Raw genomic sequence first — 57671 nt, 5'->3', positions numbered from 1 at the left:
ATCCAGGTCCGTTCAAATACCGCCCGTTGCAGTGAGCTAATCGCCACACTCAACTGTTGCAGCACCGGGTTGTGCACCGATTGCAACACCGCTTCGTGATAGCGGATATCGGCCTCGTTAAAGGCGTCCCGGTCCTGGTTATTGGCGATCATGTCGTTGAGCGCCGACTCAATATTTGCCAGGTCGCTGGAAGTGGCGCGTTCCGCCGCCCAGCGGGCGATGGCCGGTTCCACCAGGTTTCGCACTTCACTCATCGCGCTGATTAAGCGCGGGTCGTAGTCATGCTCCAGCACCCATTGCAGCACCTCAGTATCGAGGTAGTTCCACTGGTTACGCGGGGCGACAAACGCGCCGCGATAACGCTTCATTTCAATCAGCCGCTTTGCCATCAGCGCGCGGTAGACCTCGCGGATGATGTTGCGCGAGGTTTCAAACTCTTCGCACAGCTCAGCTTCGGCGGGTAACGCCGAACCGGGGACATATTTGCCGCTGATAATCTGGCGGCCCAGCGAGACGATAATGCGGTCGGTTTTATTCATGGTCATAACGCGTCCTTAGCAACGGTTTCTCTGCCACTACTTTATCGCCTCTGCCGCAATTTCCCTCAACATTGAAGTACAAATATGCTGACTTCCCCGCAAGAGATGTCGCAATCGTAGTACAATCACTTTGTGTTGTACTACAATTTGGATCACAAAAACGACAATTGGTAAGCAAATTGTTATCAGAACGGCGCGCGGGGCAAAAAAAACCCGCGCAGAGCGCGGGTCGGGGAGAGTGGGACAGGTTTAGTTGAGGGCGAACTTCTCGATCGCGTAAGCAACGCCATCTTCGAGGTTGGTTTTGGTGACAAAATCTGCCGCCTCTTTCACCGACGGAATAGCGTTTTCCATCGCCACGCCAACGCCTGCGAACTCAATCATGGCGATATCATTTTCCTGATCGCCAATCGCCATAATCTCTTCCGGCTTGATGTTTAACACATCGGCAAGGGCTTTAACGCCGGTGCCTTTAGTGACGCTTTTATGCAGGATTTCCAGGAAGTAGGGCGCGCTTTTCAGCACCGTATACTTCTCTTTCACCTCTTGCGGAATGCGGGCGATCGCCTGGTCGAGGATCGTCGGCTCATCAATCATCATCACTTTCAGGAACTGGGTCTGCGGATCCATCTTCTCCGCTTCACAGAAGACCAGCGGAATAGTGGCGACAAAAGATTCATGCACGGTATAGGGGCTGATATCGCGGTTTGCGGTGTAGAGCGTGTTGCGATCCAGCGCGTGGAAGTGCGAGCCGACCTCGCGGGAGAGTTGCTCCAGATAGAGGTAATCGTCATAGCTCAGCGTAGTTTGCGCCACGGTACTGCCGTCGCTGGCATTCTGCACCAGCGCGCCGTTATAGGTAATGCAGTAGTCACCTTCCCGCTCCATATGCAGCTCTTTCATATAGCTGTGTACGCCAGCGTAAGGGCGTCCGGTGGTCAGCACGACATTGATGCCGCGTTCGCGCGCGGCGGCAATCGCATTTTTTACCGCAGGAGAGATAGTGTGGTCGGGCAGCAGCAGCGTGCCGTCCATATCGATTGCAATAAGTTTGATAGCCATGAGATCCCCAGATGAGAAGTGTTTGACCTCATGCTAACGCGATTCCGCTCAAAAAACAGCAGCGCGCCGGGGAGAAAAGGGGGAGAGAAAGGGGGATACGGGATCCCCCTTTTAATGCAGGATTACCTTAGATATCGATATTCGCCGCTTTCAGGGCGTTCTCTTCGATAAAGGCGCGGCGCGGTTCAACGGCATCGCCCATTAAGGTAGTGAAGAGCTGATCGGCTGCAATCGCATCTTTCACGGTAACGCGCAGCATGCGGCGGCTTTCCGGATCCATGGTGGTTTCCCACAGCTGATCCGGGTTCATCTCGCCGAGGCCTTTATAACGCTGAATGGAGAGACCGCGACGGGACTCTTTCACCAGCCACTCCAGCGCCTGCTCAAAGCTGGTCACCGGCTGGCGGCGTTCGCCACGCTCGATATAGGCATCTTCTTCAATCAGGCCGCGCAGCTTCTCGCCGAGCGTGCAGAGACGACGGTATTCACCGCCGGTCACAAACTCGTGATCGAGCGGATAATCGGTATCCACACCGTGGGTGCGCACGCGAATAATCGGCTCGAACTGGCTCAGCTCGCTGTTCACCCGGACATCATATTTCCAGGTGCTGCCGTGGGCTTCATTCTCATTCAGCACGGTAATCAGCTGAGAGACCCACTGCGTAACCGCGCGCTCATCGGCGAGATCCGCTTCTGCCAGCGTCGGCTGATAGACCAGCTCTTTCAGCAGCGCGCGCGGGAAGCGACGCTCCATGCGGCCAATCATCTTCTGCGCAGCGTTGTATTCGGACACCATTTTCTCCAGCGCTTCACCCTGCAGCGCAGGCGCGCCTTCGGTGGTGTGCAGCGTTGCGCCGTCGAGCGCGATAGAGATCTGATACTGATCCATCGCCTCGTCATCCTTGATGTACTGCTCCTGCTTGCCTTTCTTCACTTTGTAGAGCGGCGGCTGCGCGATGTAGACGTGGCCACGCTCAACGATTTCCGGCATCTGACGGTAGAAGAAGGTCAACAGCAGCGTACGGATGTGCGAACCATCGACGTCCGCATCGGTCATGATGATGATGCTGTGGTAGCGCAGTTTATCCGGGTTGTACTCGTCGCGACCGATGCCACAGCCGAGCGCGGTGATAAGCGTCGCCACTTCCTGAGAGGAGAGCATCTTGTCGAAACGCGCTTTCTCGACGTTGAGGATTTTACCTTTCAACGGCAGGATCGCCTGGTTCTTACGGTTACGGCCCTGTTTGGCAGAACCGCCCGCCGAGTCCCCTTCCACTAAGTAGAGTTCGGACAGCGCCGGGTCACGCTCCTGGCAATCCGCCAGTTTGCCTGGCAGACCAGCCAGATCCAGCGCGCCTTTACGGCGGGTCATTTCACGTGCTTTACGCGCCGCTTCACGGGCACGTGCAGCATCAATGATTTTGCCGACGACGATTTTGGCATCAGCCGGGTTTTCCAGCAGGTATTCGGCCAGCAGTTCGTTCATCTGCTGTTCCACCGCCGATTTCACCTCAGAGGAGACCAGTTTATCTTTGGTCTGTGAGGAGAATTTCGGGTCCGGCACTTTTACCGATACCACCGCAATCAGGCCTTCACGGGCATCATCACCGGTGGCGCTGACTTTGGCTTTCTTGCTGTAACCCTCTTTATCCATATAGGCGTTCAGCGTACGGGTCATCGCCGCGCGGAAGCCTGCAAGGTGGGTACCGCCGTCGCGCTGCGGAATGTTGTTGGTAAAGCAGTAGATATTTTCCTGGAAACCGTCGTTCCACTGCAGCGCTACTTCAACGCCGATACCGTCTTTTTCGGTGGAGAAGTAGAAGATATTCGGGTGGATCGGCGTTTTGTTTTTGTTGAGGTACTCGACAAACGCCCTGATGCCGCCTTCATAGTGGAAGTGGTCTTCTTTGCCGTCGCGCTTGTCGCGCAGGCGAATTGACACGCCGGAGTTCAGGAAGGAGAGCTCACGCAGGCGTTTCGCCAGAATTTCATATTCAAATTCAATGACGTTGGTGAAGGTTTCGTAGCTCGGCCAGAAACGCACCATGGTACCGGTTTTTTCCGTTTCGCCCGTCACTTCCAGCGGAGCCTGCGGCACGCCGTGAGTGTAGATCTGACGGTGAACTTTGTTATCGCGCTGGATAACCAGCTCCAGTTTCTGCGACAGGGCGTTTACTACTGAAACGCCAACACCGTGCAGACCGCCGGAGACTTTATAGGAGTTATCGTCGAACTTACCGCCCGCATGCAGTACGGTCATGATCACTTCCGCGGCAGAAACGCCCTCTTCCGGGTGAATACCGGTCGGAATACCACGCCCATCATCCTGTACGGAGACAGAGTTATCGCTGTGAATGGTGACGATAATGTCTTTACAGTACCCTGCGAGCGCTTCGTCGATAGCGTTATCTACTACCTCGAATACCATGTGGTGCAGACCGGTGCCGTCATCCGTATCGCCGATATACATACCCGGGCGCTTACGCACTGCATCCAGCCCTTTGAGGACTTTGATACTGGAGGAGTCATAAGAATTCGACATCAACGTTTCTCGCTCATTTCAACTTGGGTTAATCGGCTATTTTACCCTTTTCCACGGTGAACATCTTCGAATTTTTGTCCGACATGTCCATAACGTGTTCAGCGCTGATGGCGCTGACGAAAACCTGTGACTGGGTGGCTTTTAACCGGCTGGCTAACAGCCCGCGCTTTTCGTCATCAAGCTCCGAGGCAAAATCATCTATCAGGTATAAACAGCGTCGCCCGCTTTCACGCGTTAAGAACTCCCCCTGCGCCAGGCGCAGCGCGCACATCAGGAGTTTTAACTGTCCGCGCGAAAGGGTGTCTTCAACGGGCGCGCCATCCGCACGAATGCGGAAATCCGCTTTATGCGGGCCGTGCGCGGTGTAAGTGAGCATGCGGTCGCGCTCAAAACTGCGCGCCAGCACCTCTTCATAATCGGTCTCTTTCTCCCAGCCGCGCTGGAAAGAGAAGGTCAGGGAAAATTCCGGTAAGAACTGCCGGCAGGTGTCGGCCATATCTTCCGCGATAGCGGCGCTGTACTCCGCGCGCCAGCGGCTGATCTGCTCGGCGAGCGGCACCAGCTCTTTGTCCCACGGACGCAGCTGGCCGTAATGGCTCACCTGGCGTAAAGCGGCGTTGCGCTGTTTTAACAGGCGCTTGAGATTGCTCCAGGCGGTAAAAAAGCCGCTTTCGTTGTGGAAGCATCCCCAGTCGAGAAAGGCACGACGGTATTTCGGGCCGCCGTTAAGCAGGGTAAACCCTTCGGGCGTAATAAGCTGCATCGGCATCAGCAGCGCCAGCTCTGCCACTTTATGGCCGTCGGTGCCGTCGATGCGCACTTTGCTGTCGCCGAGCTTATCTTTGGTCAGGCCAATGGCGATTTCGCGTGATTCGGCCTGCAAACGCCCGTGCAGGACAAACGCCTCCTGCTCATGGCGAATAACGCGACCAATTTGCAGGCTGCGAAACGCCCGGCCATGCCCGAGGGTGTAGATCGCCTCCAGCACGCTGGTCTTCCCGCTGCCGTTAGCGCCCACCAGAAAATTAAAGCCAGGGGAGAGCGCGAGATCCGCGCTTTCGATATTGCGGAAATCTTTTATCAGTAAGCGGGTTAGCGACATGATTCACTCATTACCAGGGCGTATCGTCGCAGTTAGCCTGTCAACAGCCAGCGCGCAGCAACCGCAGCGTACTGAAGTACGTGAAGATTGCGGGCGCTGCCCGAAGCCAGAGTAACCAGAAAGATAGCCCGCTATTTTCTACAACCGCATTGGCATAACGACATAGGCTGCGCTCTGGCTCGCCGCGTCTTCAATCTGCACGCTGGAAACGGAATCGGTCAGCAGAATGCGCACGTTCTCGCACTTCAGCGCGTTCAGCACATCAAGCACGTAGCTGACGTTAAAGCCGATCTCCATTTCGCTACCGCCGTAGGTGACATCGAGAAACTCTTCCGCTTCTTCCTGCTCCGGGTTATTGGCGGTGATTTTGATCTGGTTCTCGCTGACGTAGAGGCGCACACCGCGGAACTTCTCGTTAGAGAGGATCGCCGCACGGGCAAAAGCCTGCTTCAGCGAATCGCAGCCCGCTTCCAGCGTTTTGTCCGGGTTTTTTGGCAATACGCGGCGATAATCCGGGAAACGACCATCTACCAGCTTCGACGTGAAGATAAAGTCGCCGACGTGGGCGCGAATGTTATTGCTGCCGATCTGCACGCGCAGCGGCGTATCGCCACCGTCGAGCATACGCATCAGCTCAATCACCCCTTTACGCGGCACGATCACCGAATGGTTCGGCAATGTTTGCCCAATCGGCATCGAGCAGACGGCAAGACGGTGGCCGTCGGTAGCAACGGTACGCAGCTCTTCACCTTCGGTTTCAAACAGCATGCCGTTTAAGTAGTAACGGACGTCCTGGTGTGCCATCGAGAACTGCGTCGCTTCGATCAGGCGCTTCATGGTGGCCTGCGGCAGCGTAAACTCCACTTCGCTTTGCCAGTCATCCAGGTTAGGGAAATCTGCTGCGGGCAGGGTTGAGAGGGAGAAACGGCTGCGCCCGGAACGGATCAGCATGCGCTCACCCTCCAGCTGCATCGCAATTTCCGCCCCTTCCGGCAGGCCGCGACAGATGTCGAAGAATTTACGTGCCGGTACGGTTGTCGCGCCCTGTTCATGGGGCTGGACAAGCGCCACGCGGGCAACCATCTCCATTTCAAGATCGGTGCCGGTCAGCGAAAGCGCGCCGTCGGTAACCTGAAGCAGCAGATTACCGAGAATAGGCAACGTCGGGCGTCCGCCCAGCGGGCCGCTAACTTGTTGCAGCGGCTTTAATAAGTGTTCACGTTCAACGGTAAATTTCATAGCGTCACGAAGAGAGAGTTCGGATTAAATTGGAAAAATCTTCTTTGATATCATGGCTTTCTTCACGCAACTGCTCAATCTTACGGCAGGCATGCAGTACGGTGGTGTGGTCACGGCCGCCAAAGGCATCGCCGATTTCCGGCAGGCTGTGGTTGGTCAGCTCTTTCGCCAGCGCCATCGCCATCTGGCGCGGGCGGGCAACGGAACGGGAGCGTCGCTTCGACAGCAGATCTGCCACCTTAATCTTGTAATACTCCGCCACCGTCTTCTGAATATTGTCGATGGTGACCAGCTTCTCCTGCAGCGCCAGCAGATCGCGCAGCGCTTCGCGCACGAAATCAATGGTGATGGCGCGCCCGGTAAAGTTGGCGTTGGCGATAACGCGGTTCAGTGCCCCTTCCAGCTCACGCACGTTGGAGCGCAGGCGCTTGGCAATAAAGAAGGCCACTTCGCCCGGCAGACGGATATCGTTCTCGTCGGCCTTTTTCATCAGGATCGCAACGCGGGTTTCCAGCTCCGGCGGCTCGATCGCCACGGTCAGCCCCCAGCCGAAGCGGGATTTGAGACGATCCTCAACACCATTGATCTCTTTCGGATAACGATCCGAGGTGAGAATGATCTGCTGATTGCCTTCCAGCAGGGCGTTAAAGGTGTGGAAGAACTCTTCCTGGGATCGCTCTTTATTGGCAAAGAATTGAATATCATCGATCAGCAGGGCGTCAACGGAGCGGTAGTAGCGTTTAAACTCTTCGATCGCATTGTTTTGCAGGGCTTTTACCATGTCCTGGACAAAGCGTTCGGAGTGCATATACACCACTTTGGCATTCGGCTTACGCGCCACAATGCCGTTACCCACCGCGTGCAGCAGGTGCGTTTTACCGAGACCCGTGCCGCCATATAAAAAGAGCGGGTTGTAAGCGCCGCCGGGGTTATCTGCCACCTGACGGGCCGCCGCGCGGGCCAGCTGGTTCGACTTACCTTCGACGAAGTTATCAAAGGTGTGTTTGACGTTGACGTTTGAGCGGTAGGTCGGTTCCGCCGGGGCGGGCACGTTGTCCCAGCCTGAACGGGCGACAGGCGCGGCGCGCGGCATCACGATCTGCGCCGCCTGAGCGGGCGCAGCCACGGTGGCAGGCTCTCTCATTGTCTGGTTGGCCGGACGAGCGCCCACTTCAAAACGCAGCTGTGGCGCATCCGCCCCGCAAAATTCATTAAGCAGACCGTTGATATTATTAAGGTATTTGTCTCTTACCCAATCAAGCACAAAACGGTTTGGCGCATACAAAGCCAGCGTGTTGTCACTCAGTTCCGCCTGCAACGGGCGGATCCACATACTAAATTCAGTGGCTGGTAACTCATCCTGCAATCGGGCAAGACACTGCTGCCAAAGCGAAAGTGACACGGCGGACTCCACTCGAACGTAAATCGATAAATAGTAAAGACAGAGACATTAATCTTTTTTGACACACATCGATAAGACCCAGCGGGGTGATGTGCGAACCGCTGTTTACGGTTTTTGCCCCAGAGCGATCGTGGATCGCGATCGGGACCGCGGATCATAGCGTAAACCGCCGAAGAGATCTTCTGTTTCTCACAGATTCTTCACGATTTATCCACAGGCCGATCCGGAACGCGCTAAGTGTAAACGATCCAGGCGCGGGTGCGGGAAGATTTAGGCCGCATATTGGAAAATTAAATGGTTTTCGCCGAATAATCCCATAAACGATCTAAGGAAGATCCAGGCGGATCCTTGCGCTTTGCCATTTGCCCCGTATAATTCTGCCCCCGGCGCGTCTTACTCTTTTCAGGCGCCGGAAGCCGCTTAGTTTTTGCGCAGATCTGTGCAAAAATACGTGCGCTATAAGGAAAGAGAATTGACTCCGGAGTGTACAATTATTACAATCCGGCCTCTTTAATTACCCATGGCTTGCGCGCCGGTCGTTCGATATTCGTTCGGGCATACGCAAAAGTCAGTGAATTTATTCAAGTTTAGGTAGAAATCGCCATGAAACGCACTTTTCAACCGTCTGTACTGAAGCGCAACCGTTCTCACGGCTTCCGTGCTCGTATGGCTACTAAAAATGGTCGCCAGGTTCTGGCTCGTCGTCGCGCTAAAGGCCGCGCACGTCTGACCGTTTCCAAGTAATAAAAGCTAACCCCTGAGTGGTTAAGCTCGCTTTTCCCAGGGAGTTACGTTTGTTAACTCCCACTCATTTCACATTCGTCTTCCAGCAGCCACAACGGGCTGGCACGCCGCAAATCACCATCCTCGGCCGCCTGAATTCGCTGGGGCATCCCCGTATCGGTCTTACCGTCGCCAAGAAAAATGTCAAACGCGCACATGAACGCAATCGGATTAAACGTCTGACGCGTGAAAGTTTTCGTTTGCACCAACATGACCTGCCGGCCATGGATTTTGTGGTGGTGGCAAAGAAAGGGGTTGCCGACCTCGATAACCGTGCTCTCACGGAAGCGTTGGAAAAATTATGGCGCCGCCATTGTCGCCAGGCTCAAGGGTCCTGATAGCCCTTATACGGGTCTACCAACGCCTGATTAGTCCGCTACTCGGGCCGCACTGCCGTTTCACCCCTACCTGTTCTCACTATGGAATTGAGGCCTTGCGCAGGTTTGGGGTGTTAAAAGGCAGTTGGTTGACAGTGAAACGCGTATTAAAATGCCACCCTTTACATCCGGGTGGCGACGATCCCGTCCCGCCAGGACCTTCTAAAACCAGAGAACACTAACGATGGATTCGCAACGCAATCTTTTTATCATCGCTTTGTTGTTCGTGTCTTTCATGATCTGGCAAACGTGGGAGAAGGAACAAAATCCTCCTCCGGCGCAGCAGCAGACCACGCAGACTACGACCACCGCAGCGGGTAACGCAGCCGACCAGAGCGTTCCGGCCAGTGGCCAGGGGAAACTGATTACGGTTAAAACCGACGTGCTTGAGCTGACCATCAACACCCGTGGTGGTGATGTTGAGCAGGCACTGCTCCCGACGTACCCGAAAGAGCTGGGTGCGACCGAGCCGTTCCAGTTACTGGAAACCACGCCTGAGTTTGTCTACCAGGCGCAGAGCGGTCTGACCGGCCAGAACGGCCCGGACAACCCGGCTAACGGCCCACGCCCGCTGTATAACGTCGATAAAGATGCGTTTGTACTGGCAGAAGGCCAGAACGAGCTGGCGATCCCGCTGACCTATACCGATGCGGCAGGCAACACCTTCACCAAAACCTTCACCCTGAAACGCGGTGAATATGCGGTGAACGTTGGCTACAGCGTGAAAAACGCCGGTGCGACACCGCTGCAGGTGGCCACCTTTGGTCAGCTGAAGCAAACCATCAAACTCCCTTCTCACCGCGATACCGGCAGCAGCAACTTTGCGCTGCACACCTTCCGCGGCGCGGCGTACTCCACGCCGGACACCAAGTATGAGAAGTACAAGTTTGACACCATCGCCGATGACGAAAACCTGAACGTCAGCTCGAAAGGCGGTTGGGTTGCGATGCTGCAACAATATTTCGCCACGGCGTGGATCCCACGTAACGACGGCGCGAATAACTTCTACACCGCGAATCTGGGCAACGGCGTTGCGGCAATCGGCTACAAATCTCAGCCGATTACCATCGCAGCGGGCCAGACTGGCTTACTGAACAGCACCCTGTGGGTCGGCCCGGAGATTCAGGACAAGATGGCCGCTGCGGCGCCGCACCTGGATCTGACCGTGGATTACGGCTGGTTGTGGTTCATCTCTCAGCCGCTGTTTAAGCTGCTGAAATGGATCCACAGCTTCCTCGGCAACTGGGGCTTCTCTATCATCGCGATCACCTTCATCGTGCGCGGCATCATGTACCCGCTGACCAAAGCGCAGTACACCTCGATGGCGAAAATGCGCATGCTGCAGCCGAAGATTCAGGCAATGCGTGAGCGTCTTGGCGATGATAAGCAGCGTATGAGCCAGGAAATGATGGCGATGTACAAAGCGGAGAAAGTGAACCCGCTGGGCGGCTGCTTCCCGCTGCTGATCCAGATGCCAATCTTCCTTGCGCTCTACTACATGCTGATGGGCTCCGTTGAACTGCGCCATGCGCCGTTCGCGCTGTGGATCCACGATCTCTCTGCGCAAGACCCGTACTACATCCTGCCGATCCTGATGGGCGTAACGATGTTCTTCATTCAGAAGATGTCGCCGACCACCGTGACCGACCCGATGCAGCAGAAGATCATGACCTTTATGCCGGTCATCTTCACGGTGTTCTTCCTGTGGTTCCCGTCAGGTCTGGTGCTGTACTACATCGTCAGCAACCTGGTAACCATTCTGCAGCAGCAGCTGATTTACCGTGGTCTGGAGAAACGTGGTCTCCATAGCCGCGAGAAGAAAAGCTCTTAATACGCGTCATTCTTTAAGCTGCATGTGCGTTGGCTGCACTTGCTCCCCCAGTCGTTTACTGATGTAAACTTCTGGGGACTCACAAGCTTGCCGCCTTCCTGCAACTTAAATTATTTTGCGTATTACTGGTAAGATTCAGACAAGGCGGTCAACTGACCGCCTTTCTTATTTTGAGATTTTGGAAAATAAACCATGAGCCATAACGACACTATCGTCGCCCAGGCAACCCCACCGGGACGCGGTGGTGTGGGCATCCTGCGTATCTCCGGCCTGAAAGCGCGCGACGTCGCGCAGGCGGTGCTGGGTAAGCTGCCGAAACCGCGTTATGCCGACTATCTTTCGTTTAAGGACGCCGACGGCAGCGCCCTCGATCAGGGCATTGCGCTGTGGTTCCCCGGCCCCAACTCTTTTACCGGTGAAGATGTACTGGAACTACAGGGCCACGGCGGCCCGGTGATCCTCGATCTGCTGTTAAAGCGCATTCTGACGCTGCCCGGGCTGCGTATCGCTAAACCGGGCGAATTCTCTGAACGCGCGTTTCTCAATGACAAGCTCGACCTGGCACAGGCAGAAGCGATTGCCGACCTGATTGACGCCAGCTCCGAGCAGGCCGCGCGTTCGGCGCTCAACTCTTTGCAGGGCGCGTTTTCAGCCCGCGTTAATCATCTGGTGGAAGCACTCACTCACCTGCGCATCTACGTCGAAGCGGCAATCGACTTCCCGGACGAGGAGATCGACTTTCTCTCCGACGGCAAAATCGAAGCGCAGCTTAATGATGTGATAAGCGATCTCGATGCGGTGCGTGCCGAAGCGCGCCAGGGCAGCCTGCTGCGTGAAGGGATGAAAGTGGTGATTGCCGGGCGTCCAAACGCCGGGAAGTCGAGCCTGCTTAACGCGCTGGCCGGTCGCGAAGCGGCGATCGTCACCGATATCGCTGGTACCACGCGCGATGTGCTACGTGAACATATCCATATCGACGGGATGCCGCTGCACATTATCGATACCGCCGGGCTGCGCGAAGCCAGCGACGAAGTAGAGCGCATCGGGATTGAGCGTGCCTGGCAGGAGATCGAACAGGCGGACCGCGTGCTGTTTATGGTGGACGGCACTACCACTGACGCCGTCGATCCGGCGGATATCTGGCCTGACTTTATCGCCCGTTTACCGGCGAAACTGCCCATTACCGTAGTGCGTAATAAAGCAGACGTCACCGGCGAGCAGCCGGGTATCAGCGAAGTGAACAATCACTCACTTGTTCGCCTCTCTGCGCGTACCAACGAAGGGGTGGACGTGCTGCGTCAGCATCTCAAGCAGAGCATGGGTTTCGACACCAGCATGGAGGGCGGCTTCCTTGCGCGTCGTCGTCACTTACAGGCGCTGGAAATGGCGGCTGAGCACCTGCAACAGGGCAAAGCGCAGCTGCTGGGTGCCTGGGCGGGCGAGCTGCTCGCAGAGGAGCTGCGCCTGGCGCAGCAGAGCCTGAGCGAGATCACCGGCGAGTTTACTTCTGATGACCTGCTGGGCAGGATTTTCTCCAGCTTCTGTATTGGCAAATAATCCCTCATCCCACGGCTGGCGGGCGTTTTAGCGCTCGTTAGCCGTCATTTCATCACTTTTTCCGAAAGTGTTCCCTATTGACGAAAGAAAGTGTAAATATCACGCCTTAGGACTTTTCAGATGGGACTTTTCGCATTAAAACCTATTCATCACAGGCGATAATGTCGATTATCGATTTGATTCACGCAGCCCATTATCACGGAGCGAAAAATGGCGACACACTTTGCAAGAGGGATCCTTTCAGAAGGCCATCTTGTCTCGACCCGGCTCCCTCAGGCGTGCCTTGATGCCGCAGGGCAGCTACCGGAACATCGCCGCTCCCGTTATATCGCTTCCCGGGCGCTGCTCGCAGAGATGATGTTTATGCTTTATGGCATCAGCGAACTGCCGGAGATGGTGGTTGAGGAGAGCGGACGACCGCGCTTCGCCGACAGCAGCCTGCCGAGCTTTTCACTGGCCTACGCCGGGAATTTGGTTGGCGTTGCCATCACTACCGAAGGCGAGTGCGGCCTTGATATGGAGCTACAGCGCGCGACGCGCAGCTTCCATAGCCCGCACGGGCATAAATATACCTTCAGCAACAATGAGCAGTTGTGGATAAACAACCAGAACGATGCCAGTGAAGCGCAAACGCAGCTGTTAACGCTGCGCCAGAGCGTGATGAAGCTGATTCACCAGATGCAGGACGACCCGATGCAGCTCCAGCTGCTGCCCGGCTCCGGGCGGCTTCGCGTCACACGCCATGCGCAGGTAGAAGTGATGTGCGATGCCGAAGATGTGCTGATTTGGTCAGTTGCGGTCGCGCCTGCGATTGAGAGCCTGCGCATCTGGGAGTTCGATAGCCAGAAAGGGTGGCACTACCTGACTGATGTGCTGACCCGCGCCAACGATCCGGCTTCCCGCCTGATGCGTTTCACCAGCCTGCCCGCCGAAAAAGCGTTGATCTGAATAAGTGTTGGGATAAGGCTTTCCCTCCCCCAAATTGGGAGAGGGAGAAGGGATTAATGCGCGTCGATAAAGACGATTTTCAGCAGGAACAGCAGCGCCACGATCACCACGCACGGGCTAAGCTCACGCAGACGTCCGGTACCGATTTTCATCACGCAGTAGGAGATAAAGCCAAGTGCGATCCCCTCGGTGATGGAGAAGCTGAACGGCATCATCACGGCGGTAATAAACGCCGGTACCGCTTCGGTGAGATCGTCCCACTTCACACGCGCCAGGCTTGAGGTCATCAGCACCCCCACGTAAATCAGCGCGCCCGCAGCCGCGTAACCCGGCACCATTCCCGCCAGCGGCGAGAGGAAGATAACCAGCAGGAACAGCAAACCCACGACTACCGCCGTCAGGCCGGTACGCCCGCCAACGGAGACACCCGAAGAGGATTCAATGTAGGCCGTTACCGACGAGGTACCGAAGAAGGAGCCGGTAACAGAGGAGATACTGTCAACGTAGAGCGCCTGCTTCATGCGCGGGAATTTGCCCTTCTCATCCACCAGCCCGGCTTTGTCGGTCACACCGATCAGCGTCCCGGAGGAGTCGAACAGGTTCACCAGCATAAACGAGAAGATCACGCCCGCAAGGCCGAGGTTAAAGGAGCCGGCGAGATCGACATTGCCTACCACCGACATCACGCTTGGCGGCTTAGAGATAATCCCGTGGTACTGCACATCGCCCAGCAGCCAGCCCAGAAGCGTGGTCACAACGATTGAGACCAGCACCGCGGCGTGAATATTGCGCGAGGCCAGAATGGCGATGATAAAGAAACCAAGCACGCCCAGCAGCACGCTGTGCGACGTCAGATTACCAATGCTGACCAGCGTCTCTTTGTTGGCGACAATCACGCCCGCGTTCTTCAGGCCCATCATACCGATAAACAGGCCGATCCCGCTGGTGATGCCAACGCGCAGGCTCATCGGGATATTGGCAATCATCCAGTAACGTACGCGGAAAATGGTCAGCAACAGCAGACCGACCGCCCCCCAGAAGATCGCGCCCATACCGACTTGCCAGGAGAGCCCCATCGCGCCAACCACCACAAAGGCGAAGAAGGCGTTCAATCCCATTGCCGGAGCCAACGCGACCGGCAGGTTAGCCACCAGACCCATCAGGATGCTGCCGAACGCAGCAATCAGACAGGTGGTGACAAAAACTGCGCTGGTATCCATTCCGGCGACGCCTAAAATTTGCGGGTTAACGAAAACGATGTAGACCATCGTTAAAAACGTCGTGAAGCCGGCGATCACTTCGGTGCGCGCCGTTGTGCCGTGGTCACGCAGTTTGAACACGCGGTCAAGCAACCCCGGGCGAGAGGCCTGGGAAGTCTGTTGTTGGCTCATTATCAATTTCCGGAATAGGAGGGAAAATTCGTCGCTATCCTATACCAAAATGAGGCAGTATTGACGGTTATCACGCACTTTTTTTCATTGAATTTGCTTATACGGCAACGATTGCGTCCCGCAATCTGCGTTAAGTAATCGTTAAACTTGTAATCACAGGAAATGGCATGTCCCACATTGAAGCGATCTTTTTCGACTGTGACGGCACCCTGGTCGATAGCGAAGTAATCTGTTCCCGCGCATACGTCCATATGTTTCAAACCGTTGGCATTACGCTGGATCTCGAAGAGGTCTTTAAGCGTTTCAAAGGCATGAAACTGTATGAAATTATTGATGTTGTCGGCGAAGAGCACGGTAAAGCGCTGGATAAAGCGCTGCTCGAGCCGGTTTATCGCGCCGAAGTAGCGCGTCTGTTCGACAGCGAGCTGGAGGTGATTCCAGGAGCTAGCGCACTGCTTGATGCCGTTAGCGTTCCCATGTGCGTGGTCTCTAACGGGCCAGTGAGCAAAATGCAACACTCATTAGGTAAACTTGGGATGTTGCACCACTTTCCGGAAAAACTGTTCAGTGGCTATGACATCCAGCGCTGGAAGCCCGATCCAGCGTTAATGTACCATGCAGCAGAGGTACTCGATGTCTCGCCGGAGAAGTGCATTCTGGTGGATGATTCCGCCGCCGGAGCGCAATCTGGCATTGCGGCAGGGATGGAAGTCTTTTACTTCTGCGCCGACCCGCATAACGTACCTATCGATCACCCAAAAGTGACGACATTTACTGACTTAGCACAGCTGCCAGCATTGTGGCGCGCTCGCGGGTGGTCTGTTACGCGCTAACTTACCTACAAAACAGGATGTTTTTATGGACCAGAATAATCGCCCTCTCCCGGTATTCAAATACCATCCACAGCCCCTGGAAACGGGCGTCTTCTCTGAAGGCAAAACCGTGACCTGCGCCTGTTGCTCACAGCCAACAGACGTCTACTACACCAACCCGTTCTTTACTGCGGAAGATGTCGATACGCTCTGCCCGTGGTGCATTGCCGATGGCTCAGCAGCAGAGAAATTCAACGGCACATTTCAGGATGATTGCAGCCTTGAAGGTGTCGAAGGGGAGTTTGATGATGAGGGCGAATTTACCGGCTTTAGCAGTTCGTGGCCGGAAGCTACCGTTGCTGAGTTGACGCAACGCACACCCGGCTATTGCGGCTGGCAGCAGGAACACTGGCTGGCACACTGCAATGATTTCTGCGCCTTTATCGGTTACGTTGGCTGGAAAGAGATAGCCGACAAGCTGGATCAGTTTGCCGATCTGGACGCCGATTGCCGGGCCTTTGGTATGGATATCAACAAACTACAGGAGTATCTGCGCGACGGTGGCGACTGTCAGGGCTACCTCTTCCGCTGCCTCCACTGCGGGAAGCTGCGTCTGTGGGCAGATTTCTCCTGACGACTTGCCCGAAATAAGGAATAAAAGATGTCGGATTTACTTGCGCGTTATCAGGGGTCTCTGCTCGGCCTCGCGGCCGGAGATGCGGTTGGCACAACGGTAGAGTTCAGTCCCAGAGAGAGCTTTACCCCGGTCACCGATATGGTCGGCGGCGGCCCGTTTCATTTAAAAGCCGGGCAGTGGACGGATGACACCTCCATGGCGCTCTGCCTCGCGCACAGCCTGATCGCCTGTAAAGGGTTTGATGCGACCGATCAGATGAACCGCTATCTGAACTGGTGGAAGTGGGGCTATTTAAGCTCCACGGGGACCTGTTTTGATATCGGGATGACTGTCTCATCCGCGCTGCAGCGCTTTGCGCACGACGGCGAGCCCTTTGCCGGCTCGAGCGATCCGCGCACGGCGGGCAACGGTTCATTGATGCGGCTGGCGCCGGTGGTGCTCTGGTACTATCCGGATGTGCCAAAGGCGCTGGAGTATGCCGAAGCCTCATCGCGGACGACGCACGCCGCGCCAGAAGCGCTGGCCAGCTGTCGTCTCTTCGCGCAGATGCTTATCAATGCGCTACAGGGCAAAAGTAAATCCGACACGCTGACAGATATTGCGCAGCTGCCGGAACAGGCTAATCTGCGCCAGATCGCCGAAGGGCATTACCGGCAGAAATCGCGTGCGGAGGTGTTCGGCACCGGTTACTGCGTGCAAAGCCTGGAGGCGGCGCTTTGGTGCTTCGCTCACGGGGAGAGTTTCGAAGAGACGATCCTGCTGGCGACCAACCTTGGCGACGATGCGGATACCACTGCGGCGATTGCCGGGCAGCTGGCTGGTGCCTGGTACGGCGTGGAGGGGATCCCGCACCGCTGGCGGGAGAAGCTGTGGCAATGCGATGAGCTCGCAACGCTTGCCGGTCAGTTACTCAGTAAGTCAGCGTGAAGCAAAACCCCCTCATCACGAGGGGGTTTTTATTGCGCTTACTCTTTCGGATCTTTTCCGGCGAGCAGCTTGTCCAGCTCATCGCCGCCAACGTGGCGGAAATCCTGGCCTTTAACGAAGTAGAAGATGTACTCGCAGATGTTCTGGCAGCGGTCGCCGATACGCTCGATAGAGCGGGCGCAGAAGAGGGCGGTCAACACGCTCGGAATGGTGCGGGAGTCTTCCATCATGTAGGTCATCAGCTGGCGCACAATGCCTTCATACTCCTGATCCACCTTCTTATCTTCGCGATAGACGCGCACCGCTTCGTCAATGTCCATGCGCGCAAAGGCGTCCAGCACATCATGCAGCATCTGCACGGTATGGCGGCCTAACGACTCAAGGCTGACGAGCAGCGGCTGGTGCTGCTGGGAGAACTTCTCCAGCGCCGTACGGCAGATTTTATCCGCCACGTCGCCAATACGCTCCAGTTCGGCGATGGTTTTGATGATCGCCATCACCAGGCGTAAATCGCTCGCCGTCGGCTGACGCTTGGCGATAATGCGCACGCAGGCCTCATCGATGGCGACTTCCATCATATTGACCTGCTTATCCCCTTCAACAACGCGCTTTGCCAGCTCGCTGTCCTGGTTATGCATCGCAGTGATCGCATCCGAGAGCTGCTGCTCTACCATTCCACCCATCGTCATGACCTGAGTGCGAATACTTTCCAGCTCAGCGTTAAACTGCCCGGAAATATGTTTGTTAAGGTTCAGATTGTCCATGGTGCACTCCAAATGCCCGACAAATTTCACGTGGTAACGAGGTGGCTGCCACCTCTGTGGTTCGGCAATCAGCCGTAGCGCCCGGTAATGTAATCTTCCGTTTGCTTCTTCGCAGGCTTGGTGAACAGATCGTCTGTATTGCTGAACTCAATCAACTCACCGAGATACATAAACGCAGTGTGATCGGAACAGCGCGCCGCCTGCTGCATGTTGTGCGTCACGATAACCACGGTGTAATCCTGCTTAAGCTCGGTGATCAGCTCTTCGATACGGCCGGTTGAGATCGGATCCAGCGCCGAGCAAGGCTCATCCAGCAGCAGCACTTCCGGGCGAATAGCAATGCCGCGCGCGATGCAGAGACGCTGCTGCTGGCCGCCGGAGAGAGAGTAGCCGCTCTGGTGCAATTTATCCTTGGTTTCATTCCACAATGCGGCCTTGGTCAAGGCCCACTGCACGCGCTCGTCCATATCGGGGCGCGAAAGCTTTTCAAACAGACGCACGCCAAAGGCGATGTTGTCGTAAATCGACATCGGGAACGGCGTCGGTTTCTGGAACACCATGCCCACTTTCGCGCGCAGCAGAGCGATATCCTGGGTATTGGTGAGAATGTTGTCGCCATCCAGCAGGATTTCGCCTTCCGCACGCTGCTCAGGATAGAGCTCATACATTTTGTTAAAGGTGCGCAGCAGCGTGGATTTACCGCAGCCAGACGGCCCGATAAACGCCGTCACCTGATTTTTGGCAATATCCAGGCTGATGTTTTTCAGTGCATGGAATTTGCCGTAATAGAAGTTCAAATCACGAACCTGAATCTTGCCCGGCGTAGTATCAACCATACTCATTTATCTCTTTCCTCAACTCGACGCCGCCTTCGCCGCGTCGCAAAAATTAACCGTGTCGATTCTTGGCGAAGACGACGCGCGCCAGGATGTTCAACAGCAGTACGCAGAGCGTGATAATCAGCACCCCGGCCCAGGCCAGCTGCTGCCATTCGGCAAACGGGCTCATGGCAAATTTGAAAATCGTCACCGGCAGGTTAGCGATAGGCTGCATCATGTCGGTGCTCCAGAACTGGTTGGAGAGCGCCGTAAAGAGCAGCGGCGCCGTTTCACCGGCGATACGCGCAACCGCCAGCAGTACGCCGGTCATAATCCCGGAGACAGAGGCTTTCAGCGTAATCGCGGAGATCATCTTCCACTTCGGCGTACCCAGCGCGTAAGCCGCTTCACGCAGGCTATCCGGCACCAGTTTCAGCATGTTTTCCGTGGTACGAATGACAATCGGCACCTGCAGCAGCGCCAGCGCAATCACGCCCGCCCAGCCGGAGAAGTGCTGCATCTGCGCCACCACGATGGTGTAGACAAACAGGCCGACCACGATAGAGGGCGCGGAGAGCAAGATGTCGTTAATAAAACGGATAATCTCGGCGAGCCAGGATTTACGGCCATACTCCGCCAGGTAGATCCCCGCCATAATACCCAGCGGCGTACCGATTACCGTCGCCCACAGGATCAGCAGGCCACTGCCCGCCAGGGCGTTCGCCAGACCACCGCCCGCAGTGTTTGGCGGCGGGGTCGATTCGGTAAACAGCGCCAGCGACATGCCGTCGATACCGCGCGTCACGGTAGAGAAGAGGATCCACACCAGCCAGAAGAGGCCAAACACCATGGTCGCCATTGAGAGCGTCAGGGCGATGCGGTTTTTCAACCGGCGACGCGCCTGCATTTTGCGACGGGATTCAGCCAGCTCTGCGGTGTGCTGCATTTCAAGCGTAGCCATCAGCGTGCCCCCTCGTTTTTCGCCAGGCGCAGGATCATAAATTTCGAGATCGCCAGCACGATAAAGGTGATGACAAACAGAATCAGCCCCAGCTCCATCAGCGCCGCAACGTGCAGGCCCGATTCCGCTTCGGCAAACTCATTCGCCAGCGCAGAGGTGATGCTGTTGCCCGGCATAAAGAGCGAGGCACTGTCGAGCTGGTAGGTGTTGCCGATGATAAAGGTCACCGCCATGGTTTCACCCAGCGCGCGGCCGAGACCGAGCATGACGCCGCCTATCACCCCGTTTTTGGTAAACGGCAGCACGATGCGCCAGATCACCTCCCAGGTGGTGCAGCCGATGCCGTAAGCCGACTCTTTCATCATCACCGGGGTCTGTTCGAAGACATCGCGCATCACCGCCGCAATGTAGGGAATAATCATAATCGCGAGGATCACCCCGGCGGCGAGGATACCAATACCGAACGCCGGGCCGGAGAAGAGGGCGCCGACAAACGGAATATTGGAGAGCACATTGCCGACCGGCTCCTGGAAGTAGGTCGCGAACAGCGGGGCGAAGATAAACAGCCCCCACATGCCGTAAACAATACTCGGGATCGCCGCCAGCAGTTCAATGGCGATACCCAGCGGGCGCTTCAGCCAGCCGGGAGAGAGTTCCGTCAGGAACAGCGCGATACCGAAGCTCACCGGCACGGCGATCAGCAGTGCGATAACAGAGGTCACGATGGTGCCGTAAATGGGCACCAGCGCGCCGTAAATTTCATTCGGCGCATCCCACTCTTTGGTCCACAGGAAGGAGAAACCAAATTTCTGGATGCTGGGCCAGGAGGAGAAAATCAGCGAAACGATGATGCCGCTCAGCAGCAATAGCACAATCAGCGCAGCCAGTCTTACCAGTGCGCTGAAGATCATGTCGCCTTTTTTACCCGGTGGGTTAAATGCCGGCTTGGTTGCAGCCATAAATTACTCTTCAGTTTGACGTCTTACGAAGTTGCCCGCAGGCGCTTGCGCTTACCGGGCCTACAGAGGATCTGTAAGGCGGATGGTGTAAGCGCCATCCGCCATGTTCTTCAAAAATCAGCGATTAGTAAACGGCTTTACCGCTGCTGTCTTTCACGTTGGTTTTCCATGCGGCGCGAACTTGTTCAACAACGCTGTTCGGCAGGGTGGCGTAGTCGAGATCGTTAGCCTGTTTGCCGCCGTTTTTGTACGCCCAGTCAAAGAACTTCAGCACTTCAGCGCCCTGCTCAGGTTTCGCCTGCTCTTTGTGTACCAGGATGAAGGTGGTGGAGGTGATTGGCCACACATCAGCACCTTTCTGGTTGGTCAGGTCCTGGGCGAAGGATTTGCTCCAGTCGATATCTTTTGCCGCGTTAGAGAAGCTCTCTTCGGTCGGGCTAACGGCTTTGCCGTCGGCAGACATCAGTTTGGTGTAGGTCAGGTTGTTCTGCTTCGCGTAAGCGTACTCAACGTAACCGATTGAGCCCGGCAGACGCTGAACGAAGGCGGCGATGCCGTCGTTACCTTTACCGCCCAGACCGGTCGGCCAGTTAACGGTAGAGCCGGAACCGACTTTAGATTTCCACTCTTCGTTCACTTTCGCCAGGTAGCTGGTGAAGACGAATGAAGTACCGGAACCGTCCGCGCGGCGAACCACGGCGATGTTCTGTGAAGGCAGTTTCAGGCCCGGGTTGAGTTTGGCGATAGCCGCGTCGTCCCATTTTTTGATTTTGCCGAGGTAGATATCGCCCAGGGTTTTACCGTCGAGAACCAGCTCGCCAGATTTTACGCCCGGTACGTTAATAGCCAGCACGATGCCGCCGATGACGGTCGGGAACTGGAACAGACCTTCCTGGGAGAGTTTTTCGTCAGAAAGCGGTGCATCGGATGCGCCGAAATCAACGGTTTTGGCGGTGATCTGCTTCACGCCACCGGAGGAGCCGATGCCCTGATAGTTGACCTTATTGCCCGTCTCTTTTTGGTAGGTATCAGCCCACTTGGCATACACCGGCGCAGGGAAAGTTGCGCCCGCACCAGTCAGGCTAGCTGCGGCATTGACAGCAAAAGCACTCAGAGAAAAGGTCGCGGCGACAACAGTTGCGACAGTGGTACGCATAACGTTCATAATGTCTCCTGCAGGAATCGTAAATCGTTGTTTGAGTTGCTACTCGGAGCAAAATAGGACACTTTGATGACAGTTATATGCAACGATTGTTACTGTTTGATGACAGCGGCAGCTTTTCGCAGCACCAATATTTATTAGCTATAAAAATCAAAGCATTAAGGTTAGAGAACACCTTAACAATTGGCTGATGTTTTATTTTTATGACAATCCAAATGTAGCTGAAAAGGCGAGGCTGCTCGCCCTGACCGAATAAAATTTACGCAAAACCCCCGTCTCTACCAGGCGCTTTCCCACGCACTTCACAATCATCCAATGCTGATTTTTTATCTTTCATCGCTACTGAAAAGAGGTAGGAGACAAACCCTGGTTTTCATATGTATATAGCGGTGTTGGACAGGCGTTGTTAACACCACTGAGTGGACACTAAGGATGAGTATGAACAGAACAATTGTTTTCGCGACAGGATTGCTGATGTTGTTACCCGCTACCGCCAGCCAGGCAGCAGATGAACCCGTATATTTCATGTCCAACCACTATTCGGGCGATACACTGATGACCTATGAACAGGGCTCGTCTGCCCAAGGAAAAACGTATATCTCACCGGCATCTGATCTCAGCGCAAGCACCCTTTCCGAGATCCAGCGCGATTACCCTAAGCAGCAGGATAAAATTAAGGGCATGGAAAGTGACCTTGAAAAGATGAGCCGCGAAAGGGATGAGCTGAAAAGAAGCAATGACGATCTCAGCCGTAAAGTCGACGATATGCAGCGCAGCATCAGCACCCTTGAGAAACAGCTTGCTGACCTGAGCCAGAGAGTAAAATAGGGTCTAAAGAGGTTGCCGCCTGGCAGCCTCTTTTCCATCCCGCATTACCCCAGGTTCGCCGACGACTCCTGCTTATCAAAAATAAACAGAATATGCTGGTCATCGAGGTACTTAATATCGACCTTCTGCCCTTTCTGCATTTTCGGCGAGTTGAACGCAGCAATGGTCTCTTTCCCCTCGACCGAGCGCGTCACGCTCCCATCATGAATCGCCAGCCGGTAACGGATATTTTGAGTGCCGTTATCATTGGAGCTGATATAGCTCACCTCTTCGATGGTCGCCTGCAGGTCACGCCCCTGGGTCTGGATGCGGTGATCGCGATTAAACAGGTAAACGATGTAGGCGATCATCCCTACGATAAAGAGGACAGAAAAAGCGATCGCAATCTTCATACTCAATCCTTTACATAAACATCGTTAAGCCATGAACCGACGCCATGACCTGGCCATACTGCATCATCGCTTTGCCAAATGCGACGCGCCCTTCATGCGAGGCTAAATCAAATGCCGATTTATCGAACTTCAGGCTCGTTAAACCTACCTTGCTTATCGCTGACAGGGTGAATGAAGAGCCTTCGGTAGCAACCTTGAGGGCGGTGAAATCAAAAGAGAAAAGCGATGCCGTCTCTTTATGATCTTTATATTCAAACGCATGCGGCGTCTTTATATGTACCTTCTCCGCGCTCTCAATGGTGATCGTCTTCGGCGAGTAGATTTTCGCCCCTTCGGCGACGGTCTGATCCCACCTACCGTTGATGGTGGCCGCGCTATTTCCCTCGATGGTCTGCGTCAGGTGTTGAGAAATCTGCTCTTGACGATCGCCGGTAATGGTCGAGGTGACGCCGCTATCAAAGGTATAGCTCACTAACGCAGTGACATGTTGTGATGCCGCTCCTTCAATCTCCTCAAAGCGTCCCCCTTTGATCGTCACCTTCTCCCCGCCGCTGGTGACGCTCTTCACGCGGCCATTGGTGACCGTCAGCTCTTCGCCGTTGTTCACCGTGCGCGTGTCCTTCTGCTCCACCAGCGTGGTGCGGGTAGCGTGGTATGTAAAGTCCGCTTTTTTTGTCACCTCATCGGCAAGCTCACCCGACACCGTCAGGCTTCTGTTGCCGCCAACGGTTATCGCCTGGTTGTTCTCAACGGAGATATTCATATCCTTTTCGGCATGCATATCGACCCGCTCAACGCCGAGCTTATCCTCAAACAGCAGATAGCTGGCGTTGTCACAGCTGCCGGTTTTCGAGCGCGTCATAAACCCCATCACCGTGGCGGCAGCGGGTAGCGCCCATGGCGGCATATTCGCATCGTTGTAGACGCGCCCGGTGACGATGGGCCGGTCGGGATCGCCATTAATAAAATCAATCACCACCTCATCGCCGACGCGCGGGATCTGCACGCCGCCGAATCCCTGTCCCGCCCACGCGCTGGAGACGCGCACCCAGCAGGAGCTGGTTTCATCACCCTTGCCTAACCGATCCCAGTGGAATTTCACCTTGATACGGCCATATTTATCGGTCCATATCGTCTCCCCGGCGGGGCCAACAACGCGGGCAGTCTGCGGACCATAGGTGCGAGGCCAGGCGGTTCGCTGCTCCGGCCGCCAGACCAGCGACGCAGGAATAACGCTGAAGTTTATCAACCGCGAGCTGGCGCCCTCATCACCGCTGGCATAGCGGTTCTCTTCAATGTGCAGCACGGTTTTTGTCACCAGATAACGCCCGTTATCCTGCGCAAACGGCGCATGGGTTAACTGGAAGGTATGACCGGCGGCAATGCCGCTTGCGGTGGCGGTGGCGGAAATCTGTTGATGATCAACCTGCCAGCGCTCCTGTTTGATGCGGGCATAATATTCGCCGTCATTTTGCTCAACAAAGCGACCGGGCCATTCGTAAACATCGATCTGGCCGGGAGAGGGCGAGGCGGGATTCTGCCGCGCCTGGAACAGCCAGGCGTTGGGCTTACGAAAATCATAATCTTCGGTGCTAAAAAGCCCTGGCGTGACGCGATCGTGCAGCGACCATTGGCTGATGCCTTCAAAATCAGCCACACCGCCTGCGGCAGTTTGAATATAGGGGATCACCTCATAACCTGGCGCAGAAGGAAAAGCGGTACCGGCATCCGCCAGCACCAGCGTGTGGCTATCCGGCTGGTGGCGGAAATACCAGCTGATCCCCTCCAGCTCCATCAGCCGACAGATAAAGTCCAGGCTGCTCTCCTGATACTGCACGCAATATTCCCACACCCGGTAGCTTTGCGTCAGCTGATCGTCTACTTTCACGCCCTGTTCGGACAGCATGGTCTGCACAATCTGCGGGATGGTTTGCGCCTGAAAGATACGCATATCGCGCGCCAGCCGCATTGGCCAGAGGTCGGACTCAACGCTGAGCTGATAGGCGGCGTAACGCTCCCCCGATAGCTCGACGGAAGAGACGGCAACGCTGGTCACTCTGCCATTGATATAACGCCTTACCACGCCGCCCTGCGCAGGAATATCAATAGTGATGGGCTGCCCGAGGATCTGACTTCGGTCAATGCGGGCATCTTCACCCAATAGCGTAAGCGCATATTCAAAAGGCTCAGAGAGCGATTCACTGCCGGACATTTTCCAGAAAAGCAGGTCAGGTGCGGCAGCCAGGTTAACCGTGATACGAATTTGAGACATAAAAAAATCCGGTATGCTTTTTTAAGGAGCATATCCGGACTTATTTACACTACGGTTAACGTCACCCTCCCGATGGGCAGATGACGTTAGTTTAGGATTATTCCACCGTTACCGATTTTGCCAGGTTGCGCGGCTGGTCAACGTCGGTGCCTTTAATCAGCGCGACGTGATAGGCCAGCAGTTGCAGCGGCACGGTGTAGAAGATCGGTGCAATCGTCTCTTCTACGTGCGGCATTTCAATGATGTGCATGTTGTCGCTGCTGGTGAAACCGGCATCCTGATCGGCGAAGACGTACAGCACGCCACCGCGGGCGCGCACTTCTTCGATGTTGGATTTCAGTTTTTCCAGCAGTTCGTTGTTCGGTGCAACCACGATAACCGGCATATCGGCGTCAATCAGCGCCAGCGGGCCATGTTTCAGCTCGCCTGCGGCATAGGCTTCAGCGTGAATATAGGAGATCTCTTTCAGCTTCAGCGCGCCTTCCAGCGCGATCGGGTACTGATCGCCGCGGCCGAGGAACAGCGCGTGATGCTTGTCAGAGAAATCCTCTGCCAGCGCTTCAATGCGTTTATCCTGCGACAGCATCTGCTCGATACGGTTCGGCAGCGCCTGCAGGCCGTGCACGATATCGTGCTCAATAGATGCATCCTGGCCTTTCAGGCGGCTCAGTTTCGCCACCAGCATCAGCAGCACCGTTAACTGCGTGGTGAAGGCTTTGGTTGAAGCAACACCGATTTCGGTACCGGCGTTGGTCATCATCGCCAGATCCGATTCACGCACCAGCGAGGAGCCCGGTACGTTACAGATTGCCAGCGACCCCAGGTAACCCAGCTCTTTCGACAGACGCAGCGCCGCCAGCGTATCGGCCGTTTCACCGGACTGCGAAAGGGTGATCATCAGGCTGTTGCGACGCACGGCGGATTTGCGGTAGCGGAACTCTGACGCAATCTCCACATCGCACGGCACACCGGCCAGCGATTCAAACCAGTAGCGTGACACCATACCGGAGTTGTAAGAGGTACCGCAGGCGACGATCTGGATATGTTCGACTTTCGACAGCATTTCGTTCGCGTTCGGTCCCAGCTCGCTGAGATCGACTTCGCCATGGCTGATGCGGCCTGTCAGGGTGTTTTTGATGGCGTTCGGCTGCTCGTAGATCTCTTTCTGCATGTAGTGGCGATAGATACCTTTATCGCCCGCGTCGTACTGCAGACTCGATTCGATATCCGGGCGTTTGGTTTCCACGCCAGATTTATCAAATATCGTCACGCTACGGCGGGTCACTTCCGCAATATCACCCTCTTCGAGGAAGATAAAGCGACGGGTCACCGGCAGCAGTGCCAGCTGGTCAGAAGCGATAAAGTTTTCGCCCATGCCAAGACCGATAACCAGCGGGCTTCCGGAGCGCGCGGCCAGCAGAGTCTCAGGATGACGGGTATCCATAATCACCGTGCCGTAGGCACCGCGTAACTGCGGGATGGTGCGCAGTACCGCTTCACGCAGCGTACCGCCCTGTTCCAGCTCCCAGTGCACCAGGTGAGCAATCACTTCGGTGTCGGTTTCGGAGACAAACACATACCCGCGCGCTTTCAGCTCTTCGCGCAGCGGTTCATGGTTTTCGATAATGCCGTTATGTACGACAACGATATGTTCAGAAACGTGCGGATGCGCGTTTCCTTCCGACGGTTCGCCATGGGTCGCCCAACGGGTGTGCGCGATACCGGTTCCGCCGTGCAGCGGATGATCTTCCGCCGCCTGCGACAGCATCTGCACTTTACCGAGGCGACGCAGACGGGTCATATGACCCTCTTCGTCGACGACTGCCAGACCGGCAGAGTCATAGCCACGGTATTCGAGGCGACGTAAGCCTTCGAGAAGAATTTCTGCAACATCACGCTGCGCGACTGCGCCTACAATTCCACACATAGTTTTTGATTCCGATTTTGGCATTATGCCTTTTGTTGTCGGTCAACCTGTTTACACGTCGCGATCGGGCCACCGTTTTGCGGCGCCGCGAATGCTTCCGTGTACGTGTCCGCTTTGCGGACGCCCCGAGCCTTGTAGAGAGTGGGGTTATTGTTATAGGTACTGCCTGGCGGGCGGAGGATTATCTTCCTCTCATCCCTGAATCTGTGCCGGATAGCGCTGAGCATATCCGGTCTTATTGCTTTACTTCTTCTTCACCGGGCGTTGCCAGCCCTGCTTGTGCACCTGCGGCACACGGCTTAATACCAGCTCGTTTTCGGCGATATCGCGGGTAACGGTGGTACCAGCGGCGATGGTCGCGCCTTTGGCGACCGTGACCGGTGCCACCAGCTGCGTATCGGAGCCGACAAACACATCATCACCAATGATGGTTTTGAATTTATTGGCACCGTCGTAGTTGCAGGTAATCACCCCTGCGCCGACATTGACGTTGTCGCCAATCTCCGCGTCGCCGAGGTAAGTCAAGTGACCCGCTTTTGAACCTTTGCCGAGACGCGCTTTTTTCATCTCAACGAAGTTACCCACGTGCGCGCCAGCCAGCAGCTCTGCGCCCGGACGTAAACGGGCAAACGGGCCGATGGTGCAATCCGCGTCCAGACGGGCATCTTCCACCACGCTGTAGGGGCTGATCTCGCAATCATCGCCAATCACGCAGTTCTTCAGGATCACGCCTGCGCCAATTTTTACGCGATTACCCAGCGTAACGTTGCCTTCAATGATGACGTTTGTGTCGATCTCAATATCGCGGCCATGAGAGAGCGTGCCGCGCAGATCGAAACGCGCCGGATCGCGCAACATCACGCCTGCCAGCAGCAGCTTCTCTGCCTGTTCAGCCTGGTATGCACGCTCGAGACGCGACAGTTGCAGGCGGTTATTCACCCCTTCCACTTCGCTTAAGCGCTGCGGGTGAACGGCGGCAATTTCACGCCCTTCGTGGTAAGCCAGGCTGATAATGTCAGTGATGTAGTATTCACCCTGCGCATTATTATTGGTCAGCTTAGCGAGCCAGCGCTTCAGGTCTGCGCCGTTGGCGATCAGAATGCCGGTGTTGATCTCATTAATCTGCCGCTGGGCTTCAGTGGCATCTTTCTGCTCAACGATGCCGGTGACCACGCCGTTTTCACGGGTAATGCGGCCATAACCGGTCGGATCGTCGAGTTTAACGGTAAGCAGCCCAATGCCGCCCTGCGGTTTGGCTTCACGCAGGCGCTCAAGGGTTTCGACGGAGATCAGCGGCACATCGCCGTAGAGCATTAAAATATCTTCATCGTCAGCAAAGAAGGGCGCCGCCTGCTGCATGGCGTGACCGGTGCCGAGCTGTTCCGCTTGCAGCACCCAGTTAAGTTTGTCGTCTACGAGGCGCTGTTTAAGCAGTTCGCCACCGTGGCCGTATACGAGATGAACATGATCCGCACCCAATTTCGTAGCAGCATCAATGACATGCTGCACCATCGCTTTACCTGCAAGAGTATGCAGCACTTTGGGAAGATCGGAGTACATGCGTGTGCCTTTGCCAGCCGCAAGGATCACCACGCTCATTTTTGCGTTCAACATATTCGTCCTGACTATTATTTGGGAAAGAAGTTAACCTCTTTCATATTGAAAATACTACATATTTTGTAGCATGAAATGGAGTGCTGATGAAACGCGCAATATTCCATTTAAAGAGCGCTGTAGCGCGCCTTTTGCGGGCAAAGTAAAGCACTTTACCGGCTGAAAGTCGCTCCATTTTTCACTGCTGCTCATTTATACAATGAGTTAGCTGTTATTTTTCATCCTGAATAAAGATCGCACAAAACAAAACGATGTTTTATTAAGCAAAGAGTGTGAGCCATAAAAAAGAAACACCGTTTCATATTGATGATAATAAACGGCAATTATCCATCAGGAGAATAAAATGAATTATAAAATACCTCTGGCCCTCGCGATATGCAGTTCCCTTGTCTGCGCCCCAACCTTCGCTGAACCCACGGCAGAGTGGAGAGCCATTGCTTTCGGCCAGTCGACCGATCTCAATTTCTCATCAAACGTGCTTGCCGGAAAGATTGGCGTCAATGATGTGACAATTGCGGGTAAGAAGCTCACAGCCGAAACGATCGCCGATCTGTCAAAGCCCATCACCCTGGAGAGCCGCGGCGGCAAAATTGCCAACTCCCATGATGGCCTCACCTTCTTCTATACAACGCTGCCGGTCGGCAAAAATTTTACGCTGCAGGCGACCGTCACCGTCGATCAGTTTGGCCCGGAGAATGGCGCAAAGCCTGCGGCACAAGAGGGCGCGGGCTTGCTGGTGCGCGATGTGATCGGCCCCGCGCGCCAGCAGCCTTTGCAGGAGGGGTATGAAGAGTTTCCGGCCGCTTCCAATATGGTGATGAACGCCATTATGACCCAGGACAAAAAGGATAATTTCCGCGTCAAAATGCAGGCTATCAGCCGGGAGGGCATCACGCAGCCGTGGGGCAACGCCGGCGCAGCGATTGTCAAAACCAGCTATCGGGAAGAGGTGGATCTGCGCAAAACACCGGCTTTCCGACTTAAGATTGAGCGTACTGATAACGGCTTTGTCAGCAGCTGGGCGCCCGCCGGGAGCGAGCAATGGGTCAGCCAGCATATCCCACGCGCCAATCTCATCGCGGTACAGGACAAAGCATTTTATTACGTTGGTTTCTTCGCCTCGCGTAACGCGAAAATCACCGTTACCGACGCCTCGTTAACCACCTCTGAAGCCCATACGGTTGCTTCTGCGCCGTGGCAACCACCCGTATTACCGGTGGTGGTGCAAATCGCTTCGCCTGCCCAAAGTGGCAGTGAGAAATACCAGCTCCAGGCGCGGGCCAACTTCGATGGCAGCTTCAGCGTGCGGGAGAATGAAGTGGTGATCGGTAATGAGAAACCGGTAAAAGCGGGCGAGATGTACACCCTGCCGACACGGCTGAAACAAAACACCACTTTTGCGCTCACCTTCACCCCAAAAGCGGGAGGGGAAGCCGTGGTTCAACAGATCAAGGTTGAGAAGGTCGACCCGGTGGCACTGACGCTGCATGTTGCGCCGCAGGGTATGGCAGAGGGCTCCGGCACCGCCGCCGCACCGCTGGATATCGCCACGGCAATCCGCTTGCTGCCGCCGGGCGGCAAAATCGTGTTGCAGGCTGGCGATTACCCCTATACCGAAATTCCGCTGACGGCGAGCGGTCTGCTCAAACAGCGCAAAACGCTGGAAGCAGAAGGCAAAGTGGTGATCCATGGTCTGCTGCTTGATGCCAGCTACTGGCGGATCAAAGGGATTGAGGTGACGGAGAAGAGCCTGCGCATCCAGGGCAGCCATAACCTGATTGAAAAGGTCGTTGCCTGGCGTAACGATGACACCGGCATTCAGATCTCCTCCCCGGAGAAGATTGGCCGCGCGCTGTGGGCCAGCGATAACCGGGTGGTCGATTCAGAGTCGTGGGGCAATGAAGATGCGGGCAAGATTAACGCCGACGGCTTCGCGGTAAAAATGCGCGTAGGGGAGGGGAACCGGCTGATCCGCTGCTACGCCCATGACAACATCGACGACGGTTTCGACCTGTTTAACAAGATTGAAGATGGTGCCAATGGGGTAGTGGTGATCGAGAATTCAATTGCCCGCAACAATACCAGTAACGGTTTTAAGCTCGGCGGGGAAGGGCAGCCGGTAGCGCATCAGATCCGTAACAGTAAAGCGGTGGGTAACCATCTGGATGGGTTTACCGATAATTTCAATCCCGGCAGGCTGCTGGTGGAGAACAACATTGCGGCTGATAACCAGCGCTTCAATTTTATCTTCCGACCCAGCCCGTATGGCGACGCTTCAACGCAGGGGGTGTTTCGCGGCAACAAATCGGTGCGCAGCGCGCCGGGTCGCTATGACGATGCGGTGATCGGGAATATTGATAACACTAACTACTTTATCAGGCAGGGAAAAAGCGTGAACAGCGAAGGGAAGGAGCTGGAGAGCGCGGCGGTGGAGGCGGCGCTGAAGTGATAGCCCGATGGCGCTCGCTTCTCCAGGCGGAGTCAGCGCAGCGCCACACGGCATCACAGCAATCAGTGATTGAACGTGCCGAAAAAGACGTTCATGTTGCTGAACATAGCGATGATTTTGTTGATCAGTTTCATGATGGCTTCCTTTTTTGAATTTGGTTATGTGATGTACATCACAGAAAAGGAGTCTACGCCTCGCTGTTAAATCGATCAACATTTTTGTGACATTTATCACAAAATATTAAAACGCCTTTTTAGTTTCATTTTTCCTGAAACGCAGCCATAAAAAAAGCCAGCCTGGAGACCAGACTGGCTTTTTAACGTTCAAGCCGGTGTTACATCGCTTTCTTCGTCAACTCGATAACACGCAGTTTCGCGATAGCTTTCGCCAGCTCTGCAGACGCCTGAGCGTAATCCACGTCACCGTGAGAGCCTTTAATGTGCTCTTCTGCTTTACGCTTCGCTTCCAGAGCTCGCGCTTCGTCGAGATCCTGGCCACGAATTGCTGTATCAGCCAGAACGGTCACGCTGCCAGGCTGCACTTCGAGAATGCCGCCGGACAGGTAGATAAACTCTTCATGACCGAACTGTTTAACGATGCGGATCATACCAGGCTTAATGGCGGTGAGCAGCGGGGCGTGACCCGGGAAAACACCCAGTTCACCTTCACTACCCGTTACCTGGATTTTCTCGACCAGACCAGAGAACATCTGTTGCTCTGCGCTGACGACATCCAGGTGGTAAGTCATTGCCATATCACCCTCCGATTAAGGCGTTAAAGTTTTTTGGCTTTTTCCACGGCTTCGTCGATGGAACCGACCATGTAGAACGCCTGCTCCGGCAGGTGATCGTATTCGCCTTCCATGATGCCTTTAAAGCCACGGATGGTGTCTTTCAGGGAGACGTATTTACCCGGAGAACCGGTGAATACTTCCGCAACGAAGAACGGCTGGGAGAGGAAGCGCTGGATCTTACGAGCGCGAGCAACCACCAGTTTGTCTTCTTCAGACAGCTCATCCATACCGAGGATGGCGATGATGTCTTTCAGTTCCTGATAACGCTGCAGCAGAGACTGTACGCCACGCGCGGTGTCGTAGTGCTCCTGGCCAACTACCAGCGGATCCAGCTGACGGCTGGTGGAATCCAGCGGGTCAACGGCCGGGTAGATACCCAGAGAAGCGATCTGACGGCTCAGTACCACGGTTGCGTCAAGGTGCGCAAAGGTGGTTGCCGGAGACGGGTCAGTCAAGTCATCCGCCGGTACGTATACCGCCTGAACGGAAGTGATAGAACCGGTTTTGGTAGAGGTGATACGTTCCTGCAGAACACCCATCTCTTCCGCCAGCGTCGGCTGGTAACCTACCGCTGAAGGCATACGGCCCAGCAGTGCGGATACTTCAGTACCGGCGAGGGTATAACGGTAGATGTTGTCGACGAACAGCAGAACGTCACGACCTTCGTCACGGAACTTCTCAGCCATGGTCAGGCCGGTCAGTGCAACGCGCAGACGGTTTCCCGGCGGCTCGTTCATCTGGCCGTACACCAGGGATACTTTATCCAGTACGTTGGAGTCGGTCATTTCGTGGTAGAAGTCGTTACCCTCACGAGTACGCTCACCCACGCCCGCAAACACAGAGTAACCGGAGTGCTCGATCGCGATGTTACGGATCAGCTCCATCATGTTTACGGTTTTACCTACACCCGCACCACCGAACAGACCGACTTTACCGCCCTTGGCGAACGGACACATCAGGTCGATTACTTTAATGCCGGTTTCCAGCAGTTCCTGAGAGCTGGAGAGCTCTTCATAGGACGGCGCAGAACGGTGGATAGCCCAACGATCTTCTTCACCGATGTCGCCTTTCATGTCGATCGGCTGACCGAGCACGTTCATGATACGACCCAGTGTTGCTTTACCTACCGGGACTTCGATCGGGTGCTGGAGGTCTGTTACTTGCAGACCACGACGCAGACCGTCGGAAGAACCCATGGCGATGGTACGTACGATACCGCCGCCGAGCTGCTGCTGAACTTCCAGCACCAGCGTCTCGTTACCATTCTGAACCTCAAGAGCATCGTACACGCGCGGTACGGCATCCTGAGGGAATTCGACGTCAACCACGGCGCCGATTACCTGGACAATTTTTCCAGTAGCCATCATGAATCCTCTACGAATTAACCTGGTTATACCGCGGATGCACCACCGACGATCTCGGTGAGTTCCTGAGTAATGCTGGCCTGACGAGCTTTGTTGTATACCAACTGCAGCTCTTTAATCAGGCTGCCGCCATTGTCGGTCGCGGCTTTCATCGCCACCATACGTGCGGCCTGCTCGCTGGCCAGGTTTTCAACAACACCCTGATAAACCTGAGATTCAACATAACGGCGCAGGAGCGTATCCAGCAGCGCTTTTGGATCGGGTTCATACAGGTAATCCCAGGATTTATGCTTCAACTCTTCATCTTCTGCAGCCGGTAAAGGCAGCAGCTGAGTGATGGTCGGAACCTGAGACATGGTGTTGATAAATTTATTGCTAACAATATAAAGCTTATCCAGACGACCTTCGTCGTAAGCCTGCAGCATGACTTTCACCGGGCCGATCAGTTCAGACAGGGACGGGTTATCACCCATACCGGTCACCTGAGCTACCACGTTGGCACCAACGGAATTGAAGAAAGAGACGCCTTTAGAGCCGATCATCGCGAGTTCGCTCTGAACGCCTTTATCGGACCATGCTTTCATATCCGCCAGCACTTTTTTGAACAGGTTAATGTTCAAGCCACCGCACAGACCACGGTCGGTCGACACTACCAGGTAGCCCACGCGTTTTACATCGCGCTCTTCCAGGTAGGGGTGCTTATATTCCAGATTACCGTTCGCAAGGTGACCAATCACTTTGCGCATGGTATCTGCATAAGGACGGCTGGACGCCATGCGATCCTGCGATTTACGCATTTTGGAAGCGGCGACCATCTCCATCGCTTTAGTGATCTTTTGCGTGTTCTGGACGCTTGCGATCTTACTACGTATCTCTTTTGCGCCGGCCATGAGCTTCTCCTCAATGCCTTACGGCCTGCCCTAAGACAGGCCGCCAGACGTTACCAGGACTGGGTTGCTTTGAAGGAATCGAGGATGCCTTTCAGCTTGCCTTCGATTTCGTCGTTATAGCCACCGGACTGGTTGATCTCTTGCATCAGCGGAGCGTGTTCACGGTCAACGTACGCCAGCAGAGCGGCTTCGAAGCTACCGATTTTCGCCAGTTCCACATCTTCGAGGTAACCGCGTTCAGCCGCGAACAGCACCAGGCCCTGTTGTGCAACAGACATAGGGGCATACTGTTTCTGTTTCAGCAGCTCGGTCACTTTCTGACCGTGGCTCAGCTGTTTACGGGTTGCTTCGTCCAGATCGGATGCGAACTGAGAGAACGCCGCCAGCTCACGATACTGTGCCAGCGCGGTACGGATACCACCGGACAGTTTCTTGATGATCTTGGTCTGCGCTGCGCCACCTACACGGGATACGGAGATACCCGGGTTAACTGCCGGACGAATACCGGAGTTAAACAGGTTGGTTTCCAGGAAGATCTGACCATCGGTAATGGATATTACGTTGGTCGGAACGAACGCGGAAACGTCACCCGCCTGCGTTTCGATAATCGGCAGGGCAGTCAGGGAGCCGGTTTTACCTTTCACTTCACCTTTGGTGAAGTTCTCTACGTATTCCGCGTTTACGCGGGATGCGCGCTCCAGCAGACGGGAGTGGAGGTAAAATACGTCGCCCGGGAACGCTTCACGTCCTGGCGGACGACGGAGCAGCAGGGAAACCTGACGGTAAGCAACGGCCTGTTTAGACAGGTCATCGTATACGATCAGCGCATCTTCACCGCGGTCACGGAAGTATTCGCCCATTGCGCAACCGGCATACGGTGCCAGGTATTGCAGTGCAGCGGATTCAGAGGCAGTTGCCACAACAACGATGGTGTTGGACAGTGCGCCGTGCTCTTCCAGTTTACGAACCACGTTAGCAATGGTGGACGCTTTCTGGCCGATGGCCACGTACACACATTTGATGCCGGAGTCGCGCTGGTTGATGATGGCGTCGATAGCCATCGCCGTTTTACCGGTCTGACGGTCGCCGATGATCAGCTCACGCTGACCACGACCGATTGGGATCATGGCGTCGACGGATTTGTAACCGGTCTGAACCGGCTGGTCGACGGACTGACGATCGATAACGCCCGGTGCGATAACTTCGATTGGCGAGAAGCCATCGTTATCAACCGGACCTTTACCGTCGATTGGCGCACCCAGGGTGTTCACCACACGACCCAGCAGGCCACGGCCAACCGGAACTTCAAGAATACGGCCAGTACATTTGACCTTCATGCCTTCGGCGAGGTCAGCGTACGGACCCATCACAACTGCACCTACGGAGTCGCGCTCCAGGTTCAGTGCGATAGCGTAACGGTTACCCGGCAGAGAAATCATCTCGCCCTGCATACAGTCGGCCAGGCCGTGGATGCGGATAACACCGTCGCTTACAGAAACAATAGTACCTTCGTTGTGAGCTTCACTCACAACACTGAACTGAGCAATGCGCTGCTTGATCAGTTCGCTGATTTCGGTGGAATTCAGTTGCATGCTCCAGTCCCCTTAAGACTGCAAGACGTCTGCAAGGCGCTCAAGACGGCCGCGTACGCTGCCATCAATGACCATATCACCCGCTCGGATGATTACGCCTGCCATTACAGACTTATCGATATTGCAATTCAGCTTCACTTTACGTGACAGACGTTTTTCCATCGCTGTGCTGATTTTCGCAAGCTGTTCTTCACTCAGTGCGGAGGCGGAAGTCACTTCGACTTCGGCGATAGCCTCGCTGGCCGCGCGCAATTGAATGAACTGCTCAAGAACATCAGGGAGCACCTTAAGACGACCATTTTCGGCCATCACACGAATCAGGTTTTGGCCTTTTTCGTCCAGTTGCTCACCACATACGGCGATAAACGAGCCGGCGAGCGTTTCCGGTGCAATCGCACCGGAGAGCAGCTCGGCCATTTGTTCGTTTTTCGTCACCTCGGCGGCGAACGCCAGCATATCCTGCCAGCGGTCAACGCTTTGGGTTTCGACGGCAAAGTCAAAAGCTGCTTTGGCGTAGGGGCGAGCTACCGTTACAAATTCAGACATCAGCCCCTCCTCCTTACAGTTCAGCGACCAGTTTATTCACGATGTCGCTGTTAGCAGCTTCATCCACGGAACGCTCGATGATCTTCTCGGCGCCAGCAACAGCCAGCAGAGCCACTTGTTTACGCAGCTCTTCGCGAGCGCGTTTACGTTCGGCGTCAATTTCCGCCTGCGCCTGCGCCACGATTTTGTTACGTTCCTGCTCGGCTTCAGCTTTCGCTTCGTCCAGGATCTGAGCACGGCGTTTGTTCGCCTGTTCAATGATAACCTGAGCTTCAGCTTTCGCTTTTTTCAGCTGGTCGGTCGCATTGGCCTGTGCAAGATCCAGGTCCTTTTTGGCCCGTTCTGCGGAAGCGAGACCGTCAGCAATCTCTTTCTGACGTTTTTCGATGGCAGCAATCAACGGCGGCCATACATACTTCATGCAGAACAGAACGAACAGGACAAACGCGATGGCCTGGCCGAGGATTGTTGCGTTTAGATTCACAGCACAATGCCTCTTATCTGGTTAACGTTCTAAACAATTGCTTGAAAAGCAACCCTTACTACGCGACAGCAAACATCACGTACAGACCCAGACCCACAGCGATCATCGGGATTGCATCCACCAGACCCATAACGATAAAGAACTGAGTACGCAGCAGAGGAATCAGATCCGGCTGACGCGCAGCGCCTTCCAGGAATTTACCCCCGAGGATGCCGATACCGATCGCAGCACCGATCGCCGCCAGACCCATCATCACAGCGGCAGCCAAGTACAGCAGATCCATATTCAGGTTTTCCATGACAGTCTCCAGTTTGTTTCAGTTAAAACGTAGTAGTGTTGTTAAAAATCAGTGCTCTTCAGACGCCATCGACAGATAGACGATCGTCAGAACCATGAAGATAAAGGCTTGCAGCGTAATGATCAGGATGTGGAAAATGGCCCATGGCACATTCAGAATCCACTGTGACCACCACGGCAGAAGACCCGCGATCAGAATGAAAATCAACTCACCCGCGTACATGTTACCGAACAGTCGCAGACCGAGAGAGACCGGTTTGGACAGCAGGCTCACGCCCTCAAGGATAAGGTTTACCGGAATAAATACCGGATGGTTGAACGGCTGGAGAGTCAGCTCTTTAGCGAAACCGCCAATACCCTTCATTTTGATGCTGTAGAACAGAATCAGGATAAACACGCCCAGTGCCATCGAGAGCGTGATGTTAACGTCAGCAGACGGCACCACACGCAGCGCAGGCAGACCGAACACATGCTCACCGATATACGGCAGCAGGTCGATAGGCAGCAAATCCATCAGGTTCATCAGGAATACCCAGACGAAAATCGTCAGGGCCAGTGGCGCGATAAGCTTGCTTTTGCCGTGGTACATGTCTTTGACGCTACCATTAACAAAACCAATCACCAGCTCGATCGCCGTCTGGAATTTCCCCGGTACGCCGCTGGTCGCTTTCTTCGCTACGCTACGGAACATCACCAGGAACAACAGACCCAGGACCACCGAGAAAAACATGGAGTCGATATTGAGCGTCCAGAACGTGGCCGGGGGGTTATGCGGATCCACCAGCGAGAAGGTACGCAAGTCAATCTGAAGGTTATTCAGATGGTGACCGATGTACTCCTGCGGTGTTGAAATTTCTCCTGCAGACATGATGCCTCTTACCCTTTGTTGTTAATTACAGCAGGTGCCAGTATCTGAACCACTAGCACCGAAACCCACGTGACTATCAGCGGCAAAAAAACCGCCTTCAAAACTGCCAGCGCCACCACCAGTAACACGAATGTCAGTAACACCTTGAGCGCCTCACCGAGGGCGAAGGTCCAGGCCACACGGCCTTTAGAAGGTGTATTCGCCTGATGACGCCAGGCAAAAATCATAAACAACATATTCGGCAATAAGACTGCCATACCTCCGCTCACGGCGGAAATGCCCCAGAAGGGGTCTTTGAGGCTAAACAGCAATCCACTTGCCATTACTGCCAGAAACTGAATAAGCAGAAGCCTGCGAGCAACGTTTCGGCTAAAGAGCGACACAGACATAATCTTTCTTAACTCCTGCTCCCTTTGAGGTATGTCGCGTGTCGTATAAAACGTTCTTTACGGCCCGGAGTCAAGCATCAAAAAGCGGTCAAATTATACGGTGCGGCCTCGTGATTTCAAACAATAAGTAGCGAAAAGGTGAATAAATGTTTAAATATTTTTCCCGAGGTCTATTTTTAAACTTTTGCACAAACGATGAACCTTCGAGCAAAAGTGCAAATAACGCGAAAAACCCGGCGATAAAGCGTGCACCAGGTCACAAATTAAACATATATGCCGTCATCGATTTAAAAGCCCGCAGATTTTAATGCTTTTCATCTTTATGAAAATAAAGACGATTTATCACAACTCTTTTTAAAACACTCGCCTCTACAACAAAAACCTTTGTTTGACATTTTTAATAATTATTTTACAAGTCACTCTAGTTTTGCAGTCCGATTTTTAGCGGACTGATATTTTCATTGTTGATTATTCTGATGCTGAATGAAAAAAAGCGACGTTAAATGTCAGATAAATCCTGGTTAAATTTAAGTTAAATGTAACCGGAAGTATCACTCTTTTTCGCCGCCTTTTTTAACATTCATGCAACAGCATCAATGCAACATTTTTTGATAAAAATTAAACTTTGTTTGCTTTAACGATCACCAGATGGCGCTCGCCTTCGAGGTGCGGAACTTTTAATTCAACAATCGACTCCACGGCTAAGCCCGCAGGTAACAGCGCAATCTCATCTTCCGGCAATTGTCCTTTCAGGGCATAAAAGCGACCGGCTTCGCCCGGAAGGTGATGGCACCAGCTCACCATATCGTTCAGTGAAGCAAAAGCGCGGCTGATTACACCGTCAAAAGGCGGCTCAGCGGGGAAGTCCTCGACGCGGCTCTGCACCGGCTCGATATTGGTCAGCTTCAGTTCATGCTGCACCTGGCGCAGGAAGCGAACGCGCTTGCCGAGGCTGTCGAGCAGGGTGAAGTGGGATTCCGGACGCACGATGGAGAGCGGAATTCCCGGCAGGCCGGGGCCGGTGCCGACATCGATAAAACGCGTTCCCTGCAGATGCGGCGCGACAACGATGCTGTCGAGGATATGGCGCACTAGCATCTCGTTCGGGTCGCGAACCGAGGTGAGGTTGTAGGCTTTGTTCCACTTGTGCAGCATTTCAACGTACGCCACCAGCTGCTGTTGTTGCTGATCGGACAGCGAAATGCCGGCTTCGGCCAGCAGACGAGAGAGTTTATTGAGCACAACGAATACCTGTTGAGAGACGACATGGCGAATAGCGCGATGCTTATCCGCCTTTTAGCGTTATCAGGCCCGCCGTGCGGGCCTGAGTGATACGGTTATGCGCTGCGGCGCAGCATCCCTTGCTTCTTCAGCCACACCAGCAGAATGGAGATTGCCGCTGGCGTAATACCTGAGATCCGCGAGGCCTGACCGATGGAAGAGGGTTTGTGATCGTTAAGCTTCGCGATCACCTCATTCGACAGGCCGTTTACCTGGCGGTAATCAAGGGTCGCCGGCAGGATCGTATTCTCATTGCGCTGCTGCTTTTCGATCTCATCCTGCTGACGGGCGATATAGCCTTCGTACTTGACCTGGATTTCAACCTGTTCCGCAGCCTGCTTATCTTCTAAGCCCGGTGCGAACGGCGTCAGCTGCACCAGCTGCTCGTAGGTCATCTCCGGGCGACGCAGCAGATCTTCGCCGCTGGCTTCGCGGGACAACGGCGCGGTCAGCTGTGCGTTAACGATCGGCGCATGTTCAGAAGCCGGTGACACCCACTGGGATTTCAGGCGCTGACGTTCGCGCTCGATGCTTTCCAGTTTCTCGTTGAAGCGCGCCCAGCGCTCGTCATCCACCAGACCGAGCTCGCGACCCGCTTCGGTCAGACGCAGATCGGCGTTATCTTCGCGCAGCATCAGGCGATACTCCGCGCGGGAGGTAAACATGCGGTAGGGCTCTTTGGTGCCCAGCGTGCAGAGATCGTCCACCAGTACGCCCAGGTAAGCCTGATCGCGACGCGGTGCCCAGCCCTCTTTATCCGCCGAGTAGCGCCCGGCGTTCAGACCTGCCAGCAGCCCCTGCGCAGCAGCTTCTTCGTAACCGGTGGTACCGTTGATCTGGCCAGCGAAGAAGAGGCCGTTGATATATTTGCTCTCGAGCGTCGGTTTCAGATCGCGCGGGTCGAAGAAGTCATACTCAATGGCGTAGCCCGGACGAACAATCTTCGCGTTTTCCATCCCCTGCATTGAGCGGACGATTTGCATCTGCACATCGAACGGCAGGCTGGTAGAGATGCCGTTCGGGTAAATTTCGTTAGAGGTAAGCCCTTCCGGCTCAAGGAAGATCTGATGCTGGTTGCGATCGGCAAAGCGCATCACTTTATCTTCGATCGACGGGCAGTAGCGCGGGCCGATCCCTTCGATCACGCCGGCATACATCGGGCTGCGATCGAGGTTATTGCGGATCACCTCATGGGTCTTTTCGTTGGTGTGCGTGATATAGCACGGCACCTGACGCGGATGCTGAGCGGCATTGCCCATAAACGAGAAGACCGGCATCGGATCGTCGCCGTGCTGCTGTGCCAGCACGCTGAAATCGATGGTACGCGCATCAATTCGCGGCGGCGTACCGGTTTTCAGGCGGCTGACGCGCAGCGGCAGTTCACGCAGACGGCGGGAGAGCGGGATCGACGGCGGATCGCCTGCACGGCCACCGCTGTAGTTATCCAGCCCGATATGGATCTTGCCATCCAGGAAGGTGCCGACGGTCAGTACCACCGCTTTCGCGCGGAACTTCAGCCCCATCTGGGTAACGGCACCAACCACTTGATCGTTTTCGACGATCAGATCCTCAACCGCCTGCTGGAAGATCATCAGGTTCGGCTGGTTCTCCAGCGCAGTGCGTACCGCCTGGCGATAGAGCACGCGATCCGCCTGAGCACGGGTCGCCCGAACGGCAGGGCCTTTGCTTGCGTTTAGTATCCTAAACTGGATCCCGGCATGATCGATCGCTTTCGCCATCAACCCGCCCAGTGCATCCACTTCTTTAACCAGGTGTCCTTTCCCAATACCGCCGATCGCCGGGTTGCAGCTCATCTGTCCCAGGGTGTCGATATTGTGTGTCAAAAGCAGAGTCTGCTGACCCATACGCGCTGCGGCCATTGCGGCCTCAGTGCCTGCATGACCCCCGCCAATGATGATGACGTCAAAAGGATCCGGATAAAACATGGTGGTATGCCTCGCCTGAGCGGTTAGAAAGTGAATTTGTGGCCGGGCCGTGGATTCTACTCAACTTTAGTCCAGTGAGAAAGACTCCGGATCCCGGCTATTAAAAAGAAGATCTTTATATAGAGAGATCTGTTCTATTGTGATCTCTTATTAGGATCGCGATGTCTTGTGGATAAGCCGGATCATCGCTTTAAGATCAGTTCATTAGGAAGGATCATTAACTGTGAATGATCGGTGATCCTGCAACGTATAAGCTGGGATCAAAAGGGCTGGTTATACACAGGGCGGATCGGTGAGCAGAGTTATTCATTGGATAACTACCGGTTAATAAGCGCTTTTAAGCCTAGTTATCCACTGCTGATCGCACGATCTTTACACAATATTGAGCAATTTAATCCAGGATCCCAGCCACTCTTCGGCCGGATCCTCCGGAATATCGTGATCGAGGATGTTGATCTTCAGCGTTTCACCGATTTGTTTGGCACCATTTTTCTTCAGCCCGGCTTCCATTTTTTCGATCGCCTGACAAAAGGTGTCATATTCACGGCTGCCGATACCGATCGCGCCAAAGCGAATCTGCGACAGATCCGGGTTCAGTTCATCAAGCTCTTCATACATTGGCAGCAGGTTGTCCGGGATATCGCCCGCGCCGTGGGTGGAAGTGACCACCAGCAAGAGCCCCTGCTGCGGCAAATCCTCTAATAACGGCCCATGGAACGTAAAGGTATTGAACCCCGCTTCCTCCAGCTTTTCAGCCAGATGCTCTGCCACGTATTCCGCACCGCCAAGGGTGCTGCCGCTAATAAGAGTAATGTCTGCCATGAATCCGCTCCGTTTTAGTCGCCCTGCGACGACAAAGTGGGGCGTATTGTACGCTGTGAATGAGCTGGGATCTACCTGTGGACAATGCGGGTATAGATCGTGGATGAAAACGCCCGGTTACGGGCGGATCGTGCGCATGATGGGGTTTTGCAACGAGATCAATGTCTCGGTGGACTGGATCTCATCAATAGTCTGGATCTTGTTGATAAGTACCTGTTGCAGCGCGTCGATCGAGCGGCACATCACTTTAATAAAGATGCTGTAGTGTCCGGTGGTGTAGTAGGCTTCGGTCACCTCTTCGAGGCTCTCCAGTTTTGCCAGTGCCGAGGGGTAATCTTTAGCGCTCTTCAAAATGATGCCGATAAAGCAGCAGACGTCGTAACCGAGTTGCTTCGGGCTGACGTCGATGCGCGCGCCGGTGATAATACCCGCCTGCTTCATCTTCTCTACCCGCACATGAATGGTGCCTGGGCTGACGCCGAACTGCTTCGCCAGTTCAGCATACGCCGTACGGGCATTGGCCATTAACGCTTCGAGGATGCCGCGATCCAGATTGTCGATCTGATAATTTTCCATACGTTTTTCTTATGTAGATTAATGATTCATTCTATTTTAGCCGGCTATTTTAGCGATTCAAAAGCGTGTTGGCCTTTTTAATTGTGGATTATTGAACTTATGCCTGTTTCTGTTGCTTAATTGCAAGCCTACGCAGACAGGAGTTAAAAAAATGAAAACCGCCTACATCGCAAAACAACGCCAGATTGCCTTCGTGAAATCCTTCTTCTCTCGCCAGCTGGAAGAGAAACTGGGCCTGATTGAAGTGCAGGCACCGATCCTCAGCCGGGTAGGGGATGGCACGCAGGATAACCTGTCGGGTTGCGAGAAAGCGGTACAGGTCAATGTGAAAACGCTGCCGGATGCCCGCTTTGAGGTGGTGCACTCGCTGGCAAAGTGGAAACGTCAGACGCTGGGGCAACACGATTTCAGCGCGGGTGAGGGGCTTTACACCCATATGAAAGCCCTGCGCCCCGATGAAGATCGCCTCTCTCCCATTCACTCCGTGTATGTGGATCAGTGGGACTGGGAGCGCGTATTGGGTGACGGTCAGCGCCAGCTGGCGACCCTGAAATCGACCGTTGAAGCGATCTGGTCCGGGATCAAAGCGACTGAAGCAGCAGTTAGCGAAGCGTTTGGTCTGGCACCGTTCCTGCCAGAGCAGATCCACTTCGTGCACAGCGAAACGCTGCTCAGCCGCTTCCCGCACTTAGATGCGAAAGGGCGCGAAAAAGCGATCGCTAAAGAGCTGGGCGCCGTCTTTTTGATGGGGATTGGCGGCAAGCTTAGCGATGGCAAGCGTCACGATGTTCGCGCGCCGGATTATGATGACTGGAGCACGCCAGCCGAAGCCGGTTTCAGCGGCCTCAACGGCGATATCCTGGTGTGGAACCCGGTGCTGGAGGATGCACTGGAGCTTTCATCGATGGGAATCCGCGTTGACGCCGAAGCGCTGAAGCGCCAGCTGAAACTGACCGGCGATGAAGAGAGGCTGCAACTCGACTGGCACCAGGCGCTGCTGCGTGGTGAGATGCCGCAAACCATCGGCGGCGGCATTGGTCAGTCGCGCCTCACCATGCTGCTGTTACAACTCTCGCACATCGGCCAGGTGCAGTGCGGCGTATGGCCCGCCGCCGTGCGCGACGAAGTTGCCGGCCTGCTTTAACGCCGCCAGCGGCGCAGCAAGCGGCTGCGCATCCCGGTATCAAAGCGCCAGATATGGTCAAAGATACGCATGATGCCGGGCTTACCGTGGGCTGACATCGCCACCGCGTGAAAGCGGTGTTGATGCAGCTGTTGCAGCTCCTTTACCTTACCGATCACCTCGTCCGGCAGTCGCTGGGCGATAAAATCAGAGATCACCACCGCGTCGGCGTCATACCATTCGCCGCCCTGCATCCGCTCAATCACCGCACGAAAGCAGCTCGCCAGATCGGTGCCGCCGCGAAAGCGCTGGCTCAGAAAGCGGATCGCCTGCTCCAGCCCGCTATCGCAGGTCAGTTCATAACGCACCACTTCGCTGGAGAAGAGCATAATAAAGCAGCGCCGTTTGTCCGCCAGCGCCACGCGCATCAACGCCAGGCAGAAGGCTTTCGCGCACTGTTCGTTGTACCCGCCCATGGAACCGGAGGTGTCGACGCAGACAATAAATGGCCCGCGCGGCTGCTCATCAAAATCCTGATGAATCACCGGACGCTCAGTGATCTTTTCGTGCCAGGCATCGCCGTGAAGCCGGTAGGTCAGCAGCTGCTTCTCCACCAGCCGCCGATAAAACTCATACTCCAGCTCGGTGATGCCGAGGGTCGCCAGCTCAGGCGGCAGCAGGCGCAGGATATCGTCGCTTTGATGCAGGCCATCGACCTGCTCCGGCACCGTTGACGGCTCGCGCACCAGGCTGCGGAAGGTCTCCATCGGAGCATCTTTGCGCGGCACCGAACGCGCCTCCCGCGAACGACCCAGTTGCTCTGCCAGCTGCTGGAGTTCGGGCTGCTCTTTAAGGAAATCACCATATTTGACGATCAGCTGGTAATCACCGCGTTTAAGCTGCCCGGCGCTCATATCCCATAACCTGCCGGCCGCGTTCTCATTTTCAATCAACACCGGTTCAAGCTGGCCGCTGAGGGTCATGCGCGCCTGCACTTCACTCAGCAGTTGTTCGCGCTCCTCCTCCAGCAGTTGCTGGTTAAAGGCGGTAGTTTGCACCACCAGGCTCAGACGCCAGCGCTGAAGAAAGAGCGTATGCAGTGCCGGGGTGAAAGCGGGGTTATCGCTGACCATCTGGCGAGCCTGCGCCGCGAAAGGGGATTGCACCTTATTAAGCAGGGCCAGGGTTTGCGGCAGCTGAACGGTAAACTGCGAGGTGGAGAGCAGCTGGCTCTGCTGAAAAGCGAGCACCTCTTCCGCCAGCGTTTTGGGTACTTCCGCCTCTTTGAGATGCTTTTTTAGCGCTTCGCGCCAGCGCGGCAGATCTTCCGTAATGGCATGCTTGAGCTTGGGAAACTTTTCAAAAAAGATCGCCAGCTGCGGCGAGGCAAGTAAGAGGACAATAAGATCCTCTATCAACGCCTCTTCGCTGATGGTCAGCATCACATTGAGCGTATCGAGTGGGATCATTGACGCGCCTGTTGGATCTGCGCTCTGACATCCTGCAGGCTGGCTTCAATGCGACCCAACCAGTCGCTGGAGATAAACAGACACTTCTGCTGTTCGCTAAAGCGGGTGTGCTGCTGGTGCCAGGTGGTGTCCAGCGCCTCCAGCTGCTGCCTGATCTCATCCGGCACGTTCTCTGACGCCGTGCCCGGCAGCGCCAGCCGCGAACTCTGCAAACTGACATCGCGCACCAGCAGGTGCTGACTGGCATCCACTTCCATATTAAGCGGCTGAGCAAAGCCAATCCCGTTAAGCTTGCCGCGGATCTCGCCCCCTTTCGCCAGCCACTGCTCCAGCGCGCTGCGCTCAAGGGTAATGTGGATAACGTTAAGATCGTGCAGTTTCAGCGGTTGCTGTAGCAGAAGCGTCAGCACCGGCTCGGTCAGATCCGCAGGAAGTTCGTAATGGGGACGACGGCTGAACATGCCGCCCTGACGTTCCACTCTGAGGGCGGTTTTATCGCTTTGCTGCTGCTGAAGTTGCAGGTGTCGCTGGGCTATCGCACTCAGTTGCGTCACCATCGCCTGTTGCTGCCAGGCGTGCCCGGTCATCAAAACGTCAAGCTGCTGTTGCAGCAGGCGCAGGCTTTCCGCGTCGTGCCACAGGCAATCTTTCAGCAAAATCAGATCGATGGGGGCCACCGCGTCGCGGCCGCTGAACAGGGCGCTGGCCTGCAACAGGCGAATCGCTTTTTTCCAGCGCCGGTCGGAAACATACGGCGCGTTCGGCAGGGTATCGAGCTGCTGGCGCAGGGTGTAAATCAGCTCAAACACCGGTTCCGGCAGCGCCACCTGCGAAATGTCATGCTGCCAGCGGATGTACTCTTCATCGGTGATTTGCAGCTCTGCCGGTACCGGGTTTTCACTCTCACTCTGCTGGCTGATAAGCATTGAGCGGAAGTTGCTCTTCTCCTGTACTTTGTCGAGCCAGAGACGAATCAGCATGCGGTCATAGAGCGCTTCGAGGCTGCTGTCCGCTTCCGGGAGTTCGTTAGAGGCCGCCACCAGCAAGCGCATCGGAATGTGATCTTCGCTGGCGCCGTTACGAAAACGGCGTTCGTTAATGGCGGTCAGCAGGGTGTTAAGGATCGCCGGGCCTGCTTTCCAGATTTCATCCAGAAAGACGATTTCCGCTTCCGGTAAATAGCCGCTTGTGAGACGCTCATAGCGACCTTCATCTTTCAGCGCCTGAATGGAAAGTGGGCCGAAAACCTCTTCCGGCGTGGAGAAACGGGTCATTAAATATTCAAAAGCGCGGGCATCTTTAAAGGCGAATTTCAGGCGGCGGGCAATCAGGCTTTTGGCGATGCCCGGTGGACCCAGCAGGAATACGCTTTCGCCGCTCAGGGCGGCGAGTAAACAGAGCCTGATCGCATGGCTGCGCTCAAACAGGCCTTTCTCCAGCGCGCTGCTGAGGCGGGAAATTCTTTCTGCTAATAGATGTAAGTGAGCCATAATGAATCTGCGTCCTTTCGCCGTGGTTTCCGGCTTGTCAGAGCGATTATAAACGTTCCTGAAAGTGCCTGTAATAGACTGAAGAACGGCTTTGTTTTCATTGAGCCAGATTAATGTGGTTGCATTTAGGGGTACGATTCCGTCGATAATCGTGCATACTGTGCGCTTTTTGTGGGCCAAGGGACTAAGCACACATAATTGCATTCAATCAAAAGATTAGTCTATGAGCACTGATAAGAAACAATCGTTACCCGCGGTCACTCTCGCGGCAATTGGGGTTGTCTACGGTGATATTGGTACCAGCCCACTCTATACACTGCGTGAATGTTTATCTGGTCAGTTCGGCTTCGGCGTTGAGCGCGATGCCGTCTTTGGCTTCCTGTCGCTGATTTTCTGGCTACTGGTTTTTGTCGTCTCGATTAAGTACCTCACCTTCGTAATGCGGGCGGATAACGCCGGTGAAGGCGGGATCCTGACGCTGATGTCGCTGGCCGGACGTAACACTTCCGCCAGGATGACCTCGGTGCTGGTGATTATGGGCCTGATCGGCGGCAGCTTCTTCTATGGCGAAGTGGTGATTACGCCCGCCATCTCGGTGATGTCGGCCATCGAAGGCCTTGAGATTGTCGCCCCCTCCCTCGACACGTGGATTGTGCCCCTTTCCATCGTGGTGCTGACGCTGCTGTTTGCGATTCAAAAACATGGCACCGGGCTGGTGGGTAAACTCTTTGCGCCGATTATGCTGGCGTGGTTTTTGATTCTGGCGGTGCTCGGCGTACGCAGCATTATTGCCAACCCGGAAGTGCTGCAGGCGCTTAACCCGATGTGGGCGGTTAACTTCTTCTTGCAGTACAAAGCCATTTCGTTTGTTGCCCTCGGTGCCGTAGTGCTCTCTATTACCGGCGTGGAAGCGCTCTACGCGGATATGGGCCACTTCGGTAAGCTGCCGATCCGCGTGGCGTGGTTTAGCGTGGTGCTGCCATCGCTGGTGCTGAACTACTTTGGCCAGGGCGCGCTGCTGCTGAAAACCCCCGAAGCGATTAAAAACCCCTTCTTCCTGTTAGCCCCTGAGTGGGCGCTGATCCCGATGCTGATTATCGCCACGCTGGCGACGGTGATTGCTTCGCAGGCGGTCATTTCCGGTGTCTTCTCCCTGACGCGCCAGGCGGTACGCCTTGGTTATCTGGCGCCGATGCGGATTATTCACACCTCGGAGATGGAGTCCGGGCAGATCTATATCCCGTTTATCAACTGGCTGCTCTACTTCGCGGTGGTGCTGGTGATTGTCAGCTTCGAACACTCCAGCAACCTGGCGGCGGCATATGGTATTGCGGTGACCGGCACCATGGTGCTGACCACCATGCTCTTCACCACCGTGGCGCGCAAAAACTGGCACTGGAATAAGATTCTGGTCGGCATGCTGCTGCTCTTCTTCCTCTGCATCGATGTGCCGCTCTTCTCGGCGAACCTCGATAAGATTGTCTCCGGCGGCTGGCTGCCATTGAGCCTCGGTCTGGTGATGTTCCTGGTGATGACCACCTGGAAGAGCGAGCGGTTCCGCCTGCTGCGCCGGATGCATGAGCACGGTAACTCGCTGGAAGCGATGATCGCTTCATTGGAGAAATCGCCGCCGGTACGTGTGCCGGGAACAGCGGTCTATATGTCCCGCGCGCTTAACGTCATTCCTTTTGCGATGATGCATAACTTGAAGCACAACAAGGTGCTGCATGAGCGTGTGATCCTGCTGACGCTGCGTACTGAAGATGCGCCGTATGTGCATAACGTTCGCCGCGTGCAGATTGAGCAGCTTTCGCCCACTTTCTGGCGCGTAGTGGCAAGCTACGGCTGGCGCGAAACGCCGAACGTCGAAGAGGTGTTCCACCGCTGCGGGCTGGAAGGGCTGAGTTGCCGGATGATGGAAACCTCCTTCTTTATGTCCCACGAGTCGCTGATCCTCGGCAAACGCCCGTGGTATCTGCGCCTGCGCGGCAAGCTCTACCTGGTATTGCAGCGCAACGCCCTGCGCGCGCCGGACCAGTTTGAGATCCCACCTAACCGGGTTATCGAACTCGGTACGCAGGTCGAAATTTGACACCTCTCAAACCCCTCCCTAAGAGGGGTTTTTGCTCTCATTTGCTATAAATTTACCTTAAGAGAGTCGCGCTGCTTTTTTCACCACTCTGTTGAGCGAAACGTTTCGATTCCGATCACACTTCTTCAATCAGGCGATAGTTTTCAGAACATTCTTCGTACTACACTGCCGTCAGCGAAACGTTTCGCTCATGGAGCAAAAATATGAAAAAAGGTTGTGTTCTGAACGCTGATATTTCGTCTGTCATCTCTCGTCTTGGTCATACCGATACGCTGGTGGTGTGTGATGCCGGGTTGCCGGTGCCGCGCAGTGCGCAACGCATTGATATGGCGTTAACCCAGGGCGTGCCTTCCTTTATGCAGGTGCTGGAAGTGGTGACCGCAGAAATGCAGGTTGAGGCCGCAATCATCGCGTCGGAGATCAAGCAGTTGAATCCGCAACTCCACGAAACGTTGCTCACTCACCTTGAGCAGCTGCAGCAACACCAGGGGAATACCATCGAAGTGCGGTACGTTACGCACGAACAATTCAAAAAAGAGACCGCAGGTAGTCAGGCGGTTATTCGCAGCGGGGAGTGTTCCCCGTTTGCGAATATCATTCTCTGTGCCGGCGTCACCTTCTGAGGCGATCATGGACGCATTACTGCAACTTAAAGGCATTGATAAATCCTTTCCCGGCGTTAAAGCCCTCTCTGGCGCGGCGCTGAACGTCTATTCCGGCCGCGTGATGGCGCTGGTCGGCGAAAATGGCGCCGGAAAGTCGACAATGATGAAAGTGCTGACCGGCATCTACAGCCGTGACGCCGGTTCGCTGCTCTGGCTCGGTAAAGAGACCACCTTCAGCGGGCCAAAATCCTCTCAGGAAGCGGGCATCGGCATTATTCACCAGGAGCTGAACCTGATTCCGCAGCTCACCATTGCCGAGAACATCTTTCTTGGCCGCGAGTTTGTTAACCGCTTCGGCAAAATCGACTGGAAAAAGATGTTCGCCGAAGCCAACACGCTGCTGGCTAAACTCAATCTGCGCTTTAAAAGCGATCGCACGGTAGGCGAGCTCTCCATCGGCGATCAGCAGATGGTCGAAATCGCCAAAGTGATGAGCTATGAGTCGCAGGTCATCATTATGGATGAGCCGACCGATGCGCTGACCGATACCGAAACCGAGTCGCTGTTTCGCGTGATCCGCGAACTGAAAGCGCAGGGGCGCGGCATCGTCTATATCTCTCACCGTATGAAAGAGATCTTCGAGATTTGCGATGACGTTACCGTGTTTCGCGACGGGCAGTTTATTGCCGAGCGCGAAGTGGCAACGCTCACGGAAGATACGCTGATTGAGATGATGGTCGGCCGCAAACTGGAAGATCAATACCCGCGTCTGGACAAAGCGCCGGGCGAGGTGCGTTTGTCGGTCGATAATCTCTGCGGGCCGGGGGTTGATAACGTCAGCTTTACGCTGCGCAAAGGCGAAATCCTCGGCGTGGCCGGGCTGATGGGTGCCGGGCGTACGGAGCTGATGAAAGTGCTGTATGGCGCACTGCCGCGTACCAGCGGATATGTCACCCTCGACGGCCATGAAGTGATCGCTAAAACGCCGCAGGATGGGCTGGCGAACGGCATTGTCTACATCTCTGAAGACCGCAAGCGCGACGGGCTGGTGCTCGGCATGTCGGTAAAAGAGAACATGTCGTTGACCGCGCTGCGCTACTTCAGCCGCACGGGCGGCAACCTTAAGCATAAAGAAGAGCAGCAGGCGGTAAGTGATTTTATTCGTCTGTTCAATGTTAAAACGCCATCAATGGAGCAGCCGATCGGTCTGCTCTCCGGCGGTAATCAACAAAAAGTGGCGATTGCGCGCGGTCTGATGACTCGCCCGAAAGTGCTGATCCTCGATGAGCCTACGCGCGGCGTGGACGTCGGGGCGAAGAAAGAGATTTACCAACTTATTAACCAGTTCAAGGCCGATGGCCTGAGCATCATTCTTGTTTCGTCGGAAATGCCGGAGGTGTTGGGCATGAGCGATCGCATCATGGTGATGCATGAAGGGCATCTCGGCGGGGAATTCACGCGCGAGCAGGCCACTCAGGAAGTGTTGATGGCTGCCGCTGTGGGCAAGCTTAATCGTGTGAATCAGGAGTAAGAGAGATGACTACCCAGGCCGTTTCTGGTCGCCGCTATTTCAGCAAAGCGTGGCTGATGGAACAAAAATCGCTGATCGCCCTGCTGGTGCTGATCGCCATCGTTTCGACCATGAGTCCCAACTTTTTTACCGTCAATAACCTGTTGAATATTCTCCAGCAGACCTCCGTCAACGCCATTATGGCGGTGGGCATGACGCTGGTGATCCTGACCTCGGGGATCGATCTGTCCGTCGGTTCTCTGCTGGCGCTCACCGGTGCGGTCGCCGCTTCGCTGGTGGGTATGGAGGTGAATGCGCTGGTGGCGGTCGCCGGTGCGCTGGCGCTGGGCGCGGCGGTGGGTGCTGTGACCGGCACCATCGTCGCCAAAGGCCGCGTGCAGGCGTTTATTGCCACGCTGGTGATGATGCTGCTGCTGCGCGGCGTGACGCTGGTTTACACCAACGGCAGCCCCGCCAACACCGGCTTTACCGCTAATGCCGATATTTTTGGCTGGTTCGGTATCGGTCGCCCGCTCGGCGTGCCAACGCCGGTGTGGATCATGGCCGTGGTCTTTATTGCCGCCTGGTATCTGTTACATCACACCCGTCTGGGACGCTACATTTATGCGCTGGGCGGTAACGAAGCGGCGACCCGTCTCTCGGGTATCAGCGTCGATAAAGTCAAAATTATCGTCTACTCCCTGAGCGGCCTGCTGGCCTCGCTGGCGGGCATTATCGAAGTTGCACGTCTCTCCTCAGCGCAGCCGACCGCGGGCGCGGGTTATGAACTGGATGCGATTGCCGCGGTGGTGCTGGGCGGTACCAGCCTTGCCGGCGGGAAAGGTCGTATTGTTGGGACATTGATCGGCGCATTGATTCTTGGCTTCCTCAATAATGGCCTGAATTTGTTGAGCGTTTCTTCCTATTACCAGATGATCGTTAAAGCAGTGGTGATTCTGCTGGCGGTGCTGGTAGACAACAAAAAGCAGTAATTCCCTACACAACAGGACTCATGAACATGAACATGAAAAAACTGGCCACTCTGGTTTCTGCTGTTGCCCTGAGCGCCACGGTAAGTGCGAACGCGATGGCGAAAGACTCTATTGCTCTGGTGATCTCGACCCTGAATAACCCGTTCTTCGTCTCGCTGAAGGATGGCGCGCAGAAAGAGGCCAACAAACTGGGTTATGACCTGGTGGTGCTGGACTCGCAGAACAACCCGGCGAAAGAGCTGGCCAACGTCCAGGATTTAACCGTTCGCGGCACCAAGCTGCTGCTGATCAACCCGACCGATTCCGATGCGGTTGGCAACGCCATCAAAATGGCTAACCAGGCCAAAATCCCGGTGATCACCCTCGATCGCGTCGCCAGCAGCGGTGAAGTAGTAAGCCATATCGCCTCTGATAACGTGCTCGGCGGTAAAATTGCCGGTGATTACATCGCCAAGAAAGCGGGCGAAGGCGCGAAAGTGATCGAGCTGCAGGGTATTGCCGGGACGTCCGCCGCGCGTGAGCGTGGTGAAGGCTTCCAGCAGGCGGTCGCTGCGCACAAATTCAATGTCCTCGCCAGCCAGCCGGCTGACTTCGACCGCACCAAAGGCCTGAACGTGATGCAGAACCTGCTGACCGCGCATCCGGACGTGCAGGCTGTCTTCGCCCAGAACGATGAGATGGCGCTCGGTGCGCTGCGCGCGCTGCAGACCGCGGGCAAAAGCGACGTGATGGTAGTCGGTTTTGACGGTACGCCGGATGGCGAAAAAGCGGTAAACGATGGCAAACTGGCTGCTACCGTTGCCCAGCTGCCGGAGCAGATTGGCGCGAAAGGCGTTGATACCGCAGACAAAGTGTTGAAAGGCGAAAAAGTTTACGCTAAAAATCCGGTTGACCTGAAACTGGTCATCAAGCAGTAACAGAACGTTCAGGCTCGATATACGTTCTGTCAGCCTGAGGGACAAGGTAATAAAAGAAAAGCATGGCACGCGCCACCGTTCGCGGTGGCGCACTTTATGGACACGCTCATCATGAAAACCGCAGGCAAACTCGTCGTTCTTGGCAGTATCAATGCCGATCACATTCTTAACCTTGAATCTTTCCCGACACCCGGCGAAACCGTAACCGGCAACCACTATCAGGTGGCATTCGGCGGCAAAGGGGCCAATCAGGCCGTCGCAGCCGGACGCAGCGGCGCGGATATCGCGTTTATCGCCTGCACCGGCGATGACGATACCGGCGCGCGGGTGCGTAAGCAGCTCGCCAGCGACAACATTGATGTGGCACCCGTCAGCGTGGTTGCGGGTGAGTCAACTGGCGTGGCGCTGATTTTCGTTAACGGCGAAGGGGAGAATGTCATCGGTATTCATGCCGGCGCCAATGCGGCGCTCTCCACCGAACGCGTGGCTGAGCAGCAGACCTTAATTGCAGAGGCGTCGGCGCTGTTAATGCAACTGGAATCACCGGTTGAGAGCGTGCTGGCGGCAGCCCGTATTGCTCAGCAGAACCAGACTACGGTCGCGCTAAACCCCGCGCCCGCCCGGCAACTCTCCGATGAGCTGCTGGCGCTGGTGGATATCATTACCCCTAACGAAACCGAAGCAGAAAAACTCACCGGCATCGCGGTTTCCAGTGATGAAGATGCGGCGCGTGCCGCGCGGGTGCTGCATGATAAAGGCATCCGTACGGTCATCATTACTCTCGGCAGCCGCGGCGTGTGGGCCAGCGTAAACGGTGAAGGCAAGCGCGTACCGGGTTTCAAGGTGAAAGCCATTGATACCATCGCCGCGGGCGACACCTTTAACGGCGCGTTGATGACTGCGCTGCTGGAAGAGAAACCGCTGGATGAGGCAATCCGCTTCGCCCATGCGTCGGCGGCTATCGCCGTGACGCGCAAAGGGGCGCAGCCTTCGGTTCCGTGGCGTAATGAGATTGATGATTTTCTTGCTCAGCAGGGGTGACGCGTGGCCACCATGAAGGATGTTGCCCGCCTGGCGGGCGTTTCTACCTCTACCGTCTCCCACGTTATTAATAACGATCGCTTTGTCAGTGAGGCGATTCGCGAGAAGGTGGACGCCGCGATCACGTCGCTGAACTATGCGCCTTCCGCGGTGGCGCGCAGCCTGAAGCTTAAACAGACGCGCACGATTGGGATGCTGATCACCGCCAGTACCAACCCTTTTTACTCTGAGCTGGTGCGCGGGGTAGAGCGCAGCTGCTTCGAGCGTGGCTACAGCCTGGTGTTATGCAATACCGAAGGCGACGAGCAGCGAATGAACCGCAATCTGGAAACGCTGATGCAAAAGCGCGTCGACGGGCTGCTTCTGCTCTGCACCGAAACGCATCAGCCTTCCCAAGTCATCATGAGCCGTTACCCCTCAATTCCCACCGTGATGATGGACTGGGCACCGTTCGATGGCGACAGCGATCTGATTCAGGACAACTCGCTGCTGGGCGGCATGATGGCGACAGAGTATCTCATTCATAAAGGGATGACGCGTATCGCCTGTATTACCGGCCCGCTGGATAAAACGCCCTCCCGGCTGCGACTGGAGGGGTACCGCGAGGCGATGGCGCGCGCCGGGCTAACGATTCGCGACGGCGACGAGATCGAGAGTGATTTTGAGTTCGGCGGCGGCCTGACGGCGATGCAGCGTCTGCTGGCGATGGATGAGCGCCCGCAGGCGGTGTTTATCGGCAATGATGCGATGGCGGTCGGCGCTTATCAGGCGCTCTACCAGGCGGGGCTGTCGATCCCGCAGGATATGGCGATTGTCGGTTACGACGATATCGAGCTGGCGCGCTATATGACGCCGCCGCTCACCACCATCCATCAGCCAAAGGATGAACTGGGTGAGCTGGCGATTGATGTGCTGATCCACCGTATTGCCGACCCGAGTCTGCAACAACAGCGTCTGCAACTGACACCGGTCTTGATGGAGCGCGGCTCAGCCTGATTTTTTGTGGCGCTCCTTGATCAGGTTGCGGCCATCTTTCGCCTTCAGCAGCATAAAGGTTAAAGCGGAGACCACCGTTACTGCGCCCATCGTAATAAAGGTGTAGTGGAACTGCTCAACGGTGTTGGTGCCATCAACCCCTTCATAAAAACGCAGCACCGCTGCGCTCACGGCTACACCGAGGCTTATCGACAGCTGCTGCGTTACCGCCAGCACGCTATTGCCACTACTGGCGTTTTCATCCGTTAAGTCGGCAAGGGAGATGGTGTTCATGGCGGTAAACTGCGTCGACATCGCCATGCCTAATATGAACAGCGGCAGCACCAGCATCCAGATCGCCATCGCCTGGGTTTGCAGGGCGAACTGCGCAATCATTACGCCAATAAAGAGCGTGACGCCAACCAGCGTTTTGCGATAACCAAACCAGCGCAGGATCTGCGTGACGGTCGATTTTGCCAGAATAGAACCCAGCGCGGTCGGTGCCATCATGCAGCCGGCAATCAGCGCCGGATAGCCAAAGCCAACCTGCAACATCAGTGGCATTAAGAAAGGAACGCAGCCGGTACCGAGGCGCGAAGCGATATTCCCGGCGATGCCGACGGAGAAGGTGCGGGTCTTAAACAGGTTGAGCGAGATGAGCGGCGTCGGGTGGCGGCGGGCATGGCGAATATAGAGCAGCAGCAGGGCGATGCCGCTGAAGATAATGCTCAGGGCAAGCCAAGTTTCTACCACTTTCTCACCGAACAGCTCCATCCCGCTGGAGAAGAGCACCAGGCTTAAGCCGAATAACAGGAAGCCCCACATATCAAAGCTGCGGCGCGGGGTGGTGAAGTTTGGCATATATTTACGCGCGTAGAGCAACCCGGCGACACCAATGGGAATATTAATCAGGAAGATCCAGTGCCAGCTTGCCCAGGTAACCAGCACGCCGCCCATTACCGGGCCAAGAATCGGCCCGACCAGCCCCGGCATGGTGACAAAGTTGAGCACCGGCAGTAATTCACTGCGCGGATAGGCGCGCAGTAGGGCAAGGCGCGCGACCGGCATCATCATCGCCCCGCCAATCCCCTGAATCACGCGGAAGACAACCAGTATGCCCAGGGAGTTGGAGAGGGCGCAGGCCAGCGAACCGAGGGTGAAGAGGCTGACGGCTAACATAAAGATGCGCCGCGTGCCGAAGCGGTCGGCCAGCCAGCCGCTGACCGGGATCAGCATCGCGACGGTCAGGGTGTAGCTGATGATCGCGGACTGCATCGCCAGCGGCGAACGGTTAAGACTTTGTGCAATAGCGGGGAGGGCGGTGTTAAGGATGGTGGCGTCGAGCGCCTGCATAAAAAAGGCCATCGCGGCTATCCACGGCAGCCCGGCCATACTGCGCCCTTTCTTCTTTGTCATACTCATTCCTTTAATTAGGCGAATTCAACAATCTCTGGCACGCCTGAAACGCACTATCACCGTCGCTTTCCTGAATTGCGTCGACGATAGCCTGGTGAAGATCCAGTTTAATCACTTCGTTTTCAGTAATAGAGGTGAAGTAAGTATGGTAAACCGAGTGGAAAAGTGTGGCGAAAGACATAAGGAAAGGATTACCGCTCATGGTGTAGATATGTTCATGCCACGCCATGTCCACCTCTATCCAGCGTTCCCGGTTAAACGTCTTCTTCAGACACACCATCTCTTCCATTAATGTATTCAGATACGCTTTTTGCCCGGCACTTGCCAGTGTGGCAGCGAGAAGGCACGCCTGCGGCTCGAGGCTGGCGCGCATAACAAGAAAGTGTTGGATCACTTCCTGGAAATTGTCTTCGCTCATCCACCATGAGAGCAGCTCGGTATCAAGGAAGTTCCAGTTCCCCTTCGGCATGACGCGCGTGCCGATGCGCGGGCGGGGTAAGACCATGCCCTTCGCGGTTAACGTCTTTATTGCCTCTCTCACTGCGGTACGGCTTACGCCAAACGTCTCACCGAGCTCCATCTCGCCGGGCAAAATGGTTCCCGGCGCGTACTCTCCTCGCAGGATCTGCTGCGCCAGTTTCTCGGCTATCACCCAGGAGATGTTTTTCTGCGCGGCAAGTTGCTGTGCGTTTAAAGGCATTTCTCACTTCCTTCTTCTTTATTTCACTCGGTAGTATGCCATTCGATATCTATAAGTGGTGGTAAAAACAGCGATACCCGCTATTTATGCCGCTTTTAACCGCACTTTGTTGAAAAAAAACACGGTTGAAAAGTTTTTTGAAATTAGGGGTTGTCAGCAGGAATTAACTCCCTATAATGCGCCTCCACTGACACGGCA

Annotated in this window: 52 protein-coding genes (1 of these 52 running past the window's edge); 19 read left to right on the top strand and 33 right to left on the bottom strand. The window is 55.3% G+C overall.

The genetic code is table 11. From position 1 onward, the window contains the following. The 6 genes from dgoR to dnaA form a co-directional block, all read right to left on the bottom strand. Positions 1-545, bottom strand: partial view of a D-galactonate utilization transcriptional regulator DgoR gene (gene dgoR, locus IAE48_RS17120; protein ID WP_042715123.1) — the 5' portion only. Its footprint begins 145 nt before the window's first position; 545 of the gene's 690 nt are visible here — the first part of the coding sequence; it begins with the start codon at positions 543-545; its stop codon lies beyond the left edge, outside the window. A 243-nt stretch (positions 546-788) separates the two neighbouring features. Continuing rightward, positions 789-1601 (bottom strand): sugar-phosphatase, encoded by an 813-nt coding sequence (gene yidA / locus IAE48_RS17115; RefSeq protein WP_124966927.1) that lies wholly within the window; start codon positions 1599-1601, stop codon positions 789-791. A gap of 127 nt (positions 1602-1728) precedes the next feature. After that, complete coding sequence (gene gyrB, locus IAE48_RS17110; protein WP_054803534.1) at positions 1729-4143, bottom strand: DNA topoisomerase (ATP-hydrolyzing) subunit B; 2415 nt, start codon at positions 4141-4143, stop codon at positions 1729-1731. Positions 4144-4171: 28 nt separating this feature from the next. Next, positions 4172-5245, bottom strand: coding sequence for a DNA replication/repair protein RecF (recF, locus tag IAE48_RS17105; protein ID WP_042715128.1), 1074 nt, complete (start codon positions 5243-5245; stop codon positions 4172-4174). 138 nt (positions 5246-5383) lie between these two features. After that, complete coding sequence (gene dnaN, locus IAE48_RS17100) at positions 5384-6484, bottom strand: DNA polymerase III subunit beta (protein ID WP_042715130.1); 1101 nt, start codon at positions 6482-6484, stop codon at positions 5384-5386. Positions 6485-6488: 4 nt separating this feature from the next. Further along, complete coding sequence (gene dnaA / locus IAE48_RS17095) at positions 6489-7886, bottom strand: chromosomal replication initiator protein DnaA (protein ID WP_200135083.1); 1398 nt, start codon at positions 7884-7886, stop codon at positions 6489-6491. Positions 7887-8489: 603 nt separating this feature from the next. On the opposite strand from dnaA, the gene rpmH reads away from it, so the two are divergent. From rpmH to IAE48_RS17065, 6 genes are all read left to right on the top strand, one after another. Beyond that, positions 8490-8630 (top strand): 50S ribosomal protein L34, encoded by a 141-nt coding sequence (rpmH, locus tag IAE48_RS17090; RefSeq protein ID WP_000831330.1) that lies wholly within the window; start codon positions 8490-8492, stop codon positions 8628-8630. Positions 8631-8647: 17 nt separating this feature from the next. Continuing rightward, on the top strand, positions 8648-9007 hold the full coding sequence (gene rnpA, locus IAE48_RS17085; RefSeq protein ID WP_076769290.1) for a ribonuclease P protein component: 360 nt from the start codon (positions 8648-8650) through the stop codon (positions 9005-9007). Then, positions 8971-9228 carry a membrane protein insertion efficiency factor YidD gene (gene yidD, locus IAE48_RS17080; protein ID WP_076769289.1) on the top strand — a complete coding sequence of 86 codons (258 nt, stop codon included), beginning with the start codon at positions 8971-8973 and terminating at the stop codon, positions 9226-9228. The genes rnpA and yidD overlap by 37 nt, the downstream gene beginning before the upstream one ends. A gap of 2 nt (positions 9229-9230) precedes the next feature. After that, on the top strand, positions 9231-10877 hold the full coding sequence (yidC, locus tag IAE48_RS17075) for a membrane protein insertase YidC (protein WP_054803530.1): 1647 nt from the start codon (positions 9231-9233) through the stop codon (positions 10875-10877). Between the two features lie 192 nt (positions 10878-11069). Then, complete coding sequence (gene mnmE, locus IAE48_RS17070) at positions 11070-12434, top strand: tRNA uridine-5-carboxymethylaminomethyl(34) synthesis GTPase MnmE (RefSeq protein ID WP_200135082.1); 1365 nt, start codon at positions 11070-11072, stop codon at positions 12432-12434. Between the two features lie 210 nt (positions 12435-12644). Further along, complete coding sequence (locus IAE48_RS17065; RefSeq protein WP_200135081.1) at positions 12645-13382, top strand: 4'-phosphopantetheinyl transferase superfamily protein; 738 nt, start codon at positions 12645-12647, stop codon at positions 13380-13382. A gap of 53 nt (positions 13383-13435) precedes the next feature. On the opposite strand, the gene IAE48_RS17060 is transcribed toward IAE48_RS17065, so the two are convergent. Continuing rightward, positions 13436-14773, bottom strand: coding sequence for an NCS2 family permease (locus IAE48_RS17060; protein WP_200135080.1), 1338 nt, complete (start codon positions 14771-14773; stop codon positions 13436-13438). Positions 14774-14940: 167 nt separating this feature from the next. On the opposite strand from IAE48_RS17060, the gene yieH reads away from it, so the two are divergent. From yieH to IAE48_RS17045, 3 genes are read left to right on the top strand one after another with little or no spacing between them, the layout of a single operon-like run. Next, on the top strand, positions 14941-15606 hold the full coding sequence (gene yieH, locus IAE48_RS17055) for a 6-phosphogluconate phosphatase (RefSeq protein WP_094422651.1): 666 nt from the start codon (positions 14941-14943) through the stop codon (positions 15604-15606). A gap of 25 nt (positions 15607-15631) precedes the next feature. Then, the gene (cbrC, locus tag IAE48_RS17050) at positions 15632-16219 is read left to right on the top strand and encodes a PF03691 family colicin E2 tolerance protein CbrC (protein ID WP_042714856.1); all 588 of its coding nucleotides are present in this window, start codon (positions 15632-15634) and stop codon (positions 16217-16219) included. A gap of 27 nt (positions 16220-16246) precedes the next feature. Beyond that, the gene (locus IAE48_RS17045) at positions 16247-17149 is read left to right on the top strand and encodes an ADP-ribosylglycohydrolase family protein (RefSeq protein ID WP_200135079.1); all 903 of its coding nucleotides are present in this window, start codon (positions 16247-16249) and stop codon (positions 17147-17149) included. 38 nt (positions 17150-17187) lie between these two features. Here IAE48_RS17045 and phoU read toward each other — a convergent pair whose 3' ends face one another. From phoU to pstS, 5 genes are all read right to left on the bottom strand, one after another. Next, the gene (gene phoU / locus IAE48_RS17040) at positions 17188-17913 is read right to left on the bottom strand and encodes a phosphate signaling complex protein PhoU (RefSeq protein WP_042714854.1); all 726 of its coding nucleotides are present in this window, start codon (positions 17911-17913) and stop codon (positions 17188-17190) included. 68 nt (positions 17914-17981) lie between these two features. Next, positions 17982-18755 carry a phosphate ABC transporter ATP-binding protein PstB gene (gene pstB / locus IAE48_RS17035; RefSeq protein ID WP_042714852.1) on the bottom strand — a complete coding sequence of 258 codons (774 nt, stop codon included), beginning with the start codon at positions 18753-18755 and terminating at the stop codon, positions 17982-17984. A 46-nt stretch (positions 18756-18801) separates the two neighbouring features. Continuing rightward, positions 18802-19692, bottom strand: coding sequence for a phosphate ABC transporter permease PstA (pstA, locus tag IAE48_RS17030; protein ID WP_042714851.1), 891 nt, complete (start codon positions 19690-19692; stop codon positions 18802-18804). Continuing rightward, positions 19692-20651 carry a phosphate ABC transporter permease PstC gene (pstC, locus tag IAE48_RS17025; protein ID WP_042714850.1) on the bottom strand — a complete coding sequence of 320 codons (960 nt, stop codon included), beginning with the start codon at positions 20649-20651 and terminating at the stop codon, positions 19692-19694. The genes pstA and pstC overlap by 1 nt, the downstream gene beginning before the upstream one ends. 124 nt (positions 20652-20775) lie before the next feature. Continuing rightward, on the bottom strand, positions 20776-21816 hold the full coding sequence (gene pstS / locus IAE48_RS17020; RefSeq protein WP_094422645.1) for a phosphate ABC transporter substrate-binding protein PstS: 1041 nt from the start codon (positions 21814-21816) through the stop codon (positions 20776-20778). A gap of 435 nt (positions 21817-22251) precedes the next feature. Between pstS and IAE48_RS17015 the strand changes: the two genes are divergently transcribed. Then, positions 22252-22641, top strand: a complete 390-nt coding sequence (locus IAE48_RS17015; protein ID WP_200135078.1) for a hypothetical protein — start codon at positions 22252-22254, stop codon at positions 22639-22641. Between the two features lie 44 nt (positions 22642-22685). Here the strand turns inward: IAE48_RS17015 and IAE48_RS17010 are convergent, their stop codons facing one another. The 4 genes from IAE48_RS17010 to glmU all read right to left on the bottom strand — a co-directional run bounded on the left by IAE48_RS17010 (position 22686) and on the right by glmU (position 28846). After that, complete coding sequence (locus IAE48_RS17010) at positions 22686-23033, bottom strand: hypothetical protein (protein WP_200135077.1); 348 nt, start codon at positions 23031-23033, stop codon at positions 22686-22688. A 10-nt stretch (positions 23034-23043) separates the two neighbouring features. After that, positions 23044-25305 carry a type VI secretion system Vgr family protein gene (locus IAE48_RS17005; protein ID WP_200135076.1) on the bottom strand — a complete coding sequence of 754 codons (2262 nt, stop codon included), beginning with the start codon at positions 25303-25305 and terminating at the stop codon, positions 23044-23046. A gap of 97 nt (positions 25306-25402) precedes the next feature. Continuing rightward, the gene (gene glmS, locus IAE48_RS17000) at positions 25403-27232 is read right to left on the bottom strand and encodes a glutamine--fructose-6-phosphate transaminase (isomerizing) (RefSeq protein WP_128483956.1); all 1830 of its coding nucleotides are present in this window, start codon (positions 27230-27232) and stop codon (positions 25403-25405) included. Positions 27233-27475: 243 nt separating this feature from the next. Then, positions 27476-28846: a bifunctional UDP-N-acetylglucosamine diphosphorylase/glucosamine-1-phosphate N-acetyltransferase GlmU gene (gene glmU, locus IAE48_RS16995; RefSeq protein ID WP_200135075.1), complete on the bottom strand. Its 1371-nt coding sequence runs from the start codon at positions 28844-28846 to the stop codon at positions 27476-27478. Between the two features lie 343 nt (positions 28847-29189). Here glmU and IAE48_RS16990 point away from each other — a divergent pair, with 343 nt between their 5' ends. Next, positions 29190-31295 (top strand): right-handed parallel beta-helix repeat-containing protein, encoded by a 2106-nt coding sequence (locus tag IAE48_RS16990; protein ID WP_200135074.1) that lies wholly within the window; start codon positions 29190-29192, stop codon positions 31293-31295. A 334-nt stretch (positions 31296-31629) separates the two neighbouring features. On the opposite strand, the gene IAE48_RS16985 is transcribed toward IAE48_RS16990, so the two are convergent. From IAE48_RS16985 to asnC, 13 genes are all read right to left on the bottom strand, one after another. After that, positions 31630-32049, bottom strand: coding sequence for a F0F1 ATP synthase subunit epsilon (locus IAE48_RS16985; protein WP_042714842.1), 420 nt, complete (start codon positions 32047-32049; stop codon positions 31630-31632). A 20-nt stretch (positions 32050-32069) separates the two neighbouring features. Next, on the bottom strand, positions 32070-33452 hold the full coding sequence (gene atpD / locus IAE48_RS16980; protein ID WP_042714841.1) for a F0F1 ATP synthase subunit beta: 1383 nt from the start codon (positions 33450-33452) through the stop codon (positions 32070-32072). Positions 33453-33478: 26 nt separating this feature from the next. Further along, positions 33479-34342: a F0F1 ATP synthase subunit gamma gene (atpG, locus tag IAE48_RS16975; RefSeq protein WP_042714839.1), complete on the bottom strand. Its 864-nt coding sequence runs from the start codon at positions 34340-34342 to the stop codon at positions 33479-33481. A 50-nt stretch (positions 34343-34392) separates the two neighbouring features. Further along, positions 34393-35934 (bottom strand): F0F1 ATP synthase subunit alpha, encoded by a 1542-nt coding sequence (gene atpA, locus IAE48_RS16970; RefSeq protein ID WP_042714836.1) that lies wholly within the window; start codon positions 35932-35934, stop codon positions 34393-34395. A gap of 12 nt (positions 35935-35946) precedes the next feature. Beyond that, on the bottom strand, positions 35947-36480 hold the full coding sequence (gene atpH / locus IAE48_RS16965; protein ID WP_200135073.1) for a F0F1 ATP synthase subunit delta: 534 nt from the start codon (positions 36478-36480) through the stop codon (positions 35947-35949). 13 nt (positions 36481-36493) lie between these two features. Next, positions 36494-36964 (bottom strand): F0F1 ATP synthase subunit B, encoded by a 471-nt coding sequence (gene atpF, locus IAE48_RS16960; protein WP_042714832.1) that lies wholly within the window; start codon positions 36962-36964, stop codon positions 36494-36496. A gap of 58 nt (positions 36965-37022) precedes the next feature. Next, entirely contained in the window at positions 37023-37262 is a 240-nt protein-coding gene (atpE, locus tag IAE48_RS16955; RefSeq protein ID WP_007369368.1) for a F0F1 ATP synthase subunit C, read from the bottom strand. Between the two features lie 48 nt (positions 37263-37310). Then, positions 37311-38129: a F0F1 ATP synthase subunit A gene (gene atpB / locus IAE48_RS16950; protein ID WP_076769280.1), complete on the bottom strand. Its 819-nt coding sequence runs from the start codon at positions 38127-38129 to the stop codon at positions 37311-37313. 8 nt (positions 38130-38137) lie between these two features. Next, entirely contained in the window at positions 38138-38518 is a 381-nt protein-coding gene (gene atpI, locus IAE48_RS16945) for a F0F1 ATP synthase subunit I (RefSeq protein WP_054803523.1), read from the bottom strand. A gap of 618 nt (positions 38519-39136) precedes the next feature. Then, positions 39137-39760 carry a 16S rRNA (guanine(527)-N(7))-methyltransferase RsmG gene (gene rsmG / locus IAE48_RS16940; protein WP_200135072.1) on the bottom strand — a complete coding sequence of 208 codons (624 nt, stop codon included), beginning with the start codon at positions 39758-39760 and terminating at the stop codon, positions 39137-39139. A gap of 95 nt (positions 39761-39855) precedes the next feature. After that, complete coding sequence (gene mnmG / locus IAE48_RS16935; RefSeq protein WP_094422635.1) at positions 39856-41745, bottom strand: tRNA uridine-5-carboxymethylaminomethyl(34) synthesis enzyme MnmG; 1890 nt, start codon at positions 41743-41745, stop codon at positions 39856-39858. A gap of 372 nt (positions 41746-42117) precedes the next feature. Next, positions 42118-42567, bottom strand: coding sequence for an FMN-binding protein MioC (mioC, locus tag IAE48_RS16930; RefSeq protein ID WP_200135071.1), 450 nt, complete (start codon positions 42565-42567; stop codon positions 42118-42120). A gap of 117 nt (positions 42568-42684) precedes the next feature. Continuing rightward, the gene (asnC, locus tag IAE48_RS16925) at positions 42685-43143 is read right to left on the bottom strand and encodes a transcriptional regulator AsnC (RefSeq protein ID WP_039054911.1); all 459 of its coding nucleotides are present in this window, start codon (positions 43141-43143) and stop codon (positions 42685-42687) included. A 151-nt stretch (positions 43144-43294) separates the two neighbouring features. Here asnC and asnA point away from each other — a divergent pair, with 151 nt between their 5' ends. Then, entirely contained in the window at positions 43295-44287 is a 993-nt protein-coding gene (gene asnA, locus IAE48_RS16920; protein WP_054803522.1) for an aspartate--ammonia ligase, read from the top strand. On the opposite strand, the gene viaA is transcribed toward asnA, so the two are convergent. Further along, positions 44284-45735: an ATPase RavA stimulator ViaA gene (gene viaA, locus IAE48_RS16915; RefSeq protein ID WP_200135070.1), complete on the bottom strand. Its 1452-nt coding sequence runs from the start codon at positions 45733-45735 to the stop codon at positions 44284-44286. The genes asnA and viaA overlap by 4 nt on opposite strands. After that, on the bottom strand, positions 45732-47225 hold the full coding sequence (gene ravA, locus IAE48_RS16910; RefSeq protein ID WP_094422627.1) for an ATPase RavA: 1494 nt from the start codon (positions 47223-47225) through the stop codon (positions 45732-45734). The genes viaA and ravA overlap by 4 nt, the downstream gene beginning before the upstream one ends. Positions 47226-47448: 223 nt before the next feature. Between ravA and kup the strand changes: the two genes are divergently transcribed. The 7 genes from kup (at position 47449) to rbsR (ending at position 55378) form a co-directional block, all read left to right on the top strand. Then, complete coding sequence (gene kup / locus IAE48_RS16905) at positions 47449-49317, top strand: low affinity potassium transporter Kup (protein ID WP_076769276.1); 1869 nt, start codon at positions 47449-47451, stop codon at positions 49315-49317. 203 nt (positions 49318-49520) lie between these two features. Further along, a complete protein-coding gene (rbsD, locus tag IAE48_RS16900; protein WP_042711919.1) occupies positions 49521-49940 on the top strand; it encodes a D-ribose pyranase in 420 nt (139 codons plus the stop codon). Positions 49941-49947: 7 nt separating this feature from the next. Further along, the gene (rbsA, locus tag IAE48_RS16895; protein WP_200135069.1) at positions 49948-51453 is read left to right on the top strand and encodes a ribose ABC transporter ATP-binding protein RbsA; all 1506 of its coding nucleotides are present in this window, start codon (positions 49948-49950) and stop codon (positions 51451-51453) included. A gap of 5 nt (positions 51454-51458) precedes the next feature. After that, positions 51459-52424 (top strand): ribose ABC transporter permease, encoded by a 966-nt coding sequence (gene rbsC, locus IAE48_RS16890; RefSeq protein ID WP_042711909.1) that lies wholly within the window; start codon positions 51459-51461, stop codon positions 52422-52424. Positions 52425-52450: 26 nt separating this feature from the next. Further along, positions 52451-53341, top strand: a complete 891-nt coding sequence (gene rbsB / locus IAE48_RS16885; RefSeq protein ID WP_200135068.1) for a ribose ABC transporter substrate-binding protein RbsB — start codon at positions 52451-52453, stop codon at positions 53339-53341. Positions 53342-53452: 111 nt separating this feature from the next. Continuing rightward, positions 53453-54382 (top strand): ribokinase, encoded by a 930-nt coding sequence (rbsK, locus tag IAE48_RS16880; RefSeq protein WP_200135115.1) that lies wholly within the window; start codon positions 53453-53455, stop codon positions 54380-54382. A 3-nt stretch (positions 54383-54385) separates the two neighbouring features. Further along, positions 54386-55378, top strand: coding sequence for a ribose operon transcriptional repressor RbsR (rbsR, locus tag IAE48_RS16875; protein ID WP_094192957.1), 993 nt, complete (start codon positions 54386-54388; stop codon positions 55376-55378). On the opposite strand, the gene mdtD is transcribed toward rbsR, so the two are convergent. Both mdtD and IAE48_RS16865 read right to left on the bottom strand, forming a co-directional pair. Next, positions 55370-56773: a multidrug transporter subunit MdtD gene (mdtD, locus tag IAE48_RS16870; protein WP_200135067.1), complete on the bottom strand. Its 1404-nt coding sequence runs from the start codon at positions 56771-56773 to the stop codon at positions 55370-55372. The genes rbsR and mdtD overlap by 9 nt on opposite strands. 10 nt (positions 56774-56783) lie before the next feature. Further along, positions 56784-57473 (bottom strand): FadR/GntR family transcriptional regulator, encoded by a 690-nt coding sequence (locus tag IAE48_RS16865; protein WP_094422622.1) that lies wholly within the window; start codon positions 57471-57473, stop codon positions 56784-56786. Positions 57474-57671 lie beyond the last annotated feature (198 nt).

The organism is Kosakonia sp. S57, assembly GCF_016516575.1.
In the GTDB taxonomy this organism is placed as follows: domain Bacteria; phylum Pseudomonadota; class Gammaproteobacteria; order Enterobacterales; family Enterobacteriaceae; genus Kosakonia; species Kosakonia cowanii.
Note: the sequence above shows the minus strand (reverse complement) of the source record. Positions and strands in the feature narration are given on the sequence as shown.

Coding starts and splice junctions, on each gene's coding strand:
- yidA (WP_124966927.1), bottom strand. CDS start 1,601: ATGGCTATCAAACTTATTGCAATCGATATGGACGGCACGCTGCTGCTG.
- gyrB (WP_054803534.1), bottom strand. CDS start 4,143: ATGTCGAATTCTTATGACTCCTCCAGTATCAAAGTCCTCAAAGGGCTG.
- recF (WP_042715128.1), bottom strand. CDS start 5,245: ATGTCGCTAACCCGCTTACTGATAAAAGATTTCCGCAATATCGAAAGC.
- dnaN (WP_042715130.1), bottom strand. CDS start 6,484: ATGAAATTTACCGTTGAACGTGAACACTTATTAAAGCCGCTGCAACAA.
- rpmH (WP_000831330.1), top strand. CDS start 8,490: ATGAAACGCACTTTTCAACCGTCTGTACTGAAGCGCAACCGTTCTCAC.
- yidD (WP_076769289.1), top strand. CDS start 8,971: ATGGCGCCGCCATTGTCGCCAGGCTCAAGGGTCCTGATAGCCCTTATA.
- yidC (WP_054803530.1), top strand. CDS start 9,231: ATGGATTCGCAACGCAATCTTTTTATCATCGCTTTGTTGTTCGTGTCT.
- mnmE (WP_200135082.1), top strand. CDS start 11,070: ATGAGCCATAACGACACTATCGTCGCCCAGGCAACCCCACCGGGACGC.
- IAE48_RS17065 (WP_200135081.1), top strand. CDS start 12,645: ATGGCGACACACTTTGCAAGAGGGATCCTTTCAGAAGGCCATCTTGTC.
- IAE48_RS17060 (WP_200135080.1), bottom strand. CDS start 14,773: ATGAGCCAACAACAGACTTCCCAGGCCTCTCGCCCGGGGTTGCTTGAC.
- yieH (WP_094422651.1), top strand. CDS start 14,941: ATGTCCCACATTGAAGCGATCTTTTTCGACTGTGACGGCACCCTGGTC.
- cbrC (WP_042714856.1), top strand. CDS start 15,632: ATGGACCAGAATAATCGCCCTCTCCCGGTATTCAAATACCATCCACAG.
- IAE48_RS17045 (WP_200135079.1), top strand. CDS start 16,247: ATGTCGGATTTACTTGCGCGTTATCAGGGGTCTCTGCTCGGCCTCGCG.
- phoU (WP_042714854.1), bottom strand. CDS start 17,913: ATGGACAATCTGAACCTTAACAAACATATTTCCGGGCAGTTTAACGCT.
- pstB (WP_042714852.1), bottom strand. CDS start 18,755: ATGAGTATGGTTGATACTACGCCGGGCAAGATTCAGGTTCGTGATTTG.
- pstA (WP_042714851.1), bottom strand. CDS start 19,692: ATGGCTACGCTTGAAATGCAGCACACCGCAGAGCTGGCTGAATCCCGT.
- pstC (WP_042714850.1), bottom strand. CDS start 20,651: ATGGCTGCAACCAAGCCGGCATTTAACCCACCGGGTAAAAAAGGCGAC.
- pstS (WP_094422645.1), bottom strand. CDS start 21,816: ATGAACGTTATGCGTACCACTGTCGCAACTGTTGTCGCCGCGACCTTT.
- IAE48_RS17015 (WP_200135078.1), top strand. CDS start 22,252: ATGAACAGAACAATTGTTTTCGCGACAGGATTGCTGATGTTGTTACCC.
- IAE48_RS17010 (WP_200135077.1), bottom strand. CDS start 23,033: ATGAAGATTGCGATCGCTTTTTCTGTCCTCTTTATCGTAGGGATGATC.
- IAE48_RS17005 (WP_200135076.1), bottom strand. CDS start 25,305: ATGTCTCAAATTCGTATCACGGTTAACCTGGCTGCCGCACCTGACCTG.
- glmS (WP_128483956.1), bottom strand. CDS start 27,232: ATGTGTGGAATTGTAGGCGCAGTCGCGCAGCGTGATGTTGCAGAAATT.
- glmU (WP_200135075.1), bottom strand. CDS start 28,846: ATGTTGAACGCAAAAATGAGCGTGGTGATCCTTGCGGCTGGCAAAGGC.
- IAE48_RS16990 (WP_200135074.1), top strand. CDS start 29,190: ATGAATTATAAAATACCTCTGGCCCTCGCGATATGCAGTTCCCTTGTC.
- IAE48_RS16985 (WP_042714842.1), bottom strand. CDS start 32,049: ATGGCAATGACTTACCACCTGGATGTCGTCAGCGCAGAGCAACAGATG.
- atpD (WP_042714841.1), bottom strand. CDS start 33,452: ATGGCTACTGGAAAAATTGTCCAGGTAATCGGCGCCGTGGTTGACGTC.
- atpG (WP_042714839.1), bottom strand. CDS start 34,342: ATGGCCGGCGCAAAAGAGATACGTAGTAAGATCGCAAGCGTCCAGAAC.
- atpA (WP_042714836.1), bottom strand. CDS start 35,934: ATGCAACTGAATTCCACCGAAATCAGCGAACTGATCAAGCAGCGCATT.
- atpH (WP_200135073.1), bottom strand. CDS start 36,480: ATGTCTGAATTTGTAACGGTAGCTCGCCCCTACGCCAAAGCAGCTTTT.
- atpE (WP_007369368.1), bottom strand. CDS start 37,262: ATGGAAAACCTGAATATGGATCTGCTGTACTTGGCTGCCGCTGTGATG.
- atpB (WP_076769280.1), bottom strand. CDS start 38,129: ATGTCTGCAGGAGAAATTTCAACACCGCAGGAGTACATCGGTCACCAT.
- atpI (WP_054803523.1), bottom strand. CDS start 38,518: ATGTCTGTGTCGCTCTTTAGCCGAAACGTTGCTCGCAGGCTTCTGCTT.
- mnmG (WP_094422635.1), bottom strand. CDS start 41,745: ATGTTTTATCCGGATCCTTTTGACGTCATCATCATTGGCGGGGGTCAT.
- mioC (WP_200135071.1), bottom strand. CDS start 42,567: ATGGCAGACATTACTCTTATTAGCGGCAGCACCCTTGGCGGTGCGGAA.
- asnC (WP_039054911.1), bottom strand. CDS start 43,143: ATGGAAAATTATCAGATCGACAATCTGGATCGCGGCATCCTCGAAGCG.
- asnA (WP_054803522.1), top strand. CDS start 43,295: ATGAAAACCGCCTACATCGCAAAACAACGCCAGATTGCCTTCGTGAAA.
- viaA (WP_200135070.1), bottom strand. CDS start 45,735: ATGATCCCACTCGATACGCTCAATGTGATGCTGACCATCAGCGAAGAG.
- ravA (WP_094422627.1), bottom strand. CDS start 47,225: ATGGCTCACTTACATCTATTAGCAGAAAGAATTTCCCGCCTCAGCAGC.
- kup (WP_076769276.1), top strand. CDS start 47,449: ATGAGCACTGATAAGAAACAATCGTTACCCGCGGTCACTCTCGCGGCA.
- rbsD (WP_042711919.1), top strand. CDS start 49,521: ATGAAAAAAGGTTGTGTTCTGAACGCTGATATTTCGTCTGTCATCTCT.
- rbsA (WP_200135069.1), top strand. CDS start 49,948: ATGGACGCATTACTGCAACTTAAAGGCATTGATAAATCCTTTCCCGGC.
- rbsC (WP_042711909.1), top strand. CDS start 51,459: ATGACTACCCAGGCCGTTTCTGGTCGCCGCTATTTCAGCAAAGCGTGG.
- rbsB (WP_200135068.1), top strand. CDS start 52,451: ATGAACATGAAAAAACTGGCCACTCTGGTTTCTGCTGTTGCCCTGAGC.
- rbsK (WP_200135115.1), top strand. CDS start 53,453: ATGAAAACCGCAGGCAAACTCGTCGTTCTTGGCAGTATCAATGCCGAT.
- mdtD (WP_200135067.1), bottom strand. CDS start 56,773: ATGACAAAGAAGAAAGGGCGCAGTATGGCCGGGCTGCCGTGGATAGCC.
- IAE48_RS16865 (WP_094422622.1), bottom strand. CDS start 57,473: ATGCCTTTAAACGCACAGCAACTTGCCGCGCAGAAAAACATCTCCTGG.